Below are 57,671 nucleotides of genomic sequence, written 5' to 3'. Positions count from 1 at the left end.
CATATCCAGTGTAAACGCATCATTGAGGCCATATTTAATGTCTGCTCCTACACTGTAGGCCGGGTTCAGGATGAATTTATCCACCTTTGAATCCGGTTGATAGTCTGAGTTCAAATAAGCTGATAGATAGGGAGTAACGGAAAGCCTGATGGGAGATTTAATACCATCTACATCATTTAAATTTCCACTTTGTTGGACCCATCCGCTTATCAAAGGATCAATTGGGTTCCAGTAAGACGTCTCCCTGAATCTTCGGATTTCTCTGCCAAACTGAACATTCCAATCCTGTACGGATGATTTTGGAAATCGGAGGGAGGAATATGGTATTTTAATCTCCACTGTCCAGCCATTCTGGTCTATGGTGATTTCGGATTCCCAAACTGCATTCCATTCTTCATCTTCATTATTGTTTGACACCACAGCCTCCGATTGAACGCCCGCTGCATTCACTGAAAAAAGAAATCCGTTCAGACCACTCTTATAAGAATCAATAAAAATTTTGAATAAATCTGAATTACTGGTTTGGTCTCTCAAGCACAATTCTTTGAGTATTCGTTGAGGTTCAGGATCCAATAAGCTTGCGCCAAAATAAATGGCATGATCATCATACAGACAGTATACTTTTGATTCAAAACTGGCCGGCTTTCCAACCAAAGGTTCTGTCTGAATAAATCCTGTGGCAGTATCTGCAAAAGTCCAGTCTAACTCCTCTAGTTTGCCATCAATATTTATAGACTTGTAAATTCTTACTGCCTTAAACTGTTTTGGCTTATCAATAGCGAGAACCCCTGAACAGTTTACACAAATGATCAGGTTAAGAAAAAACAAGGAAGGCTTCCGTAATTGAAGCATTTTATCAAATTAAATTCAAAATAAAGTGTTCGTAAATGACGGGTTCGTAAAGGTAAAGATAATTTTAATTATTAAAACCAAATTCATGGCACTCCTTACTTACCGGGTTATTTTAAGTTGATTGATAGACCAGCCCTACCTGTTAAACCAACTTCATTCAAAACAAAACCTACGGAAAAAAATATTTTCCATCCCCAAGTTGAAGATTTTGTATCTTTGACATCATCTCGGGATAAACCACCCCTTTTTTCATCCCCTCAGAGATATTCAATTCACTGAGTTTTAATTATTTCTTTAATCATTTAATACTCCTCTATTATGATTAGTAGTTTATCTATTTTTAAAAAAATTGTACTGCCCTTTTGTCTGTTATTTCTTTGGTACAATTGCACAGTATTTGCGCAAAGCAGCTGCATACAGGTCTCATCAGAAGCCTGTGTGGGAGATTGTCTCCCGGTGAGTTATGTTGGCCCGAATTCCACTAATGCCAGCTATGATTGGTCCATCGATTGTGGAACCATCACCAATCCCACTTTGCAAAATCCACATGACGCATGTTTTCTTAAATCCGGATCATGCAGCATTCAATTAATCACCCAGGAACCCGGCCAAATGCCGGAAACATGCACGGTTCAAGTATTGGTACACCCCATACCTCTTGGACAATTCAGCCCGGATGACAGCCTGTGTCTGGGAGATTGCAAAGACATTAATTTGCGGTTCACGGGTACACCTCCCTTTAGATTTGGGATTAAAGACAATTCGGGCGTCAATTATTACACCAGCTTTACGAATGGCTTCCAAATAAATGTCTGTCCTACTGCAAGCAATGTGTATGAATTGGTAGAATTAAAGGACCAATTTTGCAACAATGTAAATCCTGGCACTTCTGTAAAAATAAAGGTCTTGCCTGCACTAAATGGTTCTATTGTTCAGACACCTGACAGTCTTTGTGCTTTTCCGTCCGGGATGGATTATACCTGGATTTCCTGCAGTCAGCCCATCCTGTATTCTAAATCGCAATGCTTCCGCCCACCGCAATCAGGTTGCTATTGTGTCATAATCGACAACGGAACTTGCAAAGACACCGTATGCACCACTGTCCAGTGCAACTTAACCTGCTCATTTGATTTTCAGGATACGATTACTGTTGGAGACACTGCCCTGATTTACTATACCGGAAATGGTTCAAATAATAAACAGTTGAAATGGACTTTGGACATCCCCGGAGCACCCGGAACACAAATGTATACCGGAGACAGTATTCGTGTGCCATACCTGGTGCCTGGTTGTTATTTGATTCGTTTGAATGTGAAAGACGGAAGCTGCGAAGAAAATTGTTCCGCAACTATTTGTGTAGTTTCCAAACCATGTAAATGTGATACTTTCAACACCAATACCCTCAAAAAAATATCTGTACTTCCCAATGGCTGCTGCTTTAACCTTGGTGGAAAAATCAGTTCTTACCATTGTTACAATAATATCCTGATCAGTTTGAATGATGGAACCTTTTCTAACATCCAACCCAATGCTGGATCGGGGTGGTCATTTGTAAATGTAAATTCAAAAACCTTTTATCTAAACCACAACAGTGGTTTTCTTCCACCCGGTAAATTCAACGCAGCTGATTTTTGTGTCCAAGGTGCCGGGCAATACAGTATTACGGTCTATTACCTTTCCACAAGCGGTGGTAAAACCGACAGCTGCACTTATCAATATGTTCAAGACTGTCCGGCAAATCCTCAAAGTGTAAAATGCGATACCGCATTCAGCAGTTTTCTAGAAAAACAATACACGCTTCCCACATCATGCTGCTATGACATAAAGGCAGAAAATCCCAATTCAAATTTATTTACCAAAATTGAAGTGATCATCAATGGTGGAACTTTCTCTTCCAGAAATGCCAATTCAACTGCGGGATTTTTTCTTACACCCTCGGCTGCCAATAGATTTTTCTTAAATCACAACTCCGGATTTATACCTTCCGGATCGATAAAGCCAGGATCTTTTTGCATCAATACCAATCAAACTCCTGCACAGGTATTTCTCAGATATCATTATACCACTCCGCAAGGAAAAGATTCCTGCTCTTTTGAATTTTTAGTAGAGTGTCCGGGTATTCCTGTACCTAACACCTGCTGTGATTCCTTAAAAAATGTTCAATTACTAAGCTTTGGTCCCGGAAGTAATTGTTGCTTTAACTTTTCTGCATTTGATTCAAAAACCGGTTGTTTTTCGAAAATATGTTTTAAAACCAGCTCCGGAAATTTCAGTCAAATTACGCCGAATCCTCTTTGGACGGTGCAGAATTTGCCGGATGGATTTTGCTTTATACCAAATGGAGGATTGGTTCCATCAGGAAACATTCTTCCCGGTACTTTCTGTGTAAACAATGCAGTTAATCCATTTACTGTGACGGTGGACTTTTTTGATCCCTCCGGGAAAATTCTGGATGCCTGCCGAAAAACATTTATTAAAAATTGCACTCCTCCTCCTAAAGTTTGTAAATGTGATTCAATCAAAACTAAAATCATTCAAAGTTCAGGTTCTAATGGTGAATGCTGTTACACCTTATCCTCGCAAATTAAAGGTGCTGATTGCTTCAGCTCAATTCAACTCAGTCTGAGCAGTGGAAAATTCACCAAAGTAATTCCTGATCCAAATTATGATGTGATTGGCACTGATCAGAAATTCGATGTTACACATAATTCCGGATTTATCCCAGAAGGTATTCATCTTCCGGTATCATTTTGTGTCATTGACGCGGCACTTTACACCATCACCGTCAAATACTTTTTTTTCAAAAATGGAATCATGGACAGCTGTGTTTATGCACAACAGTTTGGCTGTACGCAACCTCCTAAATTCTGCAGTTGCGATTCATTAAAAACTAAACTTCAACCACTTTCAAGCGACAAAGGAATATGTTGTTTTGTGGTGGATCATGTCATACCGGGTCCTGATTGTTTTACATCACTGAAAATAAATGTAAGCAAAGGAATATTTACTCGAGTGATACCTGATATCAATTTAAAATACAACGGTAATGCAAGTCAAATTTTGTTAACCCATATCTCAGGATATTTACCTGCTGGTCCTTCCTTGCCAGTGAGTTTTTGTGTTGAAAATGCTGCACAGTATACAATTACCAGAACTTATTATTACAGCAAACAAGGAAAACTGGATAGTTGCGTATATCATGACAACATTAATTGTCCCCAACCTCCTACCATCTGTAGTTGCGATTCCTTACAGCATCAGGTAATACCAGTAAAAGATTCTTCAGGTACCTGTTGTTACAAACTTAATCAGATAGTACCTCAACAAAATTGTTTTAACCTTCTTAAAATAAGTATTAACAGCGGAACTTTTGATCAAGTAATGACCAATCCGGGTTGGAACTTCCTGGGTAATGATAAAAGTGTTGAGATCAGTCATCAATCCGGATTTTTTCCTATCGGAGCATCCGTCCCGGTAAACTTTTGCGTAAAAGGATCCAGTAGTTATACAATGTCACTCACTTATTATTTTGCTTCGGGGGGCAAACTGGACAGTTGCTTTTATCAACAAACATTTAATTGTGCACAGCCACCTTCAGCAGACACATCCTGTACTACCTCAGTTTGCATTCCAGCTCAAAAATCCTGGAAACTTATAGGTCAAACCGGTCAAATAAATGATCTGTGTACCTACCAATGCAAACTTTATGCAGCAGGAAATTTTACCCAAATCGGGACAGAAAGCGCTCAGAATATTGCAGTCTGGGATGGACATTCCTGGAGTTCCTTGGGAACAGGGACCAATGGCCCAATAAACGCACTTGCAGTGCATAACGGGCTTCTATTTGTAGGGGGTAAATTCACAGATGCAGGCGGACTGACAGATGCCAACAACATTGCTGTTTGGAATGGAAACAGTTGGAGCAAACTAGACAATGGTGTTCTTGATTCAAATGGACTTGCGACTGTAAATGCTTTGTTGAGTCATTCCTCAGGACTCATCGTTGGCGGAGTTTTTAAGCAAGCGGGAAATCTGGTTAAAATCAATACCCAAAATATTGCCCGATGGAATGGCACCAATTGGGAAGCTCCATACATGGCAAGTTTTAATGGTCCTGTCAATACCTTAGGCCTCTATCAAAATCAACTTTATGCAGGTGGTGTTTTCAGCATTCCGAATAATAATATTTCTGTTTGGAATGGATTGAATTGGAGCAATCTGTTGAATGGTATAAATCTTGATCCACTAAACAAAGGACAGGGAGTGTCTTCTTTAAAAGTTTTCAACGGTAAATTAATTTTAGGCGGAAGATTTGAAAATGCAAATGGTGTCAACAATACCAAGCACATTGCGCAATGGAATGGAATAGATTGGTCGCAGTTGTCCGGTGGTGATTTCAACACAAGTAAAGATGGTATTTATGATCTTAAAAACTATGATCAAAAACTTTATGCAGCAGGCAATTTTATGGAAGCCGGCATGACGCCCATGTCAGGGGTTGCAGAATGGGATTCTCTGGATTGGAACAACACGGCACATTTAAATCAAATTGTTCGGGCTCTGGAATCTTATGATTCTTGCGGAACCAAGCCTTGTGATTTGTTTTCTGCGGGTGATGGATTTGTAAATGATTGGGGTTGCATCAACCGGGTGAATGAATCGGGAATTTCGGGAATGGATATCAAAATCAGACCTAATCCGGCCAAAGATGAATTGATTATCCAATTTGACGGGCCGAATTCATCAAGTCTGACAAGATTAAATATTTTGAATATGAATGGACAATTGATCAAGACATTCCATATTCATTCTCTAAAGGACCAAAAAATTGAAGTTTCAGATTTGAGTCAAGGGGTGTATATGCTTGATTTTAGAGATGAATCCGGCAATTGGAAAATTATTAAATTAATTAAGTTATAGCTAAAACATGTCTTGCGATTAATTTTAGAAATCTATATAACCATGGCTCATTTCAGAAAAAATCGCTCATGTTAATTCTTTGATTATTCTCATGCTCTATTCGAATTATGTTAAAAGTCCCTCACATTTTTGGGGGACTTTTTTATTGTATACAATAATTTTAATCCTTCAGAATTAAGCGATTAATGGCTATTGATTGAACATGTTGAAGTAAAAATTCAATAGGATAAAAAATTTATATTTTGACAATTCTCATAATTGCAAAACTTAAATCAATTGCGAAATTAGATTAAATAAAAGACAATGATGTCCTCTATTAAAAAACTGGAGTTACTCAAATAACATTGTTACTCTTGACAGGCAACTATGCACATCCCCTTGATTTAGGATATTCATTACAAGTTATCGATTGCAATTTTCAAATCGAAATCCCATTTTGATCATAACTTTATTCCAGATAATTTAGAAAGACATCGTTTTTTCAGCCTACACATTGAAAATCTTTATAAAATATACTATTTCAGGAAAAATATGAATGACAGAATAAACAAAATACGGTTGAATTGTTAATAAGATATTAAGTTTGCCAGTTCAAATAAAACCTAATTTCAACTCTTCCATGAATAAGCTATACCTTAAGTTTACACTGTTGCTGGTATTTACCCTTTCCGCGGGGACGTTTGTATTTTCACAAAGGTCCATATCCGGAAAGGTTCAGGATGCCACCACCTCAGAACCCATTATTGGTGCGGCCGTTCAAGTGCAAAACACAACAGTCGGGACCATTACCGATGCAGATGGTAATTTTAGTCTAATTGTACCGGATGGTAGTCAGAATCTCGTAATCACTTTTACAGGTTATACCACCATAATTCAAAGTATTGGGGTAGATAATAACTACCTGATCAATCTCAAACCAGGGTTATTGCTGGAAGAAGTGATATTGATTGGATATGGCTCTCAAAAGAAAACAGATAAGACCGGGGCAGTATCCATGGTTAAAGCGGATGAACTAAACGTCGGTAGCCTTCAGGATCCCGTACAGGCGCTTCAGGGTAAAGCAGCAGGGGTAACCATATCAAAGCAAGGAGGAGACCCCAACGGTGGTTTCTCAGTGAACATCCGGGGTGCTTCAGGTTTTACCAGTGGAACAGGACCGCTGTTTGTAGTTGATGGGGTTCCGGGTGTGGATCCAACGACCATTTCACCCAATGACATCGAATCTTACAATGTTCTGAAGGATGCATCCTCCACTGCAATATACGGAGCAAGGGGTTCCAATGGGGTCATCATCATAACAACTAAAAATGCAGGCCTCGCCAAAAATAAAGGACGCACCAGTCAAATTGAATACAATGGACAGGTTTCTGTAGATCAGACAGCCAGGAGGCTGGATTTTCTCACAGGAGACCAGATAAGGGATTTCGCAGCCAAGACTGGCAGAACTTTTATTGACAATGGTGCAAATGTTGACTGGCTGGATGAAATCTATCGCACAGGTCTGCTTCATGATCAAACTTTGTCCTTCTCAAGTTCAGATGAAAACTCCAATTACAGAGCCTCCATTTCACATTTGAACATAGATGGATTGTTGCTTGGATCCGCAAAACAGAGAAGCATTGGAAGACTCAATTTTACGCAAAAAGGACTTCAGGACAAACTCACCGTTCAAGCGAGGTTATCAGGAACTGTTGAGAACAACAACTATGTTAATTACGGAGGTGGAATTTCACCTACTAACATCATTTATCAGGCTTTTAGAAGAAGCCCTACTGATCCGGTGTACAATGCAGATGGAAGCTATTTTGAAACAGACAGATCCTTCCAGTATTTTAATCCAGTTGCCATCATCAAGGAGACACAAAATGAACGAGAGGCCAAAAGAATTTTTGGAAATTTCAGAGCTGATCTGGAGATTTTTAAAGGACTGTCCGCAGCCGTAAATCTTGCTTATATCCGTGATGATGACGAAAGTTTTTACTATGAACCAAGTTATGCCGCTTCGAATTTTACCAAGGGATTTGGGAAAAGGGCCTACAACAATTATCAATCAAAAATCATTGAAACAACCCTCAACTACTCCACCAATTTTTCACAAAAACATCAAGTGCAATTGCTGGGAGGACATTCTTACCAAAAAGACGGTTATGATGGATTTACTGCACAGGGAAAAGAAGCGCTTTCTGATTATTTGAAATCCTATAATCTTGGCGCGTTGTTGAATCTCGAACCAGGAAGTATTTCTTCCTACAAGAATGAATTCCTGCTTGCCTCATTTTTTGGTCGAGCGGTTTATGATTTTGACAAAAAATATTTTGTTACTGCGACCATTAGAAGAGATGGTTCTTCGAAGTTTGGCAAAAATAATGAATGGGGCTGGTTTCCTTCGGCCTCTGTGGGTTGGAATCTGGTCCGTGAATCATTCCTTAGTGATGTACGATTTTTTGAAGAACTGAAATTAAGAGTGGGATACGGAATTGCAGGCAATCAAAATATTCCTACCAATGTGGATCAGATATTTTTTATTCCTGCCGGTACAGCCATCAATCCTGAAAACGGAAACAAAGTAATTTCTTTTCAAAATCTTGGAGGCGTAAATCCTAACCCAGATTTAAAATGGGAAGAAAATGCAGAATTAAATATCGGATTAGATTTTGGAATTTTAAAAAACAGAATCAGCGGTTCAATAGAAGTATATCAAAAAACCACCCGTGATTTGATTTATAATTATGAGTTGCCAGTTCCTCCAAATAAAAACAGATACATCTTTGCGAATGCAGGAAGAATTAAAAACAATGGTATAGAAGCAAGCATTCAAACATTTGTGGTGGATATGAAAAACTTTGACTGGCGATCCAATCTGGTATTCAGCGCCAACGAACAAAAAACCACCGACCTTGCAAACGAAAAATATGATCTCAACGAAATTAAAACACTTTATGTGTCAGGTCGTGGACTTGTAGGGGGAGAAAACTATACACAAATCATCAAACCCGGACTCGAACTCGGCACTTTTTTCTTACCTGAATATGCAGGTCTTACAGAAGATGGAAAATTCCTTTTCTACACGGCTGCCGGAGGAGTTACCAGAGATCCTGCTAGAGCCGAAAGAAGAGTAGTCGGAAACGCCCAACCTGATTTTACTATTGGGTGGTCTAATTATTTCAAATTGGGTAAGTCATTTGATGCCAGTTTTTCTGTGAGAGCAGTAGTCGGATTTGATGTACTCAATGTTACGAGGATGGTATTCAGTAATCCTGCAGATCTTCCAACGCTGAATGTCTTGGAAGAAGCCTTGTCAGAATATGACAAAGGCCTCACCAGCTCGCCCATAGTAAGCGATTACTATTTGGAGGATGGTACTTTCCTAAAACTTGACAATGTCAACATTGGATACAATTTCAAAACCGGAAATTCCAAGTATCTGAAAAATTTAAGAGTTTACGTGGCAGGTACTAACCTTTTGACCATTACGGGATACAGTGGGCTGGATCCTGAATTGAGTTATGGAGGTATTGAATTTGGAAGAGACCAGTATGATGTTTGTCCAAAAGCAAGGAGCGTTGCTTTTGGCGTTAACGCAAGTTTTTAAATCATCTAAACGGAATGACAAAAAGTAAAATCATGAAAAAAATATATTTTCTTTCGGCCATTATTTTCTCCCTTTCCTGTACCAAACTTGATGAAAAAATATTTGATAAAATTCCTGAAAAAGAGTTTCCGGAAAACGAAGAACAAGCAGCTCTAAATATCATACCCACTTACAGAGAGTTGGCAGATCTTATCGATGATGCAGGTTGGTGGTTTTGGGCTCAGGAGGTTACCAGTGACGAAATTGTATTTCCAGTAAGGCTGACAGATTGGGAAGATGGTGGCAAATGGAGAGTTTTACATACCCATGAATGGAACAACAATGTGGATGCTGTAAATTCGATGTGGTCGCAAATGTATGATGGTGTTTTTGAAGCAAACAGGGCCATTGATGAACTCATCCCTTTTCAGGCAGCAGAAGCAGCAAAAATTAACATAGCTAAATTAAAAACGCTGCGTGCTTTTTATTTGTATTTATTGATTGACAATTATGGAGATGTTCCTTTGGTGACTTCGTTCTTTACTGCTGATCCACAACCAAAGAAAAATAAGAGATCCGAAATATTCGATTTTCTCATTCAGGATTTAAAGGAGAGTCTTCCATTCCTTCAGGTGAATACAAAAAAATTCGCAGTCTCTAAAGGATTGGCATATTCTATACTGGCAAAGCTTTACCTGAATGCAGAAATTTATACCGGCACTCCAAAATGGGCAGAAGCTGAATCTTATTGTGACAGTGTGATTCAATTAGGAATTTATAATTTGGAAGCAAAACCTTTGCTTCCATTTGTAAAAAATAATGACAACTCTGTGGAAAACATTTTCACGATTCCATTCGATTCAAGGAGTTTGAAAGGATTCCGTCTTCACATGAGGACACTGCATTATTTGATGAATCAAACCTATGACATGTTGGTAGGACCGTGGAATGGTTGCGCTGCAGTGGAAGATCATTACAATAGTTTTACGAATGACGATTTGAGGAAGCAAGGATTTATTGTTGGACCACAATTTACTTCTACCGGTAAGGCATTATTTGATGAAACTGCCGGAAAACCATTGGTAATCAATCCTAAAATTCCGGCATTGATTATGGATGGCTCCTATACTTTTGAACAAATAAGGATGTCCGGTGCCAGAATTGGAAAATTTGAAATTGCCGCAGGCACTGATGAAAATCTTGACAACGATTTTCCATTATTCAGATATGCTGATATACTTTTGATGGCTGCTGAAGCAAAAATTCGTCAGGGAAAAAATGGTGACAATCTTGTAAACCAGGTGCGCCAGAGAGCCGGAGTTGCAGCATGGTCGGGAACAACACTAGACATGATACTTGCTGAAAGAGGAAGAGAAATGTTTGCGGAAGGTCACCGAAGACAAGACCTCATTCGTTTTAAAAAATTCAACAATGCCTGGTGGGCAAAACCTGCCAGTGGCCCTGAGAGAAATTTATTCCCAATCCCACAATGGGCTATTGATGCCAATCCAAATTTAGGTTTGTAAAATTTTTTTCATTAACTATAAATCTTTAAAAATGTCTAAGGAAATTTTTTTAAACTTCTGCTCTAAGTACCTTCTGTTGACGATGGTCGCTTCTTTGAGCTTCTGGATGACCGGATGCTCTGATGACGATGATACCGGCGGAGGAGGAACAGTAGTGGAAGATGGACTTTATGTAAAAGGCGCCGGTACCGGATTTGCGGATTTCAGTACGAAAGCTTTATTTAAAGTTACCAAAAATGAAGTGCTGCAGGAAGACAGAGCCAATTTATTGGAATTGTATATTCCGGTAAAAGCAGGTGCAGATGGATTTAACATCGTCAATGTCTCCGGTACAACCCGCACCACCTACGGGCCTGGTGCTGACTTCAAAAAAGTAGAAACCGCTGCTTTGGATGTAGATGAACCCAAAGATGGACTATGGAAAGGAAACCTGGTAGAGGCAGCAACTGCTTTTACGGTTCCTGAAGATGGACTTTATCACGTGGTTGTAGACCTTGGGTTAAAAAAAGTAGCCATTGCAAGAGTAAATTATGGACTTATCGGTGGCGCCACTCCGGGTGGATGGAGCACCAATACGCCCATGACCACTACCTTCAATTTGACCAAAATGGAATTTGTAGCCTCTGATGTTCTCATGTTAAAAAATGATTGGAAATTCCGTTATTCTAATGGATGGAAAATCAATATCGATACTGAGTTTGATCTTGGTGGCGGCAAGAAAGGTATTAAAGCAAATTCTAACCTTGGAGGAACGATCGACAATTTGACAAATGGCGGAGCCAACATCTCCAACACGGTATATGGTTTGTACAAATTCACCTTAACTTATGAAGTGGGTAAAGGATTTACTGCTACCCAAACCAAAACGGGTGACGGACCTCCTCTTGCTGAATATCCTGAAAAGCTTTACATGATTGGTGATGCAGTCGGTGGATGGGATTGGGCAACGATCGACTTGCCTATGGTACCTGTACACAGTCACCCGGAATTATTCTGGAAAATTGTAAGAATGGAAGGAACCGGTGGATTCAAATTTGCTCCAGGCAGAGAGTGGAAAGGTGACTTTGGTGTCAAAGGAACTGCCACTAACGGTGTTTACGGTAAAGGCACTGACAACGTTTCTGCACCAACCGCACCAGGTAATTATTTGGTAGTAGTAAACCTTAAGGACGAAACCATCGAAGTGATCGATGCGGCCGTTTACCTGATTGGTGATTGTGTAGGAGGTTATGATGCTGCAAAGCCAGAAAATAAATTTACTTCAGGCACAGATGTGACCATTACCAAAGCATTGAGTGCAGGAGATTTGCGTATTCATGTTGCTTCACCTACCTTGAAATGCGATTGGTGGCAAGCAGAGTTGATGGTACTGAACGGAAAAATTGAATTCCGTGGAACTGGTAATGATCAGGCAAGAGTAAATGTTGCTGCTGGAAGTCATACCATTGTACTTAATTTTAAAGACGGAACAGGAAGCGTTCAATAGTTTCTTGATTTTGTAAAATAAAAAAGGGAAGACTTTTGGTCTTCCCTTTTTTATTTACATTATAATGGTTCGTCGCAGTTTCTAACTGCGATGCTTTATGATTGCAGCATTTGCAATGCGGCCTGCTAAATTAAAATTTTCATGACTCAATTGCTCGTCGCAGTTTCAAACTACGATGTTATTTGATTGCAGCATTTGCTATTCGGCCTGCTAACCCAGAATTTTCATAACTCAATTGCTCGTCGCAGTTTTAAACTGCGATGCATTATGATCAAAGCATTTTAAATGCGACCTGATCATCCAATAGTTTCATGACTCCATTGATTAAAAGTTGTACCTAAAAAAACTTTCGTAAATTTCAAGCCGGGAGGCTCGAAATAACCACTCAATTGCTCGTCGCAGTTTTAAACTGCGATGCTATATGATTGCAGCATTTGCAATGCGGCCTGCTAGCACAATATTTTCATGACTCGTTTGCTCGTCGCAGTTTTAAACTGCGATGCATTATGGTTGCAGCATTTGCAATGCGGCCTGCTAAATAAATTTTTCAATGACTCAATCTCCCTCCCTCTTTGTAACAAAAAGTTTAAAACTTTTCATCGTATTGTGTCGCGGTTGCAACCGCGACCATCAAGAGCAGGATTTGCAAACCGCGACCATCAGATTTGACATATTTTTTTGTGAATGAAATAAAAAAAGCCCCGACCAAAGACCGGAGCTCAATTAGGTAAGGTTATTTTACAAAATTATCTTACTGCAATTTTATAGCTAACATTGTTATAACTAACAGTGCCATTTTGGTTAGGCCCTGCCTGCAGGCTGTGCATGATTCCTGCAACATGAGGTGCTGCCATAGAAGTACCGCTCAAAGTAGCATAGGTTCCATCCTTGTAAGTGGAGTATACACTTGAACCGGTTGCGATCCAATCTACCGGAGGCGCTCCATAATTAGAGAAAGAAGACCATGCTTTCGAACAAGTCATAGAAGCCGTAGTGTGGATGTTGGTTGCATTGGCACAAGCAGGGGTGTACAAGGCGGCGTCTGCAGCGGAATTACCTGCGGCAATTGCGATGCGTGTACCGGCTGCGCTCATGTTTTTAAGTGCAGAAGAATAAGAAGAATTCGCATCACAATTGGCTCCCCAATATCCACCAAGGCTCATATTTACAACGTCACCCGGTTCATCGTTGGCTGCAACATGGTTAAGTCCTGAAAGTATTGCTGAAGAGGTTCCTGAACCTTGACAATTTAATACTCTTACAGGTACTACACGAGCTCCAGCCGAAACCCCTACCACGCCAATGTCATTGTTTTTGGCTGCGGCAATCCCTGCACAATGGGTACCATGTCCATGACAGTCATCGGCACTTTTGCTTCCTTTTACAAATGATTTTGCATACTGGCTTCCAGTTTCCACATTCAGATCAGGATGATCGAGATCAATTCCAGTGTCAACGATCCAAATCCATTTGGATGAACCGCTACCATCAGCAGACCCTCCTGCATTGGTGATGCCACAAGGAGTCGATTGTGCCCTCAGTCCTACACTCTGATATTCCAGTGTCGTTTCCGGTAGACCTACCACCATGTCTTGTTCGATCATCTTAACTTTTGGATGGGTTCTCAATTGGGTCAGTTGGCTGTTGTCCAGAACCGCTGCAAAACCGATTATCAATTCTGCATACACATCTATGATGGCGTCCGGTCTTATGCCCATTGGGGTAATGATTTCAAGAATCCTGTCCTTCACCATTTGTTTACGGCTTTCGCCAATGGCAGGCCTTTGTGCCCTTGGAACATCGGCAGAATTTAAATTACTGAGGTCCACCAAATTTTCTTCAAACAAAACGATGTATTGGTTGCTGATAACCTGACCAGGTGGGGTGAATAAAGGTGCAATGTATTGTTCTGTTGTTTCGTGCTTACATGCAGCTAGCATGAGCAACAAACAGAATAAAAGTTTAAAACTTTGGATAGTTGGCGTTAGTTTCATCTGTAATAATTTAAGTTAGTCAACAAAAATACTGCATTAACTTAAATTTACAAACTATTCATGACACAATAATCACTTTTTTCAAAACTTACTATTTTGATTAAGCAGCCCTATCTTACAATCAACAATGGCTCCGTCTTTTGTGCATTTCCCTGTTGAAGTCTGATGTAATAATTGCCCGGTGCGTACCCTTCATTTTCTAAACTGAACTGATGGGTACCGTTTTGCAATTTGCCGGAAAATATAATTTTAGTCAGTCGGCCTAATGGATCTATCAGCTGCAACTGAGCTACCCCATCTATGTCAGTTGCAATTTGAATATTTGTAAAAGAAGTCATTGGATTTGGGCTGGCGATGATTTGCAGAGCATCTTCGGCATCTTTAAGATTCTTGGTATCCGTAGTGCTGCACTCATTTTTTATCAGTGGAAGTGCCTGGAAATTTTTTAAGAGAATTCTCTGTAGGCTGTCATCTTTTACACAGAACCAATCCTTCAGCACCGATGCATACACAGACCGGAAATCATACTGCATGGGCAGATTGTCATTTTCTGTAACGGTAGCAGGAATAATTGGATTGTTGCCTGTAATTCCGCCTCTTGCCTTTGAACCAAATACAAACAAAGGCGCTGCAGCACCATGATCTGTTCCTACGCTGTCGTTGGATTTAATCCTTCTTCCAAATTCAGAAAAAGTCATACCCATGACACGATGTGCCACGTTCATAAGTTCTATATCACGCTGAAATGAAAAAACGGCATCACTTAAAAGTTTTAATAGATTGGCATGTGCGCCAGTGGCATTATTTCCCGCCACTACCTGGTCAGAATGCGTATCAAAACCATATAAATTAACGAGATATAATCTGGTCTTTAGTCCCCCATTGATCAGACGTGCGATCACTTTCAGCGTGTCCGCTAAATAATTTCCAGCAGGGTAATTTCCGAGATTATTGCCTTTTAAAAAACCTTTAACAAGAGTATCCGCATAGGTTTTGGATTGTCGGCTTATAGTTCGGATGTAATTTAATTCATGACCAAGCGGAGTTGCAGGTGCGGGATCACTTAATCCGGTTGGCCAGGCGCCAAAAATGTCCGGATTGGATACATTCATGGACATTTGAGCATTTGGCCCCTGAAACAATAAAGGAAGATTAGCCCCTACCTGGATGGCTAACGGATCAGGATTTGCAACATTAGGATAATCGAGCGGAAAACCCGGAAATTCTTCATTCAGATATCTCCCGAGCCAACCAGAATCGAGGTATTGATTGGCTTCGCTGGCACTTGCCCAAATGTCTGTTGCCCTGAAGTGTGAAAAATTTGGATTTGGGTAGCCCACAGATTGCACGATGTTTACTTTCCCTTCATTAAAAAGAGTCTGCATGCCGGTCATGGCAGGATGAAGTGCTGTATTGGCAAATCCGTTAAGTTTCAACAATTGATTTTGTGGCAACAAAACATTTTTTCGGGCAGCATCCAGTTTGCTATAATTATCTACAGGCACTACCGTATTCAATCCATCATTACCTCCTCCGAGATAAATGAGGACCATCACATGATCTGTTTCCAATCCAGGATTCAGGACAGATTGGAGCCATGCATTATTGCTGTGTGCCTGAAGCGGAATACCATTGATCATGGAAGGCACTACAACACTTGCGGCGGCGGCGGATTTAATAAACTTACGACGTTTCATGTTTCTTAATTTAGGAAAGATGATATTCTGCTTGGCTAATGATTTCTTTAAAGAGGGCATTTAATCTTAGGGTCACTGCATTTTTCAAGGCAGGATCTGTTGGATTTCCGGTATATTCCAACCAGATGTCCGTCCAATAACTGTCCCCGGGAAGTCCCTGGATTAGAAAGGATTTTAAATATTGAATGGAGGCATCTGATAGCGTGTAGTTATACAATATTGCTACCGCATCTTTCACCAACTGCAAGGCATCTTGTGGTTTGGAAAAGCTGGATGCCAGAATTATGGGATCTACTTTTAAGGTAATACCATTAAACTCCACCCCTTTGCTGCTGGTAATATTTTCGGCCACTCTGTTGCGGTTGGCCAGGGTATCTGCGTTGATCCATATCTCATGAAACTGTGGAGACTGATACCATGCCTGCCATCCGGAAACTACCGGTGGATCGGCTATGTTCAATCCTTGATAGGCGGAAAGGGATGCAATCAATCCCCAGGATAAATACTGATTTACCAGATTGGATTGGTCGGGAAATTTTATTGAAAATTCTTTGGTCAAACCAATTGAATAATCCAAAGGACTCTTGATGATACAACCCACACTGAGCATGTCATAAAAGTGCTCTGACTTAAACAAAGTCTCCACTACTTTTTTGTTGTCGTATCCTGATGATTTATAGAGGTCTGCAAGTGGTCTGATGACATTCATCTCCACATCATTTGGAATTTCGTAATAAACGAAAAACTGATATAGTTTACGCACCATGTGTCGTGCAGTTTCAATATTGTCGGTAAGCATGGTAATCAGCTCATCCAATTCCTGTTCTCCTGCCGGACCAAATTTTCCGGTGATGGTTTTATTGTTGTAGAAAGCTGAAAATCTCTTGGTAGAAAGATCGTGCTGATTAAAATCAAAATAATAAGAGATCGGTGTAGTCAGAGGATTTATTCGGAAACCTGTTAGAACTTTTGCGGCAGCTTTCACATCATCTTCTGTCCAGCTTGCATCAGGCCCTTTCCCAACTGTAAAAAGTTCTTGTAATTCACGGGCGTAATTTTCATCCGGTGCTGCTTTGCTGTTCAACTGACCGTTGAGATAACGGAGCATGGCCGGATCTACAGAAACCAATTTCACCATGGTCTTAAAGTTACCCAGTGCATTTTCTCTGAGCAATTTATAGTAATAATACATCGCTTGTGCGATCTGAACAGTATCTGCCTCCAATGCAAAATGATTAAACCAAAAGAGGGTTAATTTTTCTGTCATGGTCATCTTTTGGTGTATCATGTTTCCGGTCCACCAGGCTTTAAACACATCGGTGCGTGCCTGATAATATTGCGGTGGTATGGGAGTTACAGCCGGGGCATTGACAAAGGTCTGTCCGTAAGGGGTCGTCGGATCGGGTTCTGCCGGTGTACTGTACACATTCAATGGAGGGGAAGGAATCGGATCTTTTGCTCCGGAAATATCCATCAACTTGTCCACAGCCGCATTCATTCCTAAAGCCAACAATTGATCCACTTCTGATTTCCTCACGCCAAAAGTTGCTCTTCTCAACAAATGAATAACCTGAGCGGAGGTCCATGGTCCGGTATATGGATTGATCCCCGATTGCGGATCAGGCCGCATGGTTTGATTCAAGCCACCAAACATCCTTACAAATTCTGATCTTTTCATGACATAATATTCTGTGATGATGATTCGATTTCAATATTTACAAAATAATCAGACAAAACTTTTTGATTGAAATCAAGGCTGAGTATTTTGCTATAATGCAAATGAAGATTAAAAATACAATCAAAAAGTAAATATTAATCTTCTTATTGCTCATTAAGAAAAATTTAATATTCCATCAAACCCAAGTCTAAAAAAAGAGGCAAGTTGAAAATTTTGGGAGAAACCAGTTTTGCGGACCCCGTTTTTCACTAAAGTTGTCCTAAATTCTATCCTATTATCATTGTTCTTTTTTGTCTTAATACAAAAAAGAACCAAAAAAAATCAAGGCTGTTTTCATTTCTTAACGCTAAAACTAACTTAAAAAGCTAAACAAAATAAACTCGCCATAAGCAGCAATGAGAGCTCTAGGCCTTACTGTCACATATTTGTTAGCAAATCTGCAAGCGAGCTCAAACAGTATTTTGTTTTGAACGCTTTTTAAATCAGTTTTAGCTAAAATGAAAAAGGCCGATCTGAATTTCTCATTCGATAGTTATATGAAGTATCGGAATCAATTTAATCAAGCTATTAAAGACGTTTAATTTCTACTCAATCACTATAAAATTTTACCTGACTAGATAAAAAATACATTAATACATGAACTTTAAATATAAAAAAATCCCTTGCAAACTGGCGCTATAAAAGATATTTATACACGACAGCTTGCAAGGGAAAATAATTCTCAAAAAAGAGAATTTATAAAATAAAAAACCTAAGAATTATTTAATAAATTTTCTCATTTGTTCATTAACACCTTCTACACACAGGTGCCAGCGCTTCCAAAAACTATCATAAGATCCGGGACCATGTACAGATTCATAATCTTCTTTAAACTTAATGTCTTCATCATACTCTGCATACTTTTCAAAATTAAAAATAACTGCAGCATCCTGTCCACTCCTGTTCCACAATTCATTGTAAAATACTCTGGAAGAAAAGTTATATTTTTTTGCATCCCAAACTGCTTTATTCATTTTCATGAGTTCAGCGAATTCATATCTCATTCCGGGTTTGATGTCCACAATCCAAACATCAACATGACTTGGATTGTAATTTGGTGGTGTGTAGGAAAGATTGTCCTGTAATTTCCAAAAATGAGACTCTCCATATTCTTCCACGTAAACGTCTACATTTTTATCCCAATCTGCATCGTGTTTCGCATCGCCACCCGGAGCATGATCCATATCGGTAAACGTCATTGGCCCCATACTCCACACGTACCAGCCATTACTTTTAAAGCCTTCCGTAATTTGTGAAAGTGTTGCTTTGTTTGGTCCTGAACTGTGAAACATGGCATTGTGTGCTTTAACGCCATCTTCAAATTTTTTCTCCATTCCACGTTTTGGCATTACCAACATATTGTTGTACATGTGGTAAGCAGGCTTGTCCGTGGTTGCCTGTGCAAAGCTGTAGCTGTATACAAATCCGCATAGCAGCATCAGAATTAAAAACTTTTTCATTTTGTTTGATTTAGGTAAATAATCTGTAAGGTAATCTAAATTCCCGAGGAGTCAGATTATTGTTCTAAATCACCAACAATACTGCATTCAATTTAGTAAAATAAAAAATAAAGTGGATAGAAGTCAGCAATCAGGTTTTCAAAAAACCAATCAATCCTTTAAAATAGGATTGCTGATCATCCCACATGCATATTGGACAAGAACTGTGAAATATTAAATAAAGCGCTTTATCGCTATATTCAAACTTCTTTTGTATCTTGTGTTTAAGCTTTAATCACATGTTGGGGAGTATCGTTACACCCCAACATGTTTATTAACAAGAGATGAATAAATACTTCTTACATATTTTCTTTACAATTTCAACATACGTTGTATTTGCCCAGGATCGAACTTTCTTTAATCTAATCCCTGAAATAGGTGCAGTAAAGGGACAATGTGTATTTGGCTCCATAGAATGTGATTCTCAATATATTTATATCGTCGGAGATGAAGTTGTGAGTCAAGACTCAAGCGGACGTAATAAGAAGGTCAAGCCCCATCTCACAAAATTTGATTACCAGGGCAATCTCATTCATTCTAAAATAATACCAGAAGCAGATTTTTCAAGACCAATCATCGATCAAAATTACCCACTATTCAAGAGAAATGATTCCATCTATTATTACAAAATGTACAATTGGGATGATACAACGCAGCGTTTTGCTAAGAACTATATTATTGCCTTTGATATGAGATTCGGAAGAATCATTAAAAAGATAAAAGTTGAATTGCCATTTATTGGGGATACTGAATATGCAACATTATCTGAAATGAGTCCAAATTCCAAAGATTTGAATTATGTATTCAGAAATGTATATTCAAGTCAATTTACTACTGATAATTATATCTATTCCTACAACGATAGTCTTCAACAATTGTCTAGAATAAAAGTTAAGAATATTCAAAGACTAATAGGGATAAGATTTATTAGATTCAAGGAAGGGTACTTTCATCTCATCGGAGATGAAATTGAATTAAAAAATAATAAACTTACAGACAAAGGATGGTTGATTTACCTGAAAGTTGATACATTAGGCAATGTATTAAGAGATAATAGATTGGTAACATCCGGTAATATTTATACCAATGGAGGATTTGCTTACACAATTAAAGAGGATGAGAGTAATGGATATTATATAGTAACCAATGATAATATAGATGTTCCGAATAATAAGCTAATACCTCATGTATTTCATGTATCATCTGAATTGGATACAGTCTATTGGAGGACCAGGTTCCAGCATCCATTGATCATGGTTGGTGATAATTTCCAATGGATCAATAATATGAGTTTACTTCGAGATAGTTCAGGAATTGTTACTTGTGGATCACTTCATACCCCTCCATTCGCAGAACCTAGCTATGGATGTATATTTAAATGTTCAATACAAGGAGACAGCCTCTGGACTAGATTATATCAACCCCTTGGGTGGGATAGTACAAGAGCCTGGTGGATGAGTATGGAGAGTATGAGAACTACGCCTTATAATACTCTGGTAGTGTGTGGAAGAGTGGGCGATGGCCTGGATCAAGTCACAAGAGGCTGGTTATTGCATCTGGATTCAGAAGGATGCCTTGTTCCGGGTTGCGATAAGGCTGTAAGTAATTCAGACATTCATTCAGGTAAAGTAAAAGCTTTTTCTGTTTACCCAAATCCATTAGTTTCAAGTCATTTATTTTTACTTTCAAAAATTAGTGATCAATCAAAATTTAATATAGAATTAATTGATATTTCCGGAAAAGTATTGCACACCTCGCATTTCAATCCACAACAAGGAGCTCAATATATCATAGAATTACCGAGTGAATTTGATAATGGTGACTATATACTAAAGATTCAAGGAAAGAATTTTCAACAAACAGAGAAAATTATTGTAATTAGGTAAATAGCTTGCTATAATTTTAAAAAATAAAATAATTTCTTGCTTATTAATTAATAAAAAAGAAACTGGAATTAACTCAGTATTGACGATCATGCCTCCGAAAAAAATAGTTTTTTATAATTAGCATTAAGGTAAGATATTTTGCTCTTGGATTCATTCATTTGGTGAGACTTCATTAATATTCAATCTTTGTTGCACAACTGACAATTAGGGATGTTGGTTTTGACTTGTGCATAGAAACGGTTGCATACGAATCCCCAAACCAGCATCAGAATTAAAAACTTTTTCATTTTGTTTGATTTAGGTAAATAATCTGTAAGGTAATCTAAATTCCCGAGGAGTCAGATTATTGTTCTAAATCACCAACAATACTGCATTCAATTTAGTAAAATAAAAAATAAAGTGGATAGAAGTCAGCAATCAGGTTTTCAAAAAACCAATCAATCCTTTAAAATAGGATTGCTGATCATCCCACATGCACATATGAGATCCGTTGGAACATAAATGAAACAATGCACCACTGATTTGTTTGGACATCCATTCCATGTGTGCCGGATCCATGGTGTCATAAGTGGCCCCGATGATCAAGGTTCTAACTTTAATTTGGTTTAGATCATTGCTCCGATCCCAATTTTCTAATTTACCTGCAATACCAAATTCACTTGGACCTTGCATGATCACATATTGTTGCTGATTTAATTTTGCGAAAGCGCGATTCACGGGTTCAGGCCATTGATCCAAAGGAATTCTGCAAATAAATTTCTCATAAAAATGAGGCATAAGCAATTCCATGTATTGAGGATTTGAAAAATCCTTTCTGTGCTCGATGGCACGAATGGTATCCAGTACTGTTGCAGGGAGTTTTTTAGACAACACTTCGTCCGCATATTTGCCATAAGCTTTTGCGTCTGACATCATATCTGATATAATCAGTCCTTTAAGATGTTGTTGATATTTCAGAGCATATTCCATTGCCAGAATTCCACCCCACGAATGTCCCAACAAATACAAATTGCTGCTGTCTAAATGCAATGCCTTACGCACCTGTTCCAACTCATCTACTGATCTTGACAGGTCCCAAAGGCTGGTGTCTGTCGGCTTATCACTGTTGCAGGTTCCCAATTGGTCGTAATAAATAAATTCGATTCCTTCCTGTGGAAGAAAACTCTCCATGCATTCAAAATACTCATGCCCGGTGCCTGGTCCACCATGAAGCAACAATAGTTTTATTTTTGGATTGTTCCCGATTCTTTTGGTCCATACTTTAAAATTACCTTTTGGAGTAGTAATGGGAATCATGCGAATTCCTCCATTTTGTATGCCCGTATCCTGAGGTTGGAAGTAACTTAGGGGCAAACATTTTTCCTGTACGCATGGCTGGGTACAGGATGCAATAGAGAGGACAGTGATTAAAAAAATAAAATTACGCATGGAATTTTAATTTGAGTTGCACGAAGATAACCAATTTAAAGAAGATTCTTATTCGCAGATGACTACAATACTAATTAACTTTTGTGCTTTGTCTTGCCAACAGTTTCCACTTCCTCTTATCCTTTATCCAGGTCTGACAAACGTGCAACTTTAATGAAATAGATTTGCCGTTCAGAATGATGTCATGTGTGGCATTGAAACGCACAACGGCAGTTTTATTAATTAATTTAACAGAAATACTGTCTGCCTCAATCTTTTGATATTTTAAATATCCGGTGGCATTTTTGTGGATGAGTTCATTTACATTTTCTATCCATCCATTGGAATGCCCATAGCTAAGCTCCTTGTGCAACAAAGACCGAAGAGTGGAAGAGTCTTGTGATAACAATGCTTGATTCAGTGACTGAACTTTTTGTAGGAGGAGTTCATTTTTTTGGGCACTTGCATTGGTGAGAAAAAATAAGAAAGAAACAATCCTAAAAAAAATAAGCGTTGGATTCATGAAATATAGGTTTGGGTAAATTTAATCATAAATCTATTCGAAATAAAATTATGAATAATAGTGTTACTGAAATTAATTGAAAAACTTATTTCAAATCTAAACAAAATAAATATTATCAATATATTACATATTATATATATATATATATCAGTGCTTTCAAATATTTCTATATCTTTGATCACTTAAGATTTAAGCTATTATGAACAAAGCATTATTTATTCTGGTCATTGGAGTTTTCATCTTTAATTGGTCTTTTTGTCAATCAGGGACGGTCTCTTCAGGTGGACATGTTTCAAATGGAACCACAGCAGTCTCTTTTTCAATCGGTCAAGTGTTTGATAATTATGCTTCCAACAGTTTGAATAATTTAAATGAAGGAATACAACAGCCATCCATTAATGGACTTACAAAATCTAAAGACTTAATTGATACTGAAGTATTGCAATTGAATCAATCTGGAAATTTAATAGAATTGACAGCGCCTTCCGGCCATACTTATATTTTAATGAGCGGGGATGGAAAAATATTAGAAAGTAAAAATTCAAATTTTGCATTCAGTACAATTGACTTAAACCATTATTTGCCCGGTATTTATTATCTGGGGGTATTTGTTAAAGAATCTAATTTAAAAACCTTTAAAGTATTAGTTTTATGAGAACATTATTATTTGTCTCTTTTCTGTTCTTGCAATTTGGCAATCAACTTGTATGTCAAACGCCTGATCTTATAGGCTATCAGGCAATCATTAGAAAAAATGACAATTCGTTGGTGTCTAACCAAAAAATTGGAATCGAAATTTCAATATTGGAAAAATCAATTAATGGAAATCAGGTATTTGTTGAACTTCAATCTCCTACAACGAATGCAAATGGATTAGTCACCTTAAATATAGGTGAAGGCACCTCAGTACTTGGCACATTAAATAAAATTAACTGGGGAAATGGTCCATATTTTGTTAAAACAAGAATTGATGTTAAAGGTGGAAATAATTATACTTTAGAAAGCAATAGTCAACTGCTTAGTGTACCCTTTTCTTTCTATTCAGAAAAAGCAAGGACTCTAACAAAACATTTTATTGGCGAGTACTTTCAGGGAGGAATTATTTTTGATGTGTACAATGGCCCGGATGGTAATGAGCACGGTTTGATAGTAAGTTTAAATGACGTTTCTAACGGAACCGTATGGAGCAATGTAGGTTCCAGTTTAATTGGGAATGGCGCACAAAGCCTTTGGAATGGGCAAGAGAATTCGAATGCTATTACAAAGCAATCCGGACACTCTGCCAGCGCTGCTCAAATTTGTAATGACTATGATTATAATGGCTTCTCAGACTGGTATTTGCCATCGATTGATGAACTAAATTTGTTAAGAAATGGACGATATTATATCAATAAAATAGCTGATAATGATGGTGACCCTTTGACCGTTCCCATAACTCATTTTGACTATTATTGGTCATCCACAGAAGCTAAAGCTAATACAGCCTTTGTATTTCAATTTGGTACAGGAGACATTGCCACGGTCGGAAAGAATACTGCCTTGTACCACATCAGAGCAGTTCGAAAATTCTAGTATTTGATATCAATGATATGGAATTAAATTGTCAAGGGATAGAAACAAAATCATCCCTGTTGAATATTTTGAAATCGATAAATTCAAAGGCTATTTCCTCAGAAGCCTTCTAAACTGCAGGACATTCTCAAATCCCAACACTGATTCGTGCAGATGATGCAGCGATTTTGGAATTTCTTCCAGCCTGGATGAGTTGGGATTGATGCGATAGGGAATCATCGCATAAAATACTTCCAGATCGTATTCCCTTCTCAATCGTTCGTGTTGATGCAGATCCAGTATTGCTATCAGCAATTCATCAGACCAGAAATGTTTCTCAGCAAGTATAAAGTGCAGAAATGCCTCCAAATCAATCTTTCCTCCCAAATTCCTGAGAGCCTCCAGACAAAGGACATTGAAAGTCTCAAAGTTCAGGCAAGAGGACAATTTGGCCATGTCCAAATCTTCTTTAAATGCATCCTTTTGAATCAACCAATGTGACAGAACTTTAGAAGCCTCCGCATCTTTATATTTTCTGATTGCTTCAATAAATGAATTGAGCAAATTTTCCTGAGAAAGTATTTGGAAAATGCTTTTTGCGTCGGACCTTTCTGTGATCCATTTAGGCGGAAGGATTTCCAGAATTTGCGCAAAGGAAAATTCTTTTTGATTTTTTCTTAAAGAAGGTAATGCAATTTGCGCTGAAGATTTTTTCTTGACAAGTTCTTCAATACATAGTTTTGATTTTGCGGTTATTTCATTCCGATCATTTTTGAAAATCAGGAGATACAGAAAAAGTATGTTTTTAGGTTTGATCAATTTTGCCAATTGATCCATTTGGTCGGTAGACATGGACGGCCAGGAATGCATTCCATATTCAAGAATGACGGCCTGCTCCTTTTCTGTAAAATCGTTTACATGTTCCAGAAAATAGAACAACGATTCATGAGGCTTGCTTTCTAAATAGCGACGATATATAAACAATCTTTTTGAAGATTCTTTGCATGAGAGCGGGTTTTCCCAATTGTCAGCAGCCAACCAATGCCAATCCGGATTTTGACGACACAGATATTGACCTGCTTCTCCAAAGAGGGGAAAAGCATAATCTGCTAATTCGGGATGGCTGTTGAGGAATTTTAAGACCTGAACTAAAAAGTTGACAGGAAAAATCTGAGATTTTCGCTGCGACAATAGACAAAATTCATAAAAAAGCTCCCGGTGATCTTGCCCCAAAATCTGCTCAAAAAAATGTTCCCAACTTGGCTGTACAGCAGCATTTGGAAAAGATTTCAGGTCATTTCCACGGTAGGATAAGTATTGCGCGGACCCGACCAAAAGGAAACGATGGGCCAGCTTATTTGCCAGACCGACCGGGTCCGGAGTACCGTGGAGGGCAGCAGTTTTCAGTTCTTCCCAATTGTTATCCAAATCTTTAATCATTATTAACAAAATTAAGGCTTTCAGCGTCCATCAGGGTTTTATCTTTGCGGCGGATTAAAAACACATCTAATTAATTCTAATTTATGGCAAATATCGGTCGCGTAAGTCAAATCATCGGTCCTGTGGTGGACGTATCATTTTCCGGAGAAGGTTCGCATCTACCTGAAATCTATCATGCTCTTTGCATCAAACGTGAAGGTAAGGAAGATCTTATCCTGGAAGTTCAGCAACATCTTGGTGAAGACAGTGTACGGGCTGTAGCCATGGATTCTACCGATGGACTTACCCGTGGAGCAGAGGCTATAGACCTTAAAGAAACAATTTCTATGCCGGTGGGTGAAGAAATCAAAGGCCGATTGTTTAATGTGGTAGGAGAGCCTATTGATGGTCTTGGACCGGTAAGCCGTGCACATACTTATTCCATTCACCAGAAACCGCCTACCTATGAGGATTTGTCCACAGAGACTGAAGTTCTTTTTACAGGGATCAAGGTAATTGATTTGATTGAGCCATATTCCAAAGGTGGTAAAATTGGATTGTTCGGAGGTGCGGGTGTTGGTAAAACCGTATTGATTCAGGAGTTGATCAACAATATTGCGAAAGGATATGGCGGTCTTTCCGTTTTTGCAGGAGTAGGAGAAAGAACCCGTGAGGGAAATGACCTGTTGCGTGAAATGATTGAAGCAGGCATCATAAAATACGGAGATAAATTCAAGCACTCCATGGAAGAAGGAGGCTGGGATTTGGCTTCTGTTGACAAAAAAGAGTTAATGGATTCTAAGGCAACATTCATCTTTGGACAGATGAATGAACCGCCGGGTGCCCGTGCAAGGGTTGCCCTTTCAGGTCTTACCGTCGCAGAATATTTCCGTGACGGAGACATGACAGATCCTGCAGGAGGAAAAGACATCCTTTTCTTCATCGACAACATCTTCCGATTCACGCAGGCAGGTTCTGAGGTTTCTGCATTGTTGGGTCGTATGCCTTCTGCCGTGGGTTACCAACCAACGCTTGCTACAGAGATGGGTTTGATGCAAGAGCGTATCACCTCTACCAAAAGAGGATCCATCACTTCCGTACAGGCGGTTTACGTTCCTGCTGATGACTTGACTGACCCGGCACCCGCTACGACTTTTGCCCACCTGGACGCAACGACGGTATTGAGCCGTAAGATTGCAGCACTGGGTATTTATCCTGCGGTGGATCCACTCGATTCTACTTCAAGAATCCTTGATCCGCTGATCATCGGAGAATTGCATTACAACACCGCTCAGCGCGTAAAAAATATCCTTCAGCGTTACAACGAACTACTGGACATCATCGCCATCCTCGGTATGGAAGAATTGTCAGAAGAGGATAAATTGATTGTACACCGCGCACGTCGTGTACAAAGGTTCTTGTCTCAGCCTTTCCATGTTGCTGAACAGTTTACCGGTCTGAAAGGAGTATTGGTACCTATTGAAGAAACCATCCGCGGATTTAACATGATCATGGATGGTGAAGTTGACCAGTATCCGGAAGCAGCCTTTAACCTGGTAGGAACGATCGATGATGCCATCGAGAAGGGAAAGAAAATTTTGGCCGAATCAAACAATTAATCCCATGAAGGTAAGCATTCTAACCCCCGAAAGCTCTCTTTACGAAGGCCAGGCTAAAGCCATCATAATGCCGGGACTCGGAGGTCAATTTGAAGTACTTGACCGACATGCGCCTTTGATTTCTGCATTATCCAAAGGCACCATCCAGCTGACCGATGAAAAAGGAGAAAAACACAAGTTCTCCATTAAAAATGGTTTTGCAGAGGTGCTCAAAAATGAAGTGAGCATTTTGGTGAGGGTTTTGTAAAAAATTAGAATTAGCTGATATTATTGCTTCATTTTAATGTGCAAAATTGGTTAACACCTTGTTTTGTACCAATGGCGCATTGAACCATTTTACTGGGAAGCATCAACCTTTTTTATTTTCAGCACAGAGGTTCGCATAAGATTTTTATATCCCCAAGAAAGGCAGGTCAATTAAAACTCCTTACAGTTTCCATTTGCAAATCATATTCCTCTTGGGTAAGTATAGAATACGCTTTTTAGACCATTTGTTTTGTTTGAAAAATCTATGGATGCAATATCAGCTTACCTGTTGAAGTTCCACAGGACAGACCACTCAACTGATAGAGATAAATTCCGGCAGGAAGTGGCAATTCTGCCAGATTAAGTTTACCGGAAATATTCACCGGAGGCTGCAAGACCAATTGGCCAAAAAGTGAATATATCTTCAACGTAGAATTCGGGGCAAGGTCTGACGGCCAATTCAAATTTTGTGAATCGTGCCAGACTTTGCAGTGCAAAGGAGAAGTTTCTTTAGTGTGCGTGGTAGCAGATTTGCAGGATATTTTGGAAGTGGCAATTACCAAATTATCGAAATACCTTTCCTGCAAGACAGGGGACCCGGCATTCCAATAATTTTCAAAGAAAATGGCGTTGATTCCATAATTCCTTTCATCCGCATTCCAATTGCCGTGCCAGTTCAAATTATAACTACCTGCCTGAAGGGTGTCGTTGATCCAGAACTCAAATACGCCATCGCTCTTACCGGGCGTATTTAACCTGACATGTCCTTCAATACAAAACCATTCGCCCACTCTTTCCGAACTGTACAAAGGAATGTTGCCTGCCTTAAATCCCAGCCACCGAAGATTCGCAAAGTCGTTGTATTTGGTACTCACCAGCTTGCCACTGGCATCAATACCCGTTGCCGGATCCATTCCCAGATAAAAATCTCCCTGTCCACCGGACCACATATGAGCCATGGCACCGGTGGCCCAGTTGCCATTCGCCAAAGTGAGTGCGCGTGAAAGTTTAGCCGGACCTCCGCCCAACCATCCTTCCTGATGTCTGACATCCATACGCCAATAAACCTCCTTGAAAGTGCTGTCGGGAATGGAAGCATTTTTACCGATGTAGGTGGAAGGGGTACGCCCAAAAGATTTTGACAAACTACCCGCACCTACTTCACCAGGCTGCCATCTTACCCTCATTCCTGTTGAGGAATTACGCCCCAGACCGACCAGCGGTACAAAATCACCATTGTTGTTGTTGTATTCGAAATATCGTGAAGAAATGGCCTGCGTGGATTCAAAATCATCACAAAAAATCAAACCGGGCTGATTGAGTTTTTTACAAAAATCTGATTGTGCCACCCCTGCCAGATGACTAAAAATGCAAACTGTAATGAATAAAATAAAATCTTTTACTGCCATTTTCCTTTGAATTATGATCTAAAGTAAGGAAAAAATTAGGAAAATTAGAGAATTTGAAAATTTGAAAATGAGCTAATTTGTAATAATGTTGTGGTTGTTTGATGCTTCCCAGCGTCAAACATTACGTTTATTTAAAATAGTACCATTTAAAATTTACGTAAAACCGCTTTCGCTCCTGCCTGCCGACGCAGTCAGGCAGGGTTCCCTCACTTATCGTGCTGTCGCACGATACTCTGCCGAAGCAGAGATCGTTCGGTCATGCTTCCCAGCGTCAAGCATTACGGTGATTAAAACCAGAACCTAATATAGTGTACGTTAGCCGCTTTAGCGCCTGCCTGCCGACGCAGTCAGGCAGGGTTCCTTCACTTATCGTGCTGTCGCACGATACTCTGTTGAAGCAGAGATCGTTCAGTCATCTCTCATTCTCTAATTCTCCCGTTAGCCGCTTTCGCGGTTCCTTCTCTTATCGTGCTGTCGCACGATACTCTGCTGAAGCAGAGATCGTTCAGTCATCCCAGCGTCAAACATTACGGTGATTAAAAACAGTACCAATTAAAATGCACGTGAATTTCAAGCTGGGAAGCTCGAAATAACCAAGCACGAAGAATTAGAGAATTTGAAAATTTGAAAATTAGCTAATGTGTTAATAATGAAGATTACAAATAGTACCTGCTAAACTCCACGTGATCCTTCTATCCCTGATTTACTCAATTCTGAATACCAGGACATACTACTTATAGTCTTAAACCAGCAGGGTGAAACCATACAATACTTAACTGGAGAGGGTAGTGGAAGTGAAATGATCAATGATTTCTTGATTACCCCTTAAGGAAAAGCCATCATAATGGGATGCTATTCCTCTGCAGGACTTTCCAGCGGTGACAAAATGTTCTTCCATGAAAATGAACTGGAAAGAATATTTGTGTATGAACATAATTTAAATACGACCATCCCTATAAAGAATGCACTCAAAAATTTTCAGTCAGAATCTCTAAAGTTCCATCTCTTCCCAAATCCTACAGAAGATATCCTTTATCTCAAAACGCCCCTTCATGCTAAAATACTCCACGAACATATTGAAATAATAGCTTTGGATGGAAAATCATATTTGGTATCTATGGCAGCTCTTCAATCAAACAAGCTTATTAAAATAGAAATTGGATTCTTAACTCCAGGCATCTATTTCATAAAGTTCAAAACCACCAATGGTGAAGTCGTTATGAAAAAATTTGTAAAAAAATAAAAAGCATTCACACACAATCAAATCATCATTATGTTTCATCCGTTCTTTAAAGTAGTTAAGAAAACGTATATTGCCTTAGTTATGCTCAGCAATGTCCATTATATTCCTGCACAAATACCGGAGACCACTCCCCTCCCGGGAGGTAATCAGGTAGAGTGTTTGTCGGGTCTTGCAATAAAAAATTTCTCCGGCCACAATAATACTTGGAAAGTTGTTGTAAGTGGTATGGATATTGAAGGAAATGTGGTAAAAGAAAAAATAAAATACAAAGCTATTGGCCATGACCCTAATAAGATACTTATCTGGAAACTTTTCAGTGGCGTGGGTAGTGAAGACTATTGGGATCTTAAGCCATTAAATTCAACCACATGGAATTCCACCGGAGAGGCATACATTCCATACGAAAAACATCCTGCAAACAACTCTGACTTTGGAGAAGCCAACGGAATTGTAAAACTCACTTCTGGCTCTCTGTCGGTCTTAAGCACTGACCCGATTCCAAATCCAGGCAAAGCAATTAAAGTCTATTTTAGAAAAGATGACCCCAACTATTTTGATAAAAATGTTCCAAATTGGTTTTATTATTGGTCACAGTCCGCTGAAGCTAAAAGCCTATTGACCACTGAAGGCATTAAAATGTTTAAAATGACAGGTGATATTCCCATGTTGAATGCTGATCCAACACAAGTAACTTTTAGTTTAGGCTATCTAAATACTGGGACATGGAAATGGAATCCTAATGGTGGTGTGAAAGTAACCTATGGCAATACAGAAGCTGGGGAAAACTGGTATCCTAGGGTTGCACAATTTGGGATCGTTCCAAATAGCAACAATTCATGTAATGGATTTAGAAAAGTAATGCTTGGATATGGGGAAATAAATTTTAATATCAATATTGGTGAGTCTTGCGGATATAGAGTAGAAACCCAAGATTATGGAAATATTGATAGTGATATAGGACATCACTCTCCTGGCACTACTGTTCAGTTCATTGGCATTTATGGATTTACATCCGTATTAAAACATGAAGTTGGTCATTTTAAAGTCAGGGAAAAATTTTGGAAAGACACAGGTTATGATTCTGATTTAGATTGTGACCATGATTTGTTTCCTGATGCGTGGGAAAAGAGTCCACAAGGCGTAGATTTTGGATTTATCGCAGGTAATATGGAAGAATATAATGGTAATTATAATTCAAAAAATATTACTACAGCAGGTCCATCTGCCTATTATCAAGAAGTATTTTGTCGTTTAATAGAAACGGTAAGTAAAAATGAAGAATTAAAGGATCTAGATTGGTCATACGATCCTGATCCTAACTCACTATTTCAAGGTAAAAACTGGTAATTATGAAAAAAATGATATTACTATTTTACATGTTGATAAGTACTGTAAATGCTCAAGAATATAATTATATTGATTCTATACGATATATTTTGTTTCCAGAAAATGATTCGACTGCAACAATAATTAACTACAAGATAAAAGATTCTGTATATAATGTTCCTGTAAGGTATATAGATCATAATAAAACCTTTAACAATGTTAAACATATAAAATCTTCTAAAAATTATGTGAAAAATCGATTTGAATTGATTAATCCCTCAAGAGCTAATATTGTTTCATATTACTGTGAACAAGTTAGAGAAGAAGGAGATACGAGGTGGATTGAATCATTAGATGAAATCCTTAAACTGCAGGAATATTATGTTTTGAATGAATGGGCTAATGCATACAGCATCCCGCAATATAGTGGAATGTTTGATTTGCAGTATGAAATATTAATGAATTTGGATTTAACAATAACTTATCTATTATTAAAAAATAAAAGTAGTAAGGACAAATACAATTATTTGGAAAATCTATACATGTTACAATGGGGAGATCGTAATAAAATAAGATTAGAAGGCACATTGTTTCGTTCAAATATTATAAGAAACATGCTGAAAGGTGCTTGCTATTCAAGTTCATTTTGTTCAACTAAAATGATTTGCCAAATGGCAGATGAAATTGGAGATGAAGCACTAAATCAATTATCTATGATTAACAAAGATAGTGTTACTCAAGAAAAGTCAGATTTTTATTTACTTTTATTGAATATGTTAAAATTTTATAATTCAGATAAAGTTGAAGATGTTATAATTAATAACATAAATAATTTAAATTCCTTACTTTCGGAGAGCTATAGTAATAGCTATTATAAGATGCAAATTTATCAACTACTTTGTTCTCGGGGAAAGGAAAAAGGACTCCTATTCTTATTGGAAGATGCTATCAATCCAAAACCAAAAAATAGGAATAACTCATGGTATTTAAAGCAAATTTATTTTGCGAATAACTTTGGAAAATCTCTAGTTTTCGACAGAATTACTTCAAGTCTTTCTAAGGAAAGCAATAATGAAGATCACTATTTGATGTTATTAACAAGAGTATTAGATGGTGATGATAAAATGAAAGCGGTCTCCAAAATTAAAAGGTATCGGCAAGATTTTAAATTCGATTTAAATGAAAAAGAGTAGAAATCCTAAATTGTTTAATTAAGTACTCGATTTGAGTGTAAACTTGTGAAAATCAAAAATGACAATTGTTGAATTCTACTTTTATTTCAAGCTGGGAAGCTCGAAATAACCAACGCAAGAAAGAATTAGAGAATTTGAAAATTTGAAAATTAACTAATGAGTAAATACAGAAGATATAAATAGGACTTGATGAACACCTTGTAAGAATTAGAGAATTTGAAAATTTGAAAATTTGAAAATTGGCTAATGTGTTAATAATGAAGATTACAAATAGTACCTGCTAAACTCCACGTGAGTGAATTAAATGATTATGATTCGTCATTTGATCCAAAAGACATTTATCAAGGAATAAATTGGAAAAAAGAATGAAAAATATATTTGTTTTTTTGTTTAGTCTGATCTTAAATTGTTCATTAGGTCAATATTCTATAATTGAAGAGTTATTGTTTCCAAAATATGATATTAACCAAAGCAATGTAATTATTGATTCATTTCTAAATGGTGATAATGATAAGTATTATTACTTGTATGGTAGAAAAAATCAACCTAACTGTTTTGAAATAATAAATTTACTTGCTAAAATACGTGCAGAAAATAATTACGATTCGATTTCATACTTAGAAGAATTATATTTAACATATTTACCATTACATAGAATTAATTGGAATCAACCATACAGCAGTATGGGTTTTAGATTTGATGAATTTAAAAATTTGTTAACCTCGTTTCGAATGACATTTTTAGATGCCGGAATGAATAAATTAAATTGGGATATTTCTCAGAAATATTTCTATTTGAAATCGCAAGAAATTGATGGTTGGTTTGAAAATAGATTAATTGCTTATGAACAAGAAAAAATTAGATTTCCAGATGGCAAGAAACCTAATTGGTATGTTGAGTTTGATTCTTCGCAATTATATAGAATTTCATCATTAGATAGTATAAAATCAATTTTTCCTACACTATTTAAAAACAATTTTAATCAATTCTTATCATTAGAGGCAAATCTTCTATTAAAAGAGCAATTTCCAAAGTATGCAGAATGTATCTATTCTGAGATGGAGTCTAATGATTTCTTTAACAATGATAAGTATATTGGTAAAAAAGGATTTGACTTTAGTATATTAGAATTATTTGCTAAAACAACTTTCAAGATAGATAGTAATCGACTCAATGATATACTTACAAAAGGCTTTAAAAAGATTATGAATGGAGGAATTCATTTTAGGGATATATTTATTAAATATGCCAATGAGAATTTAATCAATGAATATTGTAAAGAAATTTTAATAGATTGTTCATTTGAAAGGTGGAAGTTACTTTCTTTTTCTTCTGAATCAGATAGAAAGATATATCTAAACAATAGGATAGGAGTTTATCTATTGGAAAGGTCTGATAATTTTGATTGCAAATTAATTGGTTTAAATAAAATAAAATATCCAGATAAATTAACAAAAATTAAAATTCAACAGGTATATAATAAAGAGAAAAATAAAACTATTAAAAATAGTATTAGAGAAATATTACAGGAAGTAAAACCAAATTAAAATAATTTAGTATTCTATTTACCGTTTTTAGTTGTACTATCCCGTAAAGTGTGTGAGTTAAAAAGTTATTCTGGAAATACTTTTATTTAAAGTAGTGCTAATTAAAATGAAGTGAATTATTAAGCGAAACAGTGGCACATGAACTAGAGCATTGGAATATTTTTGAAGAAAATTGGAAGGAAGGAATATGATTATCAGATGATGCTGTTAAAGATGGTTACAATGATATTTGGGAATTACAAAATAACTTTAATCCCTTTGTCAATGAGTCATATTTATTGGGTCCGGGAACCAAAGGCTATGATTATGAAGAATTAAGATGTCGTACAAAACAATAAATTAGTTACAAAAACACTAAATAGTGATGATTGGTCATATGATCCTAACGGTAAAATTAATGAAAAAATTGGTAAAATGGTTAAAAAGATAATATTACTTCATTTTATACTTTTTACTAATTATTTAAGTTCACAAGTTGATATTTTTAAAAAGTTAAACATTTTAATAATTGATAATTGGAAAACTGATGAGAAAATTAATTTAGACACTATTATATCAGTTACAGGAAATATTCATGTTGATACTTTTAAAATAAGTAAAATTCTACCAAATCCCACGGAAGTTTTAAATTTAATAAATCAAATAAATAGTTGTGAAGTTGAAAAAATAATATATACTTACAACCTCTATCTTGATTTATATCTTAGTGAGTTTAGTCATTATAAATATTTTAATATGAAAATAGTAAAATATCAATCAATAATTATAGAATTTGAAAAATTGATATTCAATTGTTCTTTTATTAAGCCAAACTTACTAAATGATTCATTATTCAGTAAATTTTATATAAGTTATATTTTGACTTCAAATTGCTGGTGGAATAAAGATCTGTCGGTGGAAGAATTAAATAATAAAATAGATTCAATTCATACGATATTAAGATTTAATAAAAAATTTATAAAGTTACTTATAAATCAACCCGGGTTTATGAAGTTATTTGGAGATATTGTAAAGGAAAATATTGTGACATTTAATCCATATTTAGTTTCTTCCATGGAAAATTTTAAGTCAGTTGTTAATTTTAAAAACGATAATAATGAGTATAATGAAATACCACAATACCTTGAAGCTGAATATTTTGAATATTACAAAGATTATACATCCCAAGAATTCCAAATATATTTAGCGAATAATTTAGATAAAATACTAAAAAGGAAATATGTATATATGTGGCAAGTTATTGGGAATACAGATTTTCTAAGCGCTGACAGTTTATTTAATGTTTATTTTTTAGGTGAAAATATTTCCTCAAAAATTCAAGTGGATTTTGAAAGCTATATATATTCAAATACTGGAAAAGAAAGGGCCGCCCGATTAATAATTAATGCCTTAAATAAATGCAAATGTCAAGATAATAAGTTAAATTATTTTTTAGCATTAACGAAAACTAAAAATGCAAGAATATATTTTAAAAATAAATTTGAAGGCACAAATAAATCAGCTAAAAAACGTATCTATCAAAAATATTTAGATATAATAGAAGTACATTAGGTTGATTATTAAAATAAAAATTGGGACGTTTAAATACAACGTAAATTAACTGGAAAGAATATTTGTGTATGAACACAATTTAAATACAACCATCCCAATAAAAAATGCACTTAAAAATTTTCAGTCAGAGTCCTTAAAGTTCCATCTTTTCCCAAATCCTACAGAAGAAATCCTATATATCAAAACACCTCACCATGCTAAAATACTCCCCGACAATATTGAAATCATTGCCTTGGATGGAAAAACATATTTTACCCCTATGGCAGCTTCTCAATCAAACCACATTTTCAAAATAGAAATTGGATTCTTAACTCCAGGCATCTATTTCATAAAGTTCAAAACCACCAATGGTGAAGTCGTTATGAAAAAATTTGTAAAAAAATAAAAAGCATTCACACACAATTAAATCATTATTATGTTTCATCCGTTCTTTAAAGTAGTTAAGAAAACGTATATTGCCTTAGTTATGCTCAGCAATGTCCATTATATTCCTGCACAAATACCGGAGACCACTCCCCTCCCGGGAGGTAATCAGGTAGAGTGTTCTTCAGGCATGCGGATAGAAAAAGTAGTAGGAAATGAAAAAGCCTGGAAAGTTGTCATAAGTGGCCAAGAAAAAATGTGGATCGATGTCAAGGGATTTGATTTTACCCCATCGGAACCCTATGAATGGGGTCTCGGATCTGGAAGCGGATCAGGCTATCAAAATAAATGGACACTGGAATCTGCTTCTTCCCTGATAGATAAGGGATTTATTCAAAAATATGCACTACCACAGTACAATGAGGAGTTTGGCTCCAAGAACGGAACCATTAGGCTTACAGACAGATACAATAATTCAGTCTACTCCACAGACATCAGACCCAATAAAAAAGCTCAGGTCTTCTTTCTAAAAGATGAACCCAATTATTGGAAACACGAAGAGCCGAATTGGTTTCATTATTGAAGTCAGATTGTTAACTTACATAGAATTAAGAAAATAAAATATGATGATAAGGACAATAATTTCGCAAGCACAACTAGATTTGATAACAGTTTTATAACCACTTTTCGACAAGAAGCCAGTGAAAAGAATTGGATAACTACTCACTCTGGAATACATACTTTTGTTGAAACAATTGTACATGAAAATAAACACATTGAAATATGGAACAATTGGTGGCCAAACGGTTACAATATGAGTCTAGATTCAGATAAGGATTACGTACCTGATATATGGGAGTTAAATGAAGGTAAAATATTTAAATTTGATGTCCCGCAATTAGATGGATACGAAGTTGGAGGAATGGCTGGGATTAAATATGAGGAAATGTTATGTGAAATAGAAGAACTAAATTCAAATTTTAATCAATATGATTTAAAAGATTGGTCATTTGACCTGTCCCACAAATATCAAGGTAAACAATGGAAATAGAAAAAATATGAAAACAAATATTCTCTTATTATTTATTTCAATTTGCTATACAATTACAGCAAGCTGTCAACCACCTAAAAAGGAACAAATTATTTTAGACTTTAAAAATCAACATGGCCGTTCTCAAATTATTTGTGATAGCATAGGATCAATTATCGAAGAACAGTATTTTAAAGGTAGTATAACTGTCGATCAGCTATTAAAAACTCTAACTTCGAGATTAAAAGAATACAACGACACACTATTTTATACGCTAGGAAATCATAGAAATAATTTATGTTATGAGCTTGATAAAAAGATACTAGCATATGAGTTTTCTAAATTCATTAGTTATACTCCCAATAATTATGATCTATTGATAAATATTTTAACAACTTCAGACAGCATTCTGAAATTAAATTATATTGCTTTTCCTGAATTGATATCCTATATAAATAGACAAATAAAACAAAATGAAATAAAAACATTATTACTAAACATTAATTCAATACAAGGAATATCTGAATATAGTTTAAATGCATATATTCTCAATTGTTATTACTCTTTATCAGAGGAAAATCTATTATTTTTTTTAGAAAATATTATTCCCAGTTTGCGGTATAAGAAATCATATTTCCATATAATATTTCATTTAATTCATAATATTAGCAATCTTAAATATAAGGATCTCTTGCAAAAGGAAAAATTCTGGATGAATGATCATCCTGAATTTATCAATTCAGAGCGAGGTTTTCTATATGATTCTACACAAGCAATTTTTAAAAAGGAATAGTCAATTATCATCATAAATAAGTTATATAATTGTAAAAATGTGATACATTTTCAAAACAAAAACTAATTAACTATTTAAAGATTTAAGAAATAAATTAGCACCTACTAAATTGTAGTTAAATTTATAAATCTCAAGATCATATAAATATTTCGCATCTCCAGAATTTGAAAATTGTTCCATTTGTTCGTCGCAATTTTAAACTGCGATGCCATTTGATCATAGCATTTTTAATGCGGCCTGCTATTTCAATCATTCACAAAAACACCACATCTTAACTTCGTCCCTAACGCAGACCAATACATGAATTAGTTAAAAATTCCGTAATTAATCATATTTGTTGTATTTAGAGAATTCTCTTTTCCATAAATTGTTACCTCTATCACTTATGAAATTCCTTAGATCTTTCTTTAAATAGAATTTATATTCATTAAAATAGTCTGAACTTACCTTTACCGGAAACGAAATAGTATCTACGAAGCAACTGCAATTGATCAAACCAAAAGACTAGATCTTAAACATTACCTTTGGTAAGAATCCATAGTTAAGAACATTTAGATGGCATCTATCTCCGTAGATACTCAGTTATCATCAATTAATGTAAAAACAATTACTTCCAATTAATTTTTCCATAAAAACTTCCGTTTGTAATGTCAATGGTATCAGGAATAGATCCATTTGAAGGCCAGGATGAATCTGAAATCACTCTGGCTTGAAAACTTCCCCTTACATCACCAGTTTTCATATTAAGTTCTTTGATTTCAACATAATTGTTTGAATCAGCCTCTATAATACTATAATTCTCTAAAACAGCATCACCTTTGAATTCTTGATATGAAAAATTGTACAAAGTATCGAGGTATGTTGGATAAATAGGATTAAAATAGAATTTCCCAGTTTTCAAGAAAACTTGATCAATTATAATTTTACTGTGCACAGATCTAGCTTTATTATAACCTTCAACCAATATACCTACACAAGTATCAGGAAAGCAATATTTTTTAGCTTTAAAAATACCGGTTTTGCCTTTCCATTCTACCTCATCAAGCCTTGCTTTTCCTACTCCATAAAAGCCATCGTTATCAAAAATGCTGTTTTTTTCGCAAGATAAAATCGAAATAATGGTTAATAATATATACACTCTTTTCATTACTAATGAACTTTAATAATTTTAGTTACTTGTGCCTTTTCATCGATAACCGCTCTCAAAAACAATATGTTATTTGTTATGCTATTTAAATTGAAGATTTCGGTTTGATGACCTCTAGGATATATTTTAGAAGTAGAAATTAATTTCTGACCATCCAGACCAGAAATTGAGAATTCTCCCTTAGTATTTTCATTCTTAATATCAAATTCTAATGTAATTTCCCCACTTATTGGGTTTGGGTAAGCATGTACAACTTGTGGATTGTTGGTTCCACCACTTAGTAATTGAAGATTACATGCTGGGCTCCCACTATTAAAAATCTTGATATGTATGTCGTCAAAGTAATTTGAACTTATCACTAAGTAGTGTTTCAATTTAATTCAAAGCTAATTCTTTTTGTTTGTAGTTATTAATATTATTAGGAAATAATTTTATTTATTTCAATATTCCGATTTCAAAATCTATTTTATTTAACCAAATTGATCTTATACGATTTAATAGTTTTCGTGAAACTTTAATGATAGCCCTTTTACCTCCTACTTTTTGTTTTGTATTATATAATAATGGGTTATAGCCGGATCACGTCTTATTCCTATCCAGGCGGCTTCTAGGATTAAGCTCCACAATCGCTTATGATGTCTGCTTATTATATGTCCTGTACGAATATGTTCCCCACTAGAAAACTCTGTGGGATAAAAACCAACGAATGCATTTAGTTTTTCGAAACATTTGAAGCGATTCATGTCTTCTATTTCCGTTATTAAAGTAATGGCAGTTATTGTGCCCACACCAGGTACTGTTTTTAATCTAGAAGCGATAGAGGCATACTTTTCACTAACTGCTAGTTTGCGAATATCTTTAAGTGCCAGGTTTTTTTCTACCCTGATATTTTCCATCATTTTTATTTGATGGTTTAAGGCAGTTCGTAATGTTCCAAATGAAATAGGTAGGTCTTTTAACCAGTTTATGAATATATTGCTCCAATTTTCGCTTCCAAACCGTTCGGGAATCTCTATGCCTACTTGATATAGCATTCCTTTGATTCTATTTTTTGATCTGGTCAGGTCGCGTGTTAATTTTTCATTTGTACGAACTAGTTGCCGATCAGCTTCTGTCTCTTGCGATGGGATATAAATCGGACACAACATTCCAGCTTGAAGTGAAGATCCAATCCGTTTAGAATCGTTTCTATCTGTTTTTGATTTATTTCCTTTGTCTGTCTGGGGTATGCCTGCTGGATTAACAACAATGCAACTTACACCATGATTATCCAATGCTCTTTTTATCCAATAACCACTAAAACCAACCTCATAGGCACAACTGTAATTTGCCCCTGGGAATTCACGCTGTAAAAATGAAACTAAAATATCTGGATGAGGTGATTGATGAAAACTTCGGAGGTATTGACTCCCATAATAAAGTGAAACATTCCAACTCTTCATATGGACATCTATGCCACCGTAAATGGTTTCTCCTACAAATCCAGCCTTTTGTAATACTTTTGTCATAAGGTTTAGTTTTTGGTTATTTAATTTATTTTGTGGCCTATGGACCACTCAACTAAAGCTGAACCTTTTTTCAATTACATGGATACTCTCTTATCGTGCTGTCGCACGATACTCTGCTGAAGCAGAGATCGTTCAGTCATCTCTCATTCTCTAATTCTCCCGTTAGCCGCTTTCGCGGTTCCTTCTCTTATCGTGCTGTCGCACGATACTCTGCTGAAGCAGAGATCGTTCAGTCATCCATTAACTCATTAGCTCATTTTCTAATTGTCACAATTATCTTTCCATTATCTTTGAAAAAAATCGAAGCATGAAACCGGTATTTACAGGATTCTATTTCTTGATGATGGTATGCTTTGCCAATGCGCAAAGCTGGAAAGAAATCACGCGATTTAGTCCGCAACAAACCATTCAGAAAATCCGCTTTCTTACCTCCGAACTTGGGTATTGTGTTAGTTCGTTGTACAATGGCTCTACGATGAACATCCACAAGACCACCAACGGTGGCCTCAGCTGGACGGATCAGAGCTCCGGCTATTCCGGAACCCGGTTTATGGCCATTTTTATCCTCAACGAACAAACCGCTTTCATGAGTGGAAACGATGGCCTGATTATCAAAACGACCGATGGGGGAAATAAATGGGTAACCAAAACAACCGGAACCAAAGAACAACTCTGGGGATTGCATTTTCTGGATGACCAGACGGGATTTGCCTGTGGTGCCTATGGAATGATTCTCAAAACGGAAGATGGCGGTGAAAGCTGGTTCAGCATTCCCACCGGCCTCAATAATTTATTGTATTCAATCTGTTTTGTGGATGATAAAAAAGGATTTGCTTCCGGTTCCAATGTTTTGTTGAGAACCGATGATGGGGGTGATTCCTGGACTGCGGTCAAAGACTTCCCATTCACCCCGCCTGCTGATTGGATCAGACGGATAAAATTTGTGAATGCTCAAGTGGGATATGCCTGTGCAGACATCGGTAGAATTTATAAAACAGTGGATGGTGGGACTAAATGGACCAGCTTGAATTCTGGTGTCCAGGAACCACTGATGGATTTGGATTTTGCAGATGCGCTGACCGGTGTGGTGGTGGGATTCAATGGCACCATTCTAAAAACGACGGATGGAGGGCAGTCCTGGACTCAGATGCCAAGTCCACTGGGCCCGGAACATCTTTTCTCAGTGGATCTGGTCAATCAAAACAGCGGATTCATCTGCACCTATCTGGGCAGGATTTTGAGAAACGACGAATTGCTCAGCACGGTCAACATTGAAGATCGTGAATTCCAATTATGGCAAAACCAATCTACCGGAATTATTGAAATAAGAAGCAACAAACAATTTGATGAAAAATCCAACGTTTTCTTTTCAGCGGATGGTAAAAAAATGAATGCAGAACTGATCGGAAAAACGGAGTTTGCTGTTCAATATCGTGTTCAGGGATTTCCTCCCGGACTGTATTTTGCCAGGTTGACCATTGACAAAAAAAGTAATAGTTTGAGTTTTGTGGTTTCACAACAATAAATCTAATTTTATGATAAGGAAAATATTAATCACACTTGCGGTCGGCCTGATCATCATTCAGTTTTTTCAGATTGACAAAACTTCCAACACGGACCAGTCTAATCACTTGAACACAAAATTTCCGGTACCTGAAGATGTGGGGCTTTTGCTTAAATATGCCTGTTACAATTGCCACAGCAATTCAGTGCAATTCCCATGGTACAGCAGCATTCAACCCATAGGCTGGTGGCTGAATCATCACATAGAGGAAGGTAGAGGAGAATTGAATTTTTCTAATTTTACCGCCGGACCCATCGCCAGACAAAATCACAAGTTTGAAGAAATAATCGAGGTGGTAAAAGAAAAAGAAATGCCCTTACCTTCCTATACCTGGTTGGGACTCCACCCCGAAGCCAAACTAACAGACAGTGATCGTGCGAACATCACCATGTGGGCACAGATGCAATTGGATTTAATTGCCAGACAGTATCCTGCAGACAGTCTTAAGAGAAAGAAAAGATAACGGCAGTTTCATCAAACTTCAAAGAAAAATGACCGTCATTTTGTAGTCATCTTGCTATGTATAAAAAATTTATTTTTTTAGGATTAATTCTTCAATCAGTTACAAACATGCAGGCACAAAATTTTAAACCGGGGAGTTATCATCTGCGTGGAATCATGGAAATGGCAGCCGGATTTGAATTCAGGGAAGACAGTACATTTCGTTTTTATTATGTCTACGGCGCATCTGACCGTTATGCGGAAGGAACCTATTCCATTGAAGGGAACATCCTCAAACTGCATTCTGACAAAAACGTTCAGCAGGATTTTCCGGTCCGCAAACAAACTCATCAAGACGGACCCATTACCATTCGCATTGTGCACGACAATCCAATGATGATCGACCGGGTGCGATGTGCTGTTTTTTACCAAAAAGAAAAAAGAGATTTTGAATCGGACCGCGAAGGATATATCAGGACCGATTTAAAAGAAGCTGATGATATTTATTTACAGCACCCCATGTTTCCGGATGTGATGTGTCAGATAAAAGATGCGCAAAATAAAAATAATTATTTCGAAGTGGAACTCAATCCTTCTCTGCAGAAAGTGAGTTTCAAAGGTATAGATTTTCAGATTGAAGAAGATTTTATCACCTGCTTTCCAAATTATTTTATGCCTATTGAGCATATTCGATTTTTTAGAGAAGAATAATTTTTAAAAAAATTTCCTGATTTTATAAATCCTTAAATTAACATTCATTTACATGCCCGTAGAGGTGTGTTAGGGCAATATCTGAGAATAACTAAAATGCTATTACAAAGCAGACAGATATAAAGGGTCAAGTTAAAATTTTGAGAGAAACAAGTTTTGTGGACCCCGTTATTCACTAAAGTTTTCTGTGGTTTGTTTCTTATATGTTCCCATGATGGACAAATTTAAATGATCTTTGAAACACTACATTATTTTTAGTTATATTTGGTCCACTATATTGGGGATTTACAAATTCAATTAAAGGACAAACTTAAATTAAGTGAATTAAATTAACCCCAGGCGTTTATCTAGTAGTTATAAATCTAAAAAATGGAAACACATTGCAAAGAAGAATTTCTGTTAATTAATTTATTTAAATGAAACGATACTCTTTTAAATATTGTATATATATATGTATCATTTATGGATTTTGTGATACTACTAATCATGCGTTAGTAGCACAAAATTATTATGGTGCAGCTTGGATTGTAGGTTATAGCAATGACAGTACATTTTTGCCTAAATACGGAAAAACAGAACTTAACTTTTCAAAAGGTAAAATTGATGTAGAATACAAGTTTGGTGAAAAGCTGCCGTATCTTGGATTCACAAATGCATCCATAGCATATGAAGATGGTAAATTAAGATATTTTACAGATGGGTTTAGAATTTATAATGAAAAACAGAAAGTAATTCAAAATGGAGACAGTATAAATTATGGGCGTATTTGGAGAGACTATAGTCCTATATACCCTACTGGATTTAATCATTATTTTATTCCATTTCCAGGAAAGGAGAAGACTCAAACTGCATTATTTAATTTTACTGTTAATTATTATCCTGATTTTATAAATAGGTATACTTTTATTCCATATTTTAAATATTCACAAATAAAATTCGATGCAACAGTGCAGAATGATGTAGTATCAATAAAGGATAGTATAATATCAGAAGGAGATTTTATTGAAACTCATATGGCTGTAACAAAACATGCAAACGGAAGAGATTGGTGGATTATTATGGAAGATTATCTGAGCAACAACCATAGAGTTTATTTGTTTGATACATCCGGAATAAGGCTCTATTCTAATCAAAAAATTGGCGTTCCTGCAGACAGCTTTGATTGGACCGGAAATAGTATATTTACATCAAATGGCGAGATGTTTATCAAATATTTAAGAGGTTATCAAATTCAAATATTTGACTTTGACAGATGTCTTGGTATTCTTTCAAATCCAAGAATTGTAATAAACAAATCGACCTTATTTAAAGATGCTTGTTATCTTTCAGTAAGTCCGAATAATCAATTTTTATATTTAAATTCCGATTCTATAATTTGGCAGTACGATTTATTTGCAAAAGATATTAATAGTAGTGAGACTATAATTGGTGAATGGGATGGTTACTTATTTGAGAATAAGTTAACTACATCATTTTTTCAAAGCTCTCTTGCATTAGATGGGAAGATCTATGTATCGTGTAGAAGCAGCAGTATATATCTTCATGTGATAAACAATCCAAATGAAAAAGGACTGAACTGCAATTTCCAACTAAGACAGGTTGAATTGCCAGCTTTTATGTATGGTAGTCTTCCAAAGCCACCAAATTATAATTTATTTGCTAAAAAAATGTCTACTTGTGATACGCTTTTGACAAGCACAAGTAATAATTTTAATGACGAAATTTCAATTTACCCAAACCCAGTTTATAATTATTTTAAAATAGGTTCAGATCTTCCTTCTTACCTATATGTTCGATTACTTGATTTAATGGGCACTATCGTCAAGGAGTATCAAAAAAATTATAATAATTATTATGATGTGTCAGATATTCCAGCTGGAATTTATTTTATACAAGTAAGGTTAAATAATCGAGATTATTTGAAAAAAATTATAATTAATTAGTGTTTAGATATGCTAAATGGGATGTTTCAACACAATGAATAGAGTTTTCTGTTGAGGTATATTTTTTTTGGAAGGGCTGACCGAATATTTTTTCCTACATTCACTAAAAGAAAATGACTTGCTTGTACAAGTCACTTTCTTAAACAATTTACAATAAAGGACTACAACAAATTGTTGCCTATTGGATTTTAAAGTTGTCCTAAATTCAATCCTATCATTAATGTTCTTTTTTGTCTCTTAAGTAACTACATTTCAACTATCTGTAAACCAAGGTTTTTAGCTTGTCGTTTTAACTTCTTAATTTGATTTTCTTTAAACCCATCCATATATTTTTCGATTGGTATTGGGTTAAATTTAACCCTTTCTTTTACCATTTTATAAAAAATAGCCGCAATTTTTCTTGCAGTCGCAACAATTGCTTTTGGCGCCCCATTTTTTGCTTTTATACGATTATAAAACATCGCTAACCAATTTTTGCTACGCTGTATGGCAAACGCCGCCATTCTAAATATTTGACCTGCGTGGTTTTTCTTTTTGGAATCCGGCTACTTAATACTTTCCCTCCTGATATTTTATTATTCGGGGCTAAGTTTAACCATGATGTAAAGTGTTTTACCGTTGGCCATTTACTCATATCTAATCCGACTTCGCTTATAATTTCTATAGCATTTGTTTCCGTAATCCCAAAAATTTCTGCTAAATCCGTCCCCGTTAGTTCGTACAACATTTCCTTTCCGTTAAAATTCAAATTATTTTTATTACTCTTTTCTTTTTTTTGGGGCTCCACAAATGTATCTACTCCGGATTTTTCACGAAGATGCTCTTCTATTTTAGCATCGCATTCCTTTAGCTTAGCATGATAGAATTGATATATTGAATAACTTTGCTCTAGTTCAAAAACGTGTTCTTCTTTCCAAACCCCCGTTAAGGATTTTATAATACCCTCTTTTTTATGAGCTCTAATTCTACTATCGCAACAAGATGCTAATATCTCTGCGTTTCGTTCACCAGCTATGATGGATTTTATGATCTCTTGTCCAGATTTACCTGTAATATCCGCAATAACATGTTGTATTTTAATATTCATTTGTTCTAAAGCTTTATGCATCATGCGAATATGTGTAGCTGACATTTCAATTAAATTTTTTCGATGACGCATATATGCTCTTAATTTACGAGTAAACTTATCGGGTTGAAAACTTGCAGATAATAATCCGCAACTGTGTAATTGACGTATCCAATCAGCATCGCTAACATCTGTTTTCTTTCCTCTTACATTTTTTACATGTTTAGCTGTAACTAATACAACATCAAAACCCGCATCTTCTAATACTAAAAATAAACTTACCCAGTAAATACCGGTAGCCTCCATAGCAACTGTATCTACTTTGCATTCTTTTAAAAAACACAACTAGGGCGTGTAAGTCTTCAGTAAAGGCGCCAAAGGCTCTTATTGGTTTTTCAGTGGATTCAGGATTAACTGCTACATAATGTTCTTTGCTTGATATATCTATACCTGCCGCGTTAGGATAAATAATCGGAAATGCTTTTGTTTTTTTTTCTTTCATTTTCTTAAAATTTTAAAGTGAATAAAACGAAAGCAGTGTTAAGGTTCTGAGTAATTATCGTATAAGCTCTTAAACGGGGTTTCGCCAAAGGCGAACCACCAAAATGGATTGTCATTCAAAGAACACTACCAAACTTGATAAGGGGCTGCGAGCACCATAACAAAAAACGGTTTTTGTAAACACTGCTTTACATCTCGCAAGTTACTTTAAAGGATTGAGAGCGGAGCCGCTGTTATAAACTTGATACAAAAAAGAACCAAAAAAATCAAGGCTGTTTTCATTTTTTAACGCTAAAACTGATCTAAAAAGCTAAACAAAATAAACTCGCTTTAAACAGTCATAATAGCTCCTGGCCTTACTGTCACAAATATTTTAGCTTAGCAGCAAGCGAGCTCAAACAGTATTTTGTTCTAAACGCTTTTTAAATCAGTTTTAGCTAAAATGAAAAAGGCCGGGCTGAAATTCTCATTCGATAACTATATGAGGCATTGGAATCTAACTAATACAGCTAAATAAGAGGTTAGTTTCTACTTAATCCCCTTAAATATACCTGACCAGATATTAAATAAATCCAAATATCTTAAAACTGCCGTAAATTTGCAGCCCACCAAGACTCCACCGCACCATGCCTGAATTTTGTCATCTGCACTGCCATACCCAGTTTTCATTGCTTGACGGTGCTACGGACATCAAGTCCATGATGGCTAAGGCAAAAGCCGATAAAATGAAAGCCGTTGCCCTTACAGACCACGGCAATATGTTCGGATGTTACTCCTTCGTGAAGGAGGCTCGTGCAAATGGATTGAAACCCATACTGGGTTGCGAATTTTACATGGTCGAGGACAGGCGTAAACAATCTTTTCTAAAATCCGGAGGTGAGAAAGACGAACGATTCCACCAGCTCCTGCTGGCGAAAAATGAAGAAGGATATAAAAACCTTTCCAAACTTTGTTCGCTGGGTTACATCGAAGGGTTATACGGTAAATTTCCTAGGATAGACAAAGAGCTTATCCAACTTCACCATAAGGGACTCATCGCGACCAGTTGTTGCATCGGGGCTGAAATTCCGCAAGCCATTATCAAAGGAAAAATGGAGGAGGCTGAAAGGCTCTTGCAATGGTGGCTGAATCTTCTGGGGGAGGATTTTTATATAGAGATTCAGCGACAGCATGGCAATGATGACCTTGATGGAATTGGCATCAGCCAGGAACAGGTAAATCAGCATTTATTAGCACTGGCCAAAAAATACAATGTCAAAGTCATTGCGACCAACGATGTCCATTATCTGGAAGAGAAAGACTCCATACCACATGACATCCTCTTGTGTGTGAATACCAACTCGTTCGTTGATGAAGAATCGAGATTTAAATTTTCGAGTCCGGAGTATTTTTTCAAAACGCACGATCAAATGTCTGAACGGTTTGCCGATGTCCCTTTTGCGCTTGATCATACGATGGAGATCGCTGACAAATGCTATACGCCCAATCTGGAGCGGGACATTCTGCTACCCGCTTTTCCGATTCCCGCTGAGTTTCAGGATCAGGCCGGCTATCTGAGACACCTGGTATATGAAGGTGCGAAAAAGCGCTATGGCACGATCACTGCGCAGGTAAAATCCCGATTGGACTTTGAGCTTGAAGTCATTGAGAAAATGGGGTTTGTGGGCTACTTCCTGATTGTTCAGGATTTCATTCAGGCTGCACGTAAACTTTCAGTAGGCGTAGGCCCGGGAAGAGGATCAGCTGCAGGATCCGCCGTTGCCTATTGCCTGACCATCACCGACATTGATCCAATTAAATATAATTTACTCTTCGAGCGATTTCTGAATCCGGAGCGTATCAGCATGCCCGATATAGATATAGATTTTGACGACCGCGGCAGGGATAAAGTGCTGAACTATGTCGTAGAGAAATATGGAAGAAATCAGGTAGCCCAAATCGTCACCTTCGGAACCATGGCGGCCAAATCCTCCATCCGTGATGTAGCCAGAGTCAAAAGACTGGATCTGTCATCCGCAGACCGGCTTGCCAAACTCGTTCCCGCCAAACCCGGCGTTTACTTAAAAAACCTGCTGGATCTGGAACAACAGGTTTCGGATGATTTTACACCGGACGAAAAAGTTAAAATCTCCGAACTTAGAAAAATATTTCAGTCCACAGGACTGGAAGCTGAAGTATTGAAAACTGCGAAAGAGCTGGAAGGCTCTGTCAAGAGTGTAGGCGTACATGCCTCTGCAGTGATCATTGCCCCCGAAGACATCATGAATTTTATTCCGGTCTCCACTGCAAAAGATACCGACTTGTGGGTCACCCAGGTAGAAGGGAGTGTGATTGAGTCAACCGGATTGATTAAAATGGACTTTCTTGGTCTGGCTACGCTTTCCATCATCGACGATACCCTTAAAATCATTAAAAGAAGGCTTGGGGAGGGTTTTGAGCTGGAGATAAAGGAAATTCCGCTGGACGATCCGCTCACTCTGGAACTCTTCCAATTGGGAAATACGATCGGTGTGTTCCAGTTCGAATCCGAGGGAATGCGGGGACATCTCAAGAATCTGAAGCCGGGCAATATTGAGGACATCATTGCCATGAATGCACTTTTCAGGCCGGGACCGATGGATTACATTGATGAATTCATTGCGCGGAAGTCCGGCAGACTTCAAGTGGTGTACCCCCATGAATGGATGAAAGATTTGCTCAGTCCCACTTATGGAATCATGGTCTATCAGGAACAGATCATGCAGGCTGCGCAGATCATGGCAGATTACAGTCTGGGAGAAGCAGACATTCTCAGGAGGGCGATGGGAAAGAAGAAGAAGGAAGAGATGGACAAGCAAAAATCCATATTTGTAGAAAGGACGACTGCCAAAGGAATTGAAGAAACCAAGGCGGTGGAAATCTTCGACACGATGGCCAAATTTGCTTCTTACGGATTCAACCGTTCCCACGCGGCGGCCTACTCCATCCTGGCCTTCCAGACCGCCTACCTGAAAGCCCACTATCCTGCGGAATACATGGCGGCGGTGCTTACGTCCAAAAAAAATAAAATGGATGATCTAGGCCATTATCTGCACGAATGCAACCGGATGAAAATTAAAGTACTCGGTCCTGACATCAACGAGAGTGAAATAGATTTCACCGTAAATGCCAGAGGAGAAATACGGTTTGGATTGTCGGCTTTAAAAGGAGTCGGAGAAGGACCGGTAGAAGAGCTAATCATTGAAAAAGAAAAAAACGGCCCTTTCAAAGATTTTGGTGATTTCATCAAGCGCATGGGTACGCGGTCTGCCAACAAGAAAGTCATCGAAAGTTGTGTGTACGGAGGTGCATTTGACAGTTTTGAAGGCGTGCACCGTGCACAATACTTTGCCCCCTTCGAAAAGTACAATACCTATGTGGAGTATATGATTCGTTGGGGACAGCAATATCAGAATTCACAAAACAATTCACAAGGTTCCTTATTCGGGGCATTCGATACTCAGGAGGTAATGCCCCCTTCACCTCCACAGGCAGAACCCTGGAACAGCATAGAAAAACTGGAGCATGAAGTAGAAGTTGCGGGTATTTATCTAAGTGCTCATCCACTTGATGACTTCAAGCATGAGGTTAAATATGCCACCAGTTGCACACTGGATGCTTTGCCACGATATCAGAAAGACGAAACCAATGGCATCAAACTCCGTTTGGCGGGTGTGATCAGCAATGTACAGCACAAGACCAATAAAGCCGGCGAAGGATATGCGAGTTTTACTTTACAGGACTACCATGGAAATTTTGCGTTTAATGCGAATAAAGAACTCTACCGGAACAAAAGAAATTTGCTGGAACCGGGTGTTTCGATTTTGGTAGAGGGGACCTACGGTAAAGATACCTGGCGCAACAGCGATGAGTGGTTTTTTAAAGTGGAGAACATCATGCTGCTCAGTTCTGCATTGGAATATACTGTCCAAAAGTTGTTGATGTACATCAACCTTAGATCTGTCAACAAAGACATGATCAAGCGTCTGGACCAAACATTAAAAAAACACAAAGGACATCAAATCATCCGATTCAATATTCTGGATACCGAACAAGAGTTAAGCCTGGCATTTCTGGGTATAAAGAGAAAAGTAACTGCAAGCGGAGAATTGTTTTCTGAATTGGATGAATTGGGTGTTCACTACAAAATCAATGGCAAAGGATAATTTTAAAGATGAAGTCTTATCGTCTGACAAGATTGTTTTAGTGTAAAGCATACATGGTGAATGAAAATATGAGTTCATCATAACTCATAACAATTACCTTGTTGTTATGAATTTGATTCAACCATTCAATGCGTTTGAATTTCTATTCCTGTAGCCATCCTACATTTTCTCAAATACTTACTTAGACCTACTTATTTTGCACATAGTTATTATCCATAGGAACCATGGGATGTGGCAGTTTGTAGGACGGATACGATAAAATAAAAGACTATAAACTATTGCCCGCTGTCATTCAACAAACACCCGGACTCAAAGACAGGCTAGAATCATGAATTACACTAACAGGTAAAGTTATAGCGGTCAAAACCAAAATGGGTCACCGCGGAACGCATGGTCTCATTTACATACAGGATCAATTCGGTACCACAGGAACCAATTCCTATTTGAAAGTCAATATCAAAGTTTCAGGCTTTGACAGTAATGGAGATAGTCAAGTAGATGCAGAATTATATGGAGAGTAGGAAGGAAAATTTAAGTGCGACAACATTATTTTGAATTATGCTTTCCATCACAAATAAAAATAATTAAATTTTTATCAATATTAATTATAATTAAATTTAGAATAACTTAGCTTTTTAATATTGCTTAAATAGTTAGGTATATATCCTCGTCTCTTTTTTTTAATTACTAAACCCTTATGGAACATTATAATTTCCGGAACTTCTATTGATCGAGTATAACGTTTATCGTTATTAAGTTTATCATTAAAAAAAAGTAAAATTTCTGAATCAAAATCCAATAAATTATTATTGTTAGATAACTTCTTGATATTATCACGATGTACAATCACATCATATTCTTCGCTGTGTACAAAATGAATTTTAAGCGAATCCCATTTAATTGGCTCTAAAATCAATTGAGAATATTCCCCTGAATGGTTCGAATTTTCAGCACAAGTATCATTAAATTGAAGTAAAAATGAATTATTCATCTTTGAAATTGTCAATTCAATGTTGTATGTATCACCTTCTAAATCATCACAACCTATATCCGTTGAATGAACCTTTATGGTTTTAGGATTTGAAAAATTATTTATTTTTATAAAACCTAAAGGAAAACTAGAAATAAATAAACTGTCATTCTTTTGAAAAATTAATTGGCTATGCTCATTAACATAGATGGCGGTGGTGGGTTTTTGACAACTTGTTAGTAGAAGTAAAATAAATATTATAAACATGTTTTAGTACATTTGGATAATCCGCTAGTCAAGTTTGTATTGATTTGGTTTCTTTGGGTATTTGACAAATTTGCCCAAAAACTTGCCCAAGCATCTGTATTTCGAAGCCCCTGCCATGCAAAAGCCAAATACTCACCATCTGTAAATGTATTACCATAAATATCTTTTAATCCATCCACAATTTTTTGAATCCAATGGGCAGCCAAATATTCATGGTCAGCGATACCATAATTTGGTCCATATTGATTCAAATATGATTGATAATTAGGAAAATAATCATCAATATTTTTATTATATTTGTTAGCTGCCAGATATAAATTTTCTATAAAGGCATGTAAACCTTCATGCAATAAAGTTGTGATAATCTGGATATCACATTCATTTTTAATCTCTTCCCAATCAATAATAATGTGTATATCATTACCAACAGGAACCGTTTCAGCTCTTCCATCTACTACATCTTGAACCCATAATTTTAAAGTATGCTTGGTTTTATCTTCAAAGTCATCAAATGTATTGCAATACAATGAACTTCCTGAAATTTTCAATTTTTCCCAAAGACATTTCAACCGAGGAACACTTTTAAATGAAGGACTTTCTTTAATATAATCCCCCTTAGCTAATTTCTCTTCAATATTATCCAGTGGGTCTCCAGACTGAGAGCATGCTTCATCCGTCAATTCATTAATGATTTCCGAGACTGACTTAGTAGGATCACATGCGGAACTAATATTAGATTTTAACAATTCAACTATTTTAGCATAGAGACCAGGGGAATTCATTATACAATCTTCATTATCTAACTCGAAAGCTTCAAGTACACATTCAGGATTAACTTCTTCACCGTAATTAAATAAGGCAGTAGTAAGACATTTTTTAAACAATGGGTAATTGCCTTTAAAAATTGTATTACATTCTGAAATTATACCCGATAATTCATTAGAGAAGCCTGGATTATCTCCACAATCATCTTTAAAATGGCCTAGATTTAAACCTCCACTATTTCCGCCTCCATTGGAGTTTCCATTCCCCGAATTATTCCAGCCATTTTTTAATCCGCTTGTTCCTCGGTAACCTCCTTTTCCATTTGCACTACTATTTAAAGTTTCTGGACAAACTATAAAATTTTGACAATAAATATGTTCACAAAATTCTCTTGGTTGTAATTCCCCAAAAGTAAAAGGACCACATTGAACCCAAATCTTCTCGCAAATTTGAATGATAAAACAAGGATCAGTGCGAGGTCTTAATATATTAACAGTGTCATTTGAGTCATGTATAATACTGTCAATGATTGCGCTACATTCTCCATCTGTAAACTTATAGCCTTCTAATATGTAATCATCCCAATCTGTATAGAATACTACACCATCAAAACTATTTTCTTTAGTTCTATAATTGTTATTTGAATTTATACCTCCTTCAATTACATAATTCTCGTTTGGAATTATATTGCATACGGCCAAAAAATAATAACCAGAAGAATCCTGAATAATAACTAATGATCTCTGATTTGAGCTAAATGTAGTATCTGAAGTATTATCCTGATCTTCATAATAATATGCACTTTGAATGTTTTGTAGAATTGGCACTTCTATTACTGTTTGCTTTTTATTATTATCAAAATAAATAACAGCATTTGACCAATCCGGTGTCTTGTTATAACTATCATATATTAAAGTATCAGTTCTTTGCATTAACAAAGTACTGGAAGAAAATTCTTTAGAATTGTTTTTCCATTCTGAAAATAAGTGTTTTGCGTGAGCTAATTCCCTATTACTTGGTTGAGAAAAAGTATTAATTTCTTTATAACATTGTGTAAAAAAAAATAAAGTTAAAATAATAAATACTAGTTTCCCTCTAATAAACTTGTTGAATGATTTCAAAAATATAATATTTATGTAATTTGGAATTAAAAAAAGATTTGTAAATATAACAAATGTGCCAAATATTTGAAGGTTTATTTTTGACAAAAACAGAATTTAATTAAAACATAGTAAAATAAGGATCATACTTATTATTTATAATAAGGGGAAATATATTTTCGAGGTCGGGAGTGGCCTTTTTATCGTATCCGTCCAACTATCTGCCTTTTCCTGTAGAGACTTCCAATCATGAGGCAATAACTCTGCGATTCGATTAATGGAATGGTTCTTTATGCGACTTTAAATATCTTTTAGCCATTCATGTGGATTGATACGGTTAATCTTGCTGATTCCAAATAGGGAATAAATCATTGCAGCTCTATGTGCAGATTCATGAGAACCTGCAAATTATAAATTTCCTCTGTCAAGAGCTTGTGGCCTAATACTGTTTTCTATTAAAATATAATTGCCCTTCCTAGACAAAGTTTACAACTAGTGTCTAAATAAAAATCAAAAACAACTCGAGCAATTAAAATTGCTTAAGTCTGATTAATTATGAAAGAAATGGGTTCTTATCTTAGCTACCATCTGATTCATGCTGAGATGATCGGCAGTACCTAATTCAATTTCTTTGGCTTGAAAATGCCTGTCTTCCTGTAGGAAATTCTTTAATTCTTCCTGAGCTTTTCCCGGGCCGATGATAAATACAGCATCTGCCTGAGATACTTGCTCTCCAACTTCTTTGTAGAGCTTTTTCAACTCGTTGGAATGCTTGTGATTCATCACTCCTTCGCTTTTACCGTTGGAGGGATTAAAATGAGATTCAATCTTTTTGAGGACATCGTATTCACCTTCATTTTTTAGATCCGGTGTTCCGATGATGTAGGCATGTAAATGATCTATCCAGACACCTATCACTTTTTTATCGCTGTAGCTCATAATTCTTGGTTTAAAGACCCAAAGCTAATCATTATCCTGCAAACCACCTGTGGTGAAAGTCATCCTAACCATTGATTCTCATCAACGACCATATCGATTAGATTCCACGAATAAACATGAGGCCTGCCGAACAAATCCTTCAAGTAAGCCGCATTTTACCAATGAGCCTCCATTATTTCCATTGAGCAAAATGCTAAAAAAGTCAATTCGCGCAGGTTCCCTTTCTCCAGCTTTCTTGAAATCTTCCTTATTAGCGAACTTTATGAATGGCTTTTACCTGTTGCAGTTTACCATTCTGTATTCTGGCATAATAGATTCCTGCAGGAGCCTGCCCAAGGTCACAAGGTAAATCGTACTTACCCGGAGCCAAATCCCCATCATACAGCGTCTGCATCAACACACCCTGATTGTTAAAAATCTGAACCAGGGTGTGATCTCCCTTGGTTTCAAACTTGACGGTAGTAGATTCCGTGAAAGGGTTTGGATACGCATAGAGAAGATTCTCTCCTGCTTTATTGTTTTCATCATGCACACTGGTCGGAATGCAGCCAGAAGGATCAAACAGCGGTAAGGCCTGGAAATTCTTCAGCAACACACTTTGCAAATCTTCCTGTGGCACACAGAACCAGTCTTTCAGGATGGAGGCGTATATCGATCTGAAATCATACTGCATTGGAATATTAGAGTTGGCCGTAGCATTGGGATCAATGGTTGGATTTTTACCGATGACGCCCGGCACGACCTTCTTACCAAACAGGAACATCGGCTGCCCTGCCCCATGATCAGTACCTACCGATCCATTGGAAATGATTCTCCTGCCAAATTCAGAAAAGGTCATTCCGGCAATCCTGTCTTCCAATCCAAGCAGTTTGGCATCGTCCATAAACGCATGGATGGAATCTGCCACCCCTTTGAGGAGGTTGGCGTGATTTCCGGTTTTTCGGTCACTTCCTACTACCTGATTGGAGTGTGTATCAAAACCTCCTGTACTCACCCAATAAATCCTGGTTTTCAATCCGCCAGAAATAAGCTTGGCAACAATTTTTAAGGCATTGGCCAATGACGCTCCTGGCGCACTGCCCGTCGGGTACAAAGTGGAAAGATTTTTTCCTTTGGTGGCTCCAGCTGCAACCGCATCCCCAAACTTATCTGTCTGACGTTGAACTTCACGCAAGTAAAGCAATTCTTTGCCTTTATAATCGGAAGTGGCGGGATCCTTATAAATCGATCCGGTAAGGTTTAACGGGTCGTTGGTATTGTTGATCGAGATGGCCATGTTGACACCAATATTCTGCAATCCAAGGGGTACGTTCCCCCCTATTCGTATGGCCAATGGATCCGGCATGGTCGTATTCGGAAATCCCACCGGGTAATTTGGAAACTCATAATTGAGATATCTGCCTGCCCAACCACTGTTCAAAAATTCCTTTGAATCGGAGGCCGTCATCCAAATATCTGTTGCCCTGAAGTGGGAGAAATTGAAGGAAGGATAACCTACAGACTGTATCACCGATAATTTTTGCTCGTCGTATAATTCTTTAAATTTATTCATCGCGGGATGAATACCTGTGGCACCGTTGGTTCCACCTAAAACCAGAATATCTGATTCCGGCATCAATAAATTGGCTCTGTGTTTTGCCAAAGTTGCATATTGATCCAATGGGAAAACGGTATTCAATCCATCATTACCTCCGTTGAGCTGAACAATTACGAGTACTCGGTCTGTTTCGTAAAGCGCAGCCGTAAGTGCCGACAACAGAGGGCTGTTGGCATATGCTGTAACGGACATTCCACCAATTGCGACCGGTACAGATTGTATAAATTGTCTTCTTTTCATTTTAATTTTTTTGAGGAGGTGAGTTAACAAAGATGAAATTCAGCAGCAGATTCCATGTCCAGAAATAAATTCTTCAACATAGTCGGAACTCGCTTGGCTTCAGGATCCGTGGTTGCCGGATTGTTAATATACTCCAGCCAGGCTTCGGTCCAATAATAATCCGAGCTTTGATTCTCCAAAAGAAAACTTGTCTTGAGCTGATCTTTGATTGCCTGGGATACAGGTACCCCAAATAATAATTCGCATGCTTCTGCAACCAGCACATTGGGATTTTCCGGTACGGAAAACTGCTTGGCAAAAGCAACAAAATCTACTGTAACTTTTACATTTTTACTAACGTCCTGATAGTAAAAAGTACCG

Annotated in this window: 44 protein-coding genes (2 of these 44 running past the window's edge); 24 read left to right on the top strand and 20 right to left on the bottom strand. The window is 37.0% G+C overall.

The features are described 5' to 3' along the window. Nucleotides 1-852 carry the beginning of a carbohydrate binding family 9 domain-containing protein gene (locus IPJ53_04820; GenBank protein ID MBK7798415.1) on the bottom strand. 1,692 nt of this gene lie to the left of the window's left edge, so the window shows 852 of its 2,544 coding nt (coding positions 1-852); it begins with the start codon at nt 850-852; its stop codon lies off the left edge, out of view. A gap of 318 nt (nt 853-1,170) precedes the next feature. On the opposite strand from IPJ53_04820, the gene IPJ53_04815 reads away from it, so the two are divergent. The 4 genes from IPJ53_04815 to IPJ53_04800 all read left to right on the top strand — a co-directional run bounded on the left by IPJ53_04815 (nt 1,171) and on the right by IPJ53_04800 (nt 12,355). After that, on the top strand, nt 1,171-5,772 hold the full coding sequence (locus IPJ53_04815; protein ID MBK7798414.1) for a T9SS type A sorting domain-containing protein: 4,602 nt from the start codon (nt 1,171-1,173) through the stop codon (nt 5,770-5,772). A 619-nt stretch (nt 5,773-6,391) separates the two neighbouring features. Further along, the gene (locus IPJ53_04810) at nt 6,392-9,364 is read left to right on the top strand and encodes a SusC/RagA family TonB-linked outer membrane protein (GenBank protein ID MBK7798413.1); all 2,973 of its coding nucleotides are present in this window, start codon (nt 6,392-6,394) and stop codon (nt 9,362-9,364) included. Nucleotides 9,365-9,396: 32 nt separating this feature from the next. Continuing rightward, nucleotides 9,397-10,869, top strand: a complete 1,473-nt coding sequence (locus tag IPJ53_04805; GenBank protein ID MBK7798412.1) for a RagB/SusD family nutrient uptake outer membrane protein — start codon at nt 9,397-9,399, stop codon at nt 10,867-10,869. Nucleotides 10,870-10,900: 31 nt separating this feature from the next. Continuing rightward, nucleotides 10,901-12,355, top strand: a complete 1,455-nt coding sequence (locus tag IPJ53_04800) for a SusF/SusE family outer membrane protein (protein MBK7798411.1) — start codon at nt 10,901-10,903, stop codon at nt 12,353-12,355. 746 nt (nt 12,356-13,101) lie between these two features. Here IPJ53_04800 and IPJ53_04795 read toward each other — a convergent pair. The 4 genes from IPJ53_04795 to IPJ53_04780 all read right to left on the bottom strand — a co-directional run bounded on the left by IPJ53_04795 (nt 13,102) and on the right by IPJ53_04780 (nt 19,223). Beyond that, nucleotides 13,102-14,349, bottom strand: a complete 1,248-nt coding sequence (locus IPJ53_04795; GenBank protein ID MBK7798410.1) for a S8 family serine peptidase — start codon at nt 14,347-14,349, stop codon at nt 13,102-13,104. A gap of 110 nt (nt 14,350-14,459) precedes the next feature. Further along, nucleotides 14,460-16,046 carry a DUF1501 domain-containing protein gene (locus tag IPJ53_04790; protein MBK7798409.1) on the bottom strand — a complete coding sequence of 529 codons (1,587 nt, stop codon included), beginning with the start codon at nt 16,044-16,046 and terminating at the stop codon, nt 14,460-14,462. A 10-nt stretch (nt 16,047-16,056) separates the two neighbouring features. Further along, complete coding sequence (locus IPJ53_04785) at nt 16,057-17,724, bottom strand: DUF1800 domain-containing protein (protein MBK7798408.1); 1,668 nt, start codon at nt 17,722-17,724, stop codon at nt 16,057-16,059. A 758-nt stretch (nt 17,725-18,482) separates the two neighbouring features. Continuing rightward, nucleotides 18,483-19,223: a hypothetical protein gene (locus tag IPJ53_04780; GenBank protein ID MBK7798407.1), complete on the bottom strand. Its 741-nt coding sequence runs from the start codon at nt 19,221-19,223 to the stop codon at nt 18,483-18,485. A 323-nt stretch (nt 19,224-19,546) separates the two neighbouring features. Between IPJ53_04780 and IPJ53_04775 the strand changes: the two genes are divergently transcribed. Continuing rightward, nucleotides 19,547-21,148: a T9SS type A sorting domain-containing protein gene (locus IPJ53_04775; protein ID MBK7798406.1), complete on the top strand. Its 1,602-nt coding sequence runs from the start codon at nt 19,547-19,549 to the stop codon at nt 21,146-21,148. A gap of 417 nt (nt 21,149-21,565) precedes the next feature. Here the strand turns inward: IPJ53_04775 and IPJ53_04770 are convergent, their stop codons facing one another. Together IPJ53_04770 and IPJ53_04765 are read right to left on the bottom strand one after the other, a co-directional pair. Further along, a complete protein-coding gene (locus IPJ53_04770) occupies nt 21,566-22,576 on the bottom strand; it encodes a proline iminopeptidase-family hydrolase (GenBank protein MBK7798405.1) in 1,011 nt (336 codons plus the stop codon). 70 nt (nt 22,577-22,646) lie between these two features. Then, nucleotides 22,647-23,078 (bottom strand): nuclear transport factor 2 family protein, encoded by a 432-nt coding sequence (locus tag IPJ53_04765; GenBank protein ID MBK7798404.1) that lies wholly within the window; start codon nt 23,076-23,078, stop codon nt 22,647-22,649. Nucleotides 23,079-23,277: 199 nt separating this feature from the next. Between IPJ53_04765 and IPJ53_04760 the strand changes: the two genes are divergently transcribed. Together IPJ53_04760 and IPJ53_04755 are read left to right on the top strand one after the other, a co-directional pair. Next, nucleotides 23,278-23,733, top strand: coding sequence for a hypothetical protein (locus IPJ53_04760; GenBank protein ID MBK7798403.1), 456 nt, complete (start codon nt 23,278-23,280; stop codon nt 23,731-23,733). Next, a complete protein-coding gene (locus IPJ53_04755) occupies nt 23,730-24,650 on the top strand; it encodes a DUF1566 domain-containing protein (GenBank protein MBK7798402.1) in 921 nt (306 codons plus the stop codon). The genes IPJ53_04760 and IPJ53_04755 overlap by 4 nt, the downstream gene beginning before the upstream one ends. 90 nt (nt 24,651-24,740) lie before the next feature. Here IPJ53_04755 and IPJ53_04750 read toward each other — a convergent pair whose 3' ends face one another. After that, entirely contained in the window at nt 24,741-26,069 is a 1,329-nt protein-coding gene (locus tag IPJ53_04750) for a hypothetical protein (protein MBK7798401.1), read from the bottom strand. Nucleotides 26,070-26,152: 83 nt separating this feature from the next. On the opposite strand from IPJ53_04750, the gene IPJ53_04745 reads away from it, so the two are divergent. Further along, nucleotides 26,153-27,667: a F0F1 ATP synthase subunit beta gene (locus tag IPJ53_04745; protein ID MBK7798400.1), complete on the top strand. Its 1,515-nt coding sequence runs from the start codon at nt 26,153-26,155 to the stop codon at nt 27,665-27,667. A 4-nt stretch (nt 27,668-27,671) separates the two neighbouring features. Further along, nucleotides 27,672-27,914 (top strand): ATP synthase F1 subunit epsilon, encoded by a 243-nt coding sequence (gene atpC, locus IPJ53_04740; protein ID MBK7798399.1) that lies wholly within the window; start codon nt 27,672-27,674, stop codon nt 27,912-27,914. Nucleotides 27,915-28,176: 262 nt separating this feature from the next. Here the strand turns inward: atpC and IPJ53_04735 are convergent, their stop codons facing one another. Further along, nucleotides 28,177-29,322: a T9SS type A sorting domain-containing protein gene (locus IPJ53_04735; protein ID MBK7798398.1), complete on the bottom strand. Its 1,146-nt coding sequence runs from the start codon at nt 29,320-29,322 to the stop codon at nt 28,177-28,179. Nucleotides 29,323-30,166: 844 nt separating this feature from the next. Between IPJ53_04735 and IPJ53_04730 the strand changes: the two genes are divergently transcribed. From IPJ53_04730 to IPJ53_04690, 9 genes are all read left to right on the top strand, one after another. Then, nucleotides 30,167-30,565: a T9SS type A sorting domain-containing protein gene (locus IPJ53_04730; protein MBK7798397.1), complete on the top strand. Its 399-nt coding sequence runs from the start codon at nt 30,167-30,169 to the stop codon at nt 30,563-30,565. Nucleotides 30,566-30,595: 30 nt separating this feature from the next. Next, nucleotides 30,596-31,912 (top strand): hypothetical protein, encoded by a 1,317-nt coding sequence (locus tag IPJ53_04725; protein MBK7798396.1) that lies wholly within the window; start codon nt 30,596-30,598, stop codon nt 31,910-31,912. Nucleotides 31,913-31,914: 2 nt separating this feature from the next. After that, nucleotides 31,915-33,084 carry a hypothetical protein gene (locus tag IPJ53_04720; protein MBK7798395.1) on the top strand — a complete coding sequence of 390 codons (1,170 nt, stop codon included), beginning with the start codon at nt 31,915-31,917 and terminating at the stop codon, nt 33,082-33,084. Nucleotides 33,085-33,449: 365 nt separating this feature from the next. After that, nucleotides 33,450-34,631, top strand: coding sequence for a hypothetical protein (locus tag IPJ53_04715; GenBank protein MBK7798394.1), 1,182 nt, complete (start codon nt 33,450-33,452; stop codon nt 34,629-34,631). A gap of 414 nt (nt 34,632-35,045) precedes the next feature. Continuing rightward, nucleotides 35,046-36,182 (top strand): hypothetical protein, encoded by a 1,137-nt coding sequence (locus IPJ53_04710; protein MBK7798393.1) that lies wholly within the window; start codon nt 35,046-35,048, stop codon nt 36,180-36,182. A gap of 64 nt (nt 36,183-36,246) precedes the next feature. Then, a complete protein-coding gene (locus tag IPJ53_04705; GenBank protein ID MBK7798392.1) occupies nt 36,247-36,567 on the top strand; it encodes a T9SS type A sorting domain-containing protein in 321 nt (106 codons plus the stop codon). Nucleotides 36,568-36,597: 30 nt separating this feature from the next. Beyond that, the gene (locus IPJ53_04700; GenBank protein ID MBK7798391.1) at nt 36,598-37,128 is read left to right on the top strand and encodes a hypothetical protein; all 531 of its coding nucleotides are present in this window, start codon (nt 36,598-36,600) and stop codon (nt 37,126-37,128) included. Nucleotides 37,129-37,359: 231 nt separating this feature from the next. Then, nucleotides 37,360-37,596, top strand: a complete 237-nt coding sequence (locus IPJ53_04695) for a hypothetical protein (protein ID MBK7798390.1) — start codon at nt 37,360-37,362, stop codon at nt 37,594-37,596. A gap of 7 nt (nt 37,597-37,603) precedes the next feature. Beyond that, nucleotides 37,604-38,368 carry a hypothetical protein gene (locus IPJ53_04690; protein ID MBK7798389.1) on the top strand — a complete coding sequence of 255 codons (765 nt, stop codon included), beginning with the start codon at nt 37,604-37,606 and terminating at the stop codon, nt 38,366-38,368. 607 nt (nt 38,369-38,975) lie between these two features. Here the strand turns inward: IPJ53_04690 and IPJ53_04685 are convergent. From IPJ53_04685 to IPJ53_04675, 3 genes are all read right to left on the bottom strand, one after another. After that, nucleotides 38,976-39,515 carry a hypothetical protein gene (locus IPJ53_04685; protein ID MBK7798388.1) on the bottom strand — a complete coding sequence of 180 codons (540 nt, stop codon included), beginning with the start codon at nt 39,513-39,515 and terminating at the stop codon, nt 38,976-38,978. 2 nt (nt 39,516-39,517) lie between these two features. Further along, nucleotides 39,518-39,889: a hypothetical protein gene (locus IPJ53_04680; GenBank protein ID MBK7798387.1), complete on the bottom strand. Its 372-nt coding sequence runs from the start codon at nt 39,887-39,889 to the stop codon at nt 39,518-39,520. Between the two features lie 162 nt (nt 39,890-40,051). Then, nucleotides 40,052-41,023 carry an IS110 family transposase gene (locus IPJ53_04675; GenBank protein MBK7798386.1) on the bottom strand — a complete coding sequence of 324 codons (972 nt, stop codon included), beginning with the start codon at nt 41,021-41,023 and terminating at the stop codon, nt 40,052-40,054. A 307-nt stretch (nt 41,024-41,330) separates the two neighbouring features. On the opposite strand from IPJ53_04675, the gene IPJ53_04670 reads away from it, so the two are divergent. The 4 genes from IPJ53_04670 to IPJ53_04655 all read left to right on the top strand — a co-directional run bounded on the left by IPJ53_04670 (nt 41,331) and on the right by IPJ53_04655 (nt 45,682). Next, nucleotides 41,331-42,548 carry a hypothetical protein gene (locus tag IPJ53_04670; protein MBK7798385.1) on the top strand — a complete coding sequence of 406 codons (1,218 nt, stop codon included), beginning with the start codon at nt 41,331-41,333 and terminating at the stop codon, nt 42,546-42,548. A gap of 10 nt (nt 42,549-42,558) precedes the next feature. Then, complete coding sequence (locus IPJ53_04665; protein MBK7798384.1) at nt 42,559-43,050, top strand: heme-binding domain-containing protein; 492 nt, start codon at nt 42,559-42,561, stop codon at nt 43,048-43,050. A gap of 56 nt (nt 43,051-43,106) precedes the next feature. Further along, nucleotides 43,107-43,739, top strand: a complete 633-nt coding sequence (locus IPJ53_04660) for a hypothetical protein (GenBank protein MBK7798383.1) — start codon at nt 43,107-43,109, stop codon at nt 43,737-43,739. Nucleotides 43,740-44,155: 416 nt separating this feature from the next. Continuing rightward, the gene (locus IPJ53_04655; GenBank protein MBK7798382.1) at nt 44,156-45,682 is read left to right on the top strand and encodes a T9SS type A sorting domain-containing protein; all 1,527 of its coding nucleotides are present in this window, start codon (nt 44,156-44,158) and stop codon (nt 45,680-45,682) included. 245 nt (nt 45,683-45,927) lie between these two features. Here the strand turns inward: IPJ53_04655 and IPJ53_04650 are convergent, their stop codons facing one another. From IPJ53_04650 to IPJ53_04640, 3 genes are read right to left on the bottom strand one after another with little or no spacing between them, the layout of a single operon-like run. Continuing rightward, nucleotides 45,928-46,185 carry a hypothetical protein gene (locus IPJ53_04650; protein MBK7798381.1) on the bottom strand — a complete coding sequence of 86 codons (258 nt, stop codon included), beginning with the start codon at nt 46,183-46,185 and terminating at the stop codon, nt 45,928-45,930. Further along, the gene (locus IPJ53_04645; protein ID MBK7798380.1) at nt 46,146-47,054 is read right to left on the bottom strand and encodes an IS110 family transposase; all 909 of its coding nucleotides are present in this window, start codon (nt 47,052-47,054) and stop codon (nt 46,146-46,148) included. The genes IPJ53_04650 and IPJ53_04645 overlap by 40 nt, the downstream gene beginning before the upstream one ends. Next, nucleotides 46,993-47,250 (bottom strand): hypothetical protein, encoded by a 258-nt coding sequence (locus IPJ53_04640; protein ID MBK7798379.1) that lies wholly within the window; start codon nt 47,248-47,250, stop codon nt 46,993-46,995. Before IPJ53_04640 ends, IPJ53_04645 begins: the two co-directional genes overlap by 62 nt. Nucleotides 47,251-47,875: 625 nt before the next feature. Here IPJ53_04640 and dnaE point away from each other — a divergent pair. Continuing rightward, the gene (dnaE, locus tag IPJ53_04635; GenBank protein MBK7798378.1) at nt 47,876-51,433 is read left to right on the top strand and encodes a DNA polymerase III subunit alpha; all 3,558 of its coding nucleotides are present in this window, start codon (nt 47,876-47,878) and stop codon (nt 51,431-51,433) included. A 371-nt stretch (nt 51,434-51,804) separates the two neighbouring features. Beyond that, nucleotides 51,805-51,954 (top strand): hypothetical protein, encoded by a 150-nt coding sequence (locus tag IPJ53_04630; GenBank protein ID MBK7798377.1) that lies wholly within the window; start codon nt 51,805-51,807, stop codon nt 51,952-51,954. Between the two features lie 80 nt (nt 51,955-52,034). On the opposite strand, the gene IPJ53_04625 is transcribed toward IPJ53_04630, so the two are convergent. The 5 genes from IPJ53_04625 to IPJ53_04605 form a co-directional block, all read right to left on the bottom strand. Further along, nucleotides 52,035-52,670, bottom strand: coding sequence for a hypothetical protein (locus IPJ53_04625; GenBank protein MBK7798376.1), 636 nt, complete (start codon nt 52,668-52,670; stop codon nt 52,035-52,037). Continuing rightward, entirely contained in the window at nt 52,661-54,643 is a 1,983-nt protein-coding gene (locus IPJ53_04620; GenBank protein ID MBK7798375.1) for a hypothetical protein, read from the bottom strand. The genes IPJ53_04625 and IPJ53_04620 overlap by 10 nt, the downstream gene beginning before the upstream one ends. Before the next feature lie 441 nt (nt 54,644-55,084). Then, entirely contained in the window at nt 55,085-55,474 is a 390-nt protein-coding gene (locus IPJ53_04615; GenBank protein ID MBK7798374.1) for a hypothetical protein, read from the bottom strand. A gap of 250 nt (nt 55,475-55,724) precedes the next feature. After that, the gene (locus tag IPJ53_04610) at nt 55,725-57,311 is read right to left on the bottom strand and encodes a DUF1501 domain-containing protein (protein MBK7798373.1); all 1,587 of its coding nucleotides are present in this window, start codon (nt 57,309-57,311) and stop codon (nt 55,725-55,727) included. A gap of 23 nt (nt 57,312-57,334) precedes the next feature. Beyond that, nucleotides 57,335-57,671 carry the 3' end of a DUF1800 domain-containing protein gene (locus tag IPJ53_04605; protein ID MBK7798372.1) on the bottom strand. It continues 1,340 nt past the right edge of the window, so 337 of the gene's 1,677 nt are visible here — the last part of the coding sequence; the start codon falls outside the window, past its right edge; the stop codon is at nt 57,335-57,337.

Source organism: Candidatus Vicinibacter affinis (genome assembly GCA_016714365.1).
Taxonomy (GTDB): Bacteria; Bacteroidota; Bacteroidia; order Chitinophagales; family Saprospiraceae; genus Vicinibacter; species Vicinibacter affinis.
This window is presented reverse-complemented; position numbering and strand designations above follow the sequence as displayed.

Excerpts from the sequence above, each read along its gene's own strand:
- IPJ53_04815 (MBK7798414.1), top strand. The coding sequence starts at position 1,171 with ATGATTAGTAGTTTATCTATTTTTAAAAAAATTGTACTGCCCTTTTGT.
- IPJ53_04810 (MBK7798413.1), top strand. The coding sequence starts at position 6,392 with ATGAATAAGCTATACCTTAAGTTTACACTGTTGCTGGTATTTACCCTT.
- IPJ53_04805 (MBK7798412.1), top strand. The coding sequence starts at position 9,397 with ATGAAAAAAATATATTTTCTTTCGGCCATTATTTTCTCCCTTTCCTGT.
- IPJ53_04800 (MBK7798411.1), top strand. The coding sequence starts at position 10,901 with ATGTCTAAGGAAATTTTTTTAAACTTCTGCTCTAAGTACCTTCTGTTG.
- IPJ53_04795 (MBK7798410.1), bottom strand. The coding sequence starts at position 14,349 with ATGAAACTAACGCCAACTATCCAAAGTTTTAAACTTTTATTCTGTTTG.
- IPJ53_04790 (MBK7798409.1), bottom strand. The coding sequence starts at position 16,046 with ATGAAACGTCGTAAGTTTATTAAATCCGCCGCCGCCGCAAGTGTTGTA.
- IPJ53_04785 (MBK7798408.1), bottom strand. The coding sequence starts at position 17,724 with ATGAAAAGATCAGAATTTGTAAGGATGTTTGGTGGCTTGAATCAAACC.
- IPJ53_04780 (MBK7798407.1), bottom strand. The coding sequence starts at position 19,223 with ATGAAAAAGTTTTTAATTCTGATGCTGCTATGCGGATTTGTATACAGC.
- IPJ53_04775 (MBK7798406.1), top strand. The coding sequence starts at position 19,547 with ATGAATAAATACTTCTTACATATTTTCTTTACAATTTCAACATACGTT.
- IPJ53_04770 (MBK7798405.1), bottom strand. The coding sequence starts at position 22,576 with ATGCGTAATTTTATTTTTTTAATCACTGTCCTCTCTATTGCATCCTGT.
- IPJ53_04765 (MBK7798404.1), bottom strand. The coding sequence starts at position 23,078 with ATGAATCCAACGCTTATTTTTTTTAGGATTGTTTCTTTCTTATTTTTT.
- IPJ53_04760 (MBK7798403.1), top strand. The coding sequence starts at position 23,278 with ATGAACAAAGCATTATTTATTCTGGTCATTGGAGTTTTCATCTTTAAT.
- IPJ53_04755 (MBK7798402.1), top strand. The coding sequence starts at position 23,730 with ATGAGAACATTATTATTTGTCTCTTTTCTGTTCTTGCAATTTGGCAAT.
- IPJ53_04750 (MBK7798401.1), bottom strand. The coding sequence starts at position 26,069 with ATGATTAAAGATTTGGATAACAATTGGGAAGAACTGAAAACTGCTGCC.
- IPJ53_04745 (MBK7798400.1), top strand. The coding sequence starts at position 26,153 with ATGGCAAATATCGGTCGCGTAAGTCAAATCATCGGTCCTGTGGTGGAC.
- atpC (MBK7798399.1), top strand. The coding sequence starts at position 27,672 with ATGAAGGTAAGCATTCTAACCCCCGAAAGCTCTCTTTACGAAGGCCAG.
- IPJ53_04735 (MBK7798398.1), bottom strand. The coding sequence starts at position 29,322 with ATGGCAGTAAAAGATTTTATTTTATTCATTACAGTTTGCATTTTTAGT.
- IPJ53_04730 (MBK7798397.1), top strand. The coding sequence starts at position 30,167 with ATGGGATGCTATTCCTCTGCAGGACTTTCCAGCGGTGACAAAATGTTC.
- IPJ53_04725 (MBK7798396.1), top strand. The coding sequence starts at position 30,596 with ATGTTTCATCCGTTCTTTAAAGTAGTTAAGAAAACGTATATTGCCTTA.
- IPJ53_04720 (MBK7798395.1), top strand. The coding sequence starts at position 31,915 with ATGAAAAAAATGATATTACTATTTTACATGTTGATAAGTACTGTAAAT.
- IPJ53_04715 (MBK7798394.1), top strand. The coding sequence starts at position 33,450 with ATGAAAAATATATTTGTTTTTTTGTTTAGTCTGATCTTAAATTGTTCA.
- IPJ53_04710 (MBK7798393.1), top strand. The coding sequence starts at position 35,046 with ATGGTTAAAAAGATAATATTACTTCATTTTATACTTTTTACTAATTAT.
- IPJ53_04700 (MBK7798391.1), top strand. The coding sequence starts at position 36,598 with ATGTTTCATCCGTTCTTTAAAGTAGTTAAGAAAACGTATATTGCCTTA.
- IPJ53_04695 (MBK7798390.1), top strand. The coding sequence starts at position 37,360 with ATGAGTCTAGATTCAGATAAGGATTACGTACCTGATATATGGGAGTTA.
- IPJ53_04690 (MBK7798389.1), top strand. The coding sequence starts at position 37,604 with ATGAAAACAAATATTCTCTTATTATTTATTTCAATTTGCTATACAATT.
- IPJ53_04685 (MBK7798388.1), bottom strand. The coding sequence starts at position 39,515 with ATGAAAAGAGTGTATATATTATTAACCATTATTTCGATTTTATCTTGC.
- IPJ53_04675 (MBK7798386.1), bottom strand. The coding sequence starts at position 41,023 with ATGACAAAAGTATTACAAAAGGCTGGATTTGTAGGAGAAACCATTTAC.
- IPJ53_04670 (MBK7798385.1), top strand. The coding sequence starts at position 41,331 with ATGAAACCGGTATTTACAGGATTCTATTTCTTGATGATGGTATGCTTT.
- IPJ53_04665 (MBK7798384.1), top strand. The coding sequence starts at position 42,559 with ATGATAAGGAAAATATTAATCACACTTGCGGTCGGCCTGATCATCATT.
- IPJ53_04660 (MBK7798383.1), top strand. The coding sequence starts at position 43,107 with ATGTATAAAAAATTTATTTTTTTAGGATTAATTCTTCAATCAGTTACA.
- IPJ53_04655 (MBK7798382.1), top strand. The coding sequence starts at position 44,156 with ATGAAACGATACTCTTTTAAATATTGTATATATATATGTATCATTTAT.
- IPJ53_04650 (MBK7798381.1), bottom strand. The coding sequence starts at position 46,185 with ATGGCGGCGTTTGCCATACAGCGTAGCAAAAATTGGTTAGCGATGTTT.
- IPJ53_04645 (MBK7798380.1), bottom strand. The coding sequence starts at position 47,054 with ATGGAGGCTACCGGTATTTACTGGGTAAGTTTATTTTTAGTATTAGAA.
- IPJ53_04640 (MBK7798379.1), bottom strand. The coding sequence starts at position 47,250 with ATGAAAGAAAAAAAAACAAAAGCATTTCCGATTATTTATCCTAACGCG.
- dnaE (MBK7798378.1), top strand. The coding sequence starts at position 47,876 with ATGCCTGAATTTTGTCATCTGCACTGCCATACCCAGTTTTCATTGCTT.
- IPJ53_04630 (MBK7798377.1), top strand. The coding sequence starts at position 51,805 with ATGGGTCACCGCGGAACGCATGGTCTCATTTACATACAGGATCAATTC.
- IPJ53_04625 (MBK7798376.1), bottom strand. The coding sequence starts at position 52,670 with ATGTTTATAATATTTATTTTACTTCTACTAACAAGTTGTCAAAAACCC.
- IPJ53_04615 (MBK7798374.1), bottom strand. The coding sequence starts at position 55,474 with ATGAGCTACAGCGATAAAAAAGTGATAGGTGTCTGGATAGATCATTTA.
- IPJ53_04610 (MBK7798373.1), bottom strand. The coding sequence starts at position 57,311 with ATGAAAAGAAGACAATTTATACAATCTGTACCGGTCGCAATTGGTGGA.